The following is a 56,513-nucleotide window of genomic DNA, read 5'->3' as shown; positions in this document are numbered from 1 at the left end:
AGGTCGCCCGCTACGGGGGCGCCGGGTTCGGGTACATGTTCGACACGTTCCTGCCCGCGCTGCGCGCCGCCGGCGCCGACGAGGCGACCATCGGCACGATCCTGCACGACAACCCGCTGCGGTGGCTCACCGGTTCCTGAGTGGGTAGGGGAACCCCGGAAGGGGGTGCGCCCGATGTCCTGGAGCGGACCCGCGGGGGAGGGCGCCCGGCGGCCCGGAACCGTCCGGCTCCCCTACACCGACCGCGCCGAGGCGGGCCGGGTGCTCGCGGCGCGACTCGCCACGATGGGGCTGGAGGGGGCCGTGGTCCTCGCGCTGCCGCGCGGCGGCGTCCCCGTCGGCCACGAGGTGGCGCGGCACCTCCGGGCCCCGCTCGACGTGCTGGTGACCCGCAAGATCGGGTATCCGCCGCAGCCGGAGCTCGGCGTCGGCGCGATCGCCGAGGGCGGCGCCCCGGTGTTCGACGGCGGCCTGCTCGCCCGCCTCGGGCTCCGCGAGGACGATCTGGCCCCCACCGTGGAGGCCGAGCGCGCCGAGCTGGACCGCCGGGTCGCGGTCTACCGGCGCGGCCGCCCGCTGCCGCGGGTCGCCGGGAGACCGGTGATCGTGGTGGACGACGGGTTCGCCACCGGCGGCACCGCTCGCGCGGCCGTGCGGGCGGTACGCGGACGCGGACCGTCCCGGCTGGTCCTCGCGGTGCCGGTGGGCGCCGCCGAGACGGCCCGGAGCCTGGAGGCGGAGGTGGACGACCTGGTGGTGCCGGTCGCGCCCTGGGACTTCCGCGCCGTGGGGCAGTGGTACCGCGACTTCGGGCAGCTCACCGACGCCGATGTGACGGCCTGGCTGGAGCGCGCCGCGCGGGCGCGCGGCGAGGCCCCGGACGGTCCGCCGGAGCCGGGCCGGCCGTGAGCCGCGGGAGGCACGGAATGGTGCCCCGCGAATTTTCGGGAAATGGCCACATCGGCGGGGACAGTGCGGTAAAAGGGCGACCCGCCGGAATGTCGTGGCGCGAGGCACTCCAGTCGTGACGCAGATGTGACGAAGAACCCGGGCCCGGTCGGATGGACCGGGCCCGGGCAACGCAAACGGCCCCGCGGGGCGGGGCCGTGACGTTTAAGGTGGCGTGCCGGGGTTTCGCGATGGGAGCGTTTCGGCGGCCTGTGCCTTCGTTCAGGCGGCGTTGGCGCGACGCATACGGCGACGGCGCTCGGACGCGCGCTCGTCCTCGTTCAGGCCGCCCCAGGTGCCGTACTTCTCGGGCCGGGACACCGCGTAGTCCAGGCAGTCCGTACGGACCGGACAGCCCATGCAGATCTGCTTGGCCTTGCGCTCGCGAATCTCGCGCTCGGGCTGGCGCTCGCCGTCGGGGCCGAAGAAGAGGACGAGGTCTTCCCCCCGGCACGCCGCGGCGTCCTGCCAGCCCCAGCTGGGACGAGGGAGGTTTGCCTGCCGACGTACCTGAGCCATGGAACACCCACCTTGATTGGTTTCGAACAAATTCGGGACATGGACGCTCGACGTGCTTCGGATGACAAGAGTCAGAGAAGCGCCGAATGTTCCAACGTCTGGAGTTGCCGCTCTGTTCCCCGTCCGGTTACTCCGGAAACCTGGGGACGTGCGACAGGGAGACCCTCGAATGGGGCCTCAGCGAGATTACACGAGGGCCGCCTCGTTGAGAAGGGTGAGTTCCCTAACAACGTAGGTTCTCTGGTTCTCGCCGCAGTCGGTCCCGCACGGGTCGGGCTGCTCGACGGCTTCGACGACCACCCGGTAACGGCTCCGCCTCAGGAGAACGACCGCTTCGTGCCGGGTTGTTCCGGGGATTCCAGTGATCGACGCCACGGTCACGTCGTCCACCCCGAGCCGGCCCGTGTGCGCTCGGACGAAGTGCTCCGCCGCCTGTGCGGGCTCGGGGGCTCCGGCCCGTCCGCGCAGCCTGAGAAGGGCGACCTCGCCCCGCAGGTAGGCGTCCGCCGCCGCGTTCGCCTCCGCTTCGTTGAGGTCGCCGTACGAGAATCCGTGAGGAAGACATACCAAATTCGCCGCAAATCGGTCACCGCCGACATGGGTGGTTTCCCAGATCAGGCGGTCGAAACGCGTCGCGAGGGAACGGGCCAGCGGCGCACCGGTGCGGGCGCAGCAGGCGTTGCGGCGCCCGTGCGTGCAGACCAGCAGGACCGGCTCGGCCACCCGCTCCCCGAGGCCCGGGGACCGGCCCTTCGCGAGTGCGTCCAGGTCGAGCGCCGCCAGCTCGGCCGGATCGGCCAGCTCGCGCCCCTCGATCCAGGCCTCGCCCCCGCGGGAGGACGCGGCGTAGACCTGGACCGGCGGGGTGGCGCGCCGGCGGCCCGCCCGGCGGATCAGCTGCGGCCGGACGCCCGCCTTCTTCGCCGCCCGCACGGCATCGGCGACCGCCCCCGGGCCGTCGAGGTCCTCGACGCGTTCGGGCCAGGGGCCGGGGTGCTCGATGAGCAGCCAGGCGCCCGCCTTCACGGTCGCGGTCGCCAGGCACGGCCGCTCGCCGGTGTGGCTCCCCGGGCAGTGTCCGCAGCTTCTGCCGCGCGTCACGCAGTCCCCCCGCCGATCCTCGTTCATCCCATCGAGCTGAATCGATTAGGTAAGGGTAACCTAAGGCGCGCCGGTCAAACCTGGCGGGGTGGCCAGCAGCGCCCGCGCCGCGGGCAAGGCGGCCTCCCGGTCGGTCGCCACGAGGCCGATCCGGGTGCGCCGGTCCAGGAGGTCGCCCGCGTCGAGGGCGCCCTCGTGCAGCACGCCCCAGGCCAGCTCCACGCCGGTCACCGGCAGCCCGGGGACGACCGGCTCCAGCAGTGCCGGGTCCTGCCTTCCCAAGGCCGCCAGCAGCGGCGCCTCGGTGCCGTACCGCTGGACGAGCCTGGCGGGCGCGTCCAGAGCGTCCAGCCGGGAGCGCGGAGCCGCGCCGACGAGGGGCAGCCGCGCGGTGCGGCACGGGCCGGCGTGAAGGCCGCGGGCGCGCACGACCGCGTCCACGGCGTCCTCGGCCATCCGCCGGTAGGTGGTCAGCTTGCCGCCGACGATCGTGACGACGCCGTCCGGGGAGGTCAGGACGGCGTGCCGGCGGGAGATGTCGGCGGTGTCGCCCCCGCGCCCGAGGTCCAGCAGGGGCCGCAGCCCGGCGTACGCGCCGGCCACGTCGGCCCGCCGCACCGGGACGTCCAGCGCCGAGCCCAGGACGTCGAGCAGGAAGCCGATCTCGCCCTCGGTCGGCTCCGGCACGTCCGGGACGGGGCCCTCCGCCGGCTCGTCGGTGAGGCCGACGTAGACGCGGCCGTCGCCCTGGGGGAGCACCAGCACGAACCGGTTGCCGGCGCCCGGGATGGGGACGTGCATCGCGGCGGTGAGCCCGCGCAGCACCTCGGCCCGCAGCACCAGGTGCGTACCGCGGGACGGGCGCAGCCGCACCCCGTCCACCAGGCCGCCCGCCCACACCCCGGCGGCGTTCACGACCGCGCGCGCCCGCACGGTGATCTCGCGGCCGGTGAGCTCGTCGCGGACGAGGGCGCCGTCGCCGGTCAGCCCGACAGCGCGGCAGCGGGTGAGGATCCGGGCGCCGTGCCCGGCCGCGGTCCGCGCGAGCGCGGTGACGAGGCGGGCGTCGTCGGCGAGCTGCCCGTCCCACGACAACAGCCCGCCGCGCAGCCCGTGGGGGCGCAGGGCGGGGGCGAGCCGGAGCGTCTCGACCGCCGACAGCCGGCGCGGGCCCGGCAGGACCGAGCGCGGGGTGCGGGCGGCGAGCCGCAGCAGGTCCCCGGCGCGCATGCCGCCGCCGGCCAGCAGCGCCTGCGAGCGGGACACCAGCGGGGTCAGCGGCAGCACGAACGGGAGCGCCCGCACCAGGTGCGGGGCGGTGCGCAGCATCAGCGCGCCGCGCTCGACCGCGCTCTCGTGCGCGACGTCCACCTGCCCGGAGGCCAGGTAGCGCAGCCCGCCGTGGATCAGCTTGGAGCTCCAGCGCGACGTGCCGAACGCCAGGTCGTGGGCGTCGACCGCCGCGACGGACAGGCCGCGGGACGCGGCGTCCAGCGCGGCCCCCGCCCCGGTGGCGCCGAGGCCGACGACCAGCACGTCCACCGCCTCGCCGGGAAGTTCGGAGAGCTCCCGCTCCCTGCGAGCGGCGTTGAGGGAGCTCCGCGGATCGAGTCCGGCTGCGTTCATGGCGCGAGCATCCTTTCCAGGATGTGGCGGAGTTCGGCGTCGAGGGCGTCCGCGTCGACCCCGGGTTCCTGCGCGTCGATCATGATCTGCGCGGAGAGCCCGAACGACTGGACGACCAGCAGGAGCGCGCGGGCCTGGAGCACGGGATGGCCCGCCCGGATCGTGCCGTCCCGCTGCCCGGCGGAGATCGACTCCTCGAACCCCGCGAGGAAGGCCTGCTGGCTGGCGCCGCAGCGGTCCAGCAGGTAGGGCAGCAGCAGCTCCGGGTCGACCTCGATGATCTTTCGGAGCAGCGGGTGGTCGCGGAACGTCCGTACGCCGGTGACCAGGCCGTCCACCAGCCGGGGCCGGACGGGGCGGCCGTCGTCGGGAGGCCGCAGCGCCTCGCCGAGCCCGGTCCACTCGCGGGTCATCAGGTCGGCGACGATGGTGCGGACGTCCGGCCAGCGCCGGTAGAGCGTCATGCGCGAGACGCCGGCCCGCCGCGCGATGTCGGTCAGCGTCGTGCGCCGCACCCCGACCGCCAGCACGCAGTCGCGCGCGGCGTCGAGCACGGTGTCGTCGGCGGTCCGCGCCGCCGTCCTGTTGTGACGATTCGACGTCATGTGTCACAGTGTAAGCCACCAGGAAGCCGGGGCGGCGAGGGAGGCGGGCGTGGAGACGCGCGACATGCTGTGGAGCGGCTGGGGCGACCCGGCGAAGGCGGCGCCGCTGCCCGAGCCCATGGTCGGCCTGCTGCGCGACCTGCTCGGCGTGCGGCCCGCCGAGGAGCCGCCGGCCGCGCTGACCGGCGTCCGGGTCGCCGAGACCCGGCTGTCCGGGGACGACCTGGGCGCGCTCGCCGCCGTCGTGGGGGACGGGAACGTGCGCGCCGACACCGAGGCGCGGCTCCGCCACACGCGCGGCAAGTCCACGCCCGACCTGCTGCGCATCCGGGCCGGCGACGCCGCCGACGCGCCGGACGCGGTGGTCCTGCCCGGTGACCACGGCGAGGTGCTCGCGGTGCTGGAGGCGTGCGCCGGGCGGCGGATCGCGGTCGTCCCGTTCGGCGGCGGCACCTCGGTCGTCGGCGGGCTGGCGCCGGAGGGCGTGGACGCCTTCGTCGCCCTCGACCTGCGCCGCATGGACGGGCTCGTCGAGCTGGACGAGGTCTCGCGGACGGCCGTCCTGCAGCCCGGCCTGCGCGCCCCGGCGGCCGAGGCGCTGCTCAACGAGCGCGGCTACACGCTCGGGCACTTCCCGCAGTCCTACGAGTGGGCGTCGATCGGCGGGTTCGCGGCGGCGCGGTCGAGCGGGCAGGCGTCCGCCGGGTACGGGCGGTTCGACGACATGGTCGTCGGCCTCACCGCGGCCACCCCCGAGGGGACGCTCGACCTCGGGCGGGCGCCGAAGTCGGCCGCCGGGCCCGACCTGCGGCAGCTCGTCCTCGGCTCGGAGGGCGCGTTCGGCGTGATCACCTCCGTGCGGGTGCGGGTGCATCCCGTCCCGCGGGACCGGGCCTACGAGGGCTGGCGGTTCGCCTCGTTCGACGAGGGCGCCGCCGCGCTGCGGCGCCTCGCCCAGGACGGCCCCCTCCCCGCGGTCCTGCGGCTGTCGGACGAGACCGAGACCATGGTGGGGCTGGCCGATCCGGCGGCGATCGGCGGCGGCTCCTCGGCGGCCGGGGCCCTGGCGGTCCTCGGGTTCGAGGGCGCCCCCGACCTCGTCGCCGACCGGCGGGCCGGGGCCGCGCGGGTGCTGCGCGACGCCGGCGGCGAGCCGCTCGGCGCCGGGCCGGGGGAGAAGTGGGAGCACGGCCGCTTCAACGCCCCCTACCTGCGCGACGCCCTCCTGGACGTCGGCGCCTTCGTCGAGACGCTGGAGACCGCCGCCTTCTGGTCGGACGTTCCCGCGCTGTACGAGGCCGTCCGGCAGGCCCTGATCGGCGCGCTGTCGGGCGCCGGGACGCCGCCGCTGGTGATGTGCCACATCTCGCACGTGTACCCGACCGGCGCGTCCCTCTACTTCACGGTCGTGTCCGCGCAGGGCGAGGACCCCGTCGGGCACTGGGCCGCCGCCAAGCGCGCGGCCTGCGACGCGATCCTCGCGGCGGGCGGGACGATCAGCCATCATCACGGGGTGGGCACCGACCACCGCGACTGGTACGCCCGGGAGATCGGGCCGCTCGGCGCCGCCGTGCTGCGCGCCGTCAAGGACCGGGTCGATCCGGCCGGGATCCTCAACCCGGGCGTCCTCGTCCCGCCCGCGGGAAGGGAGTGAGCGCCGTGCGCGCGTTCACCGCGATCGTCAACCCGGCGGCGGGCGGCGCGTCCGCCTCGTGCCTGACGCCGCTCGCCCGGCTGCTGCGCGACGCGGGCGCCGAGGTCGACGTCGAGTACAGCCGCGGGATGGAGCACGCCGCCGGCGCCGCCCGCGCCGCCGCCGAGGCGGGCCGCGTGGTGCTCGGCGTCGGCGGGGACGGCCTGGTCGGCTGCGTCGGCGGGGCCCTGGCCGGGACCGGCGCCCTCTTCGGGATCGTCCCCGCCGGCCGGGGCAACGACTTCGCGCGGCAGCTCGGCGTCCCGTCCGACCCGGAGCGGCTCGCCCCGCTGCTGCTGGAGGGCGAGCCGCGCGCCGTGGACGCCATCGACGCCAACGGGACGGCCGTGCTCGGCAGCGTCTACGCGGGCGTGGACGCGGTCGCCAACGACAACGCCAACAGGACGCGGCTGCTGCGCGGCTCGGCCGCCTACTACGTCGGGGCGCTGCGCGCGATCGTCTCGTGGCGGCACGCCGACTACCTGATCACCGTGGACGGCGAGCGGCACCGGCGGGAGGGCTACACCGTCGTCGCCGCCAACTCCGGCTACTACGGGTTCGGCAAGCACATCGCCCCCGACGCGCGCGTCGACGACGGCCTGCTCGACGTCGTGCTGATCCGCAAGGCGCCGAGGACGCTGTTCTTCAAGGTCATGCGGGAGCTGGAGGCGGGGACGCACGTCCGGCGGCCCGAGGTGGAGGTCCTGCGCGGCCGCGAGGTGCGCATCGAGCTCGCCGGCGGGTCCGGCAGGACGCTCCCGTACGGCGCGGACGGCGAGCTGCCCGGGGTGCTCCCGGTCACCGCTCGGGTGATGCCCGGCGCGCTGCGCGTCCTGGCGCCCTGACCGGCCGCGCCGAGGTTTTGCAGGGCGTTTAGGGCGGTTTACGCCCCCATTACGGCTCTCCGGATAGTGTCGGTTACGTCCCGCTACGGGACCTTGGGGCTGTCTGTGGAGGCATCATGAGAAGGCGACTGCACTGCTCGCCGTTCTGGGGGGACTCATGATGACCGCAGGCCCCCTCGTCGTGGTGGCGCCGGCGTCCCTGGGGGTGGCGTCGGCGTCAACCACGTCTGCCTGACGAAGTGTCGGCTTCCTGGCGTCGTGTCGCCTTGACGGCGTGACCGCCTCCGGAAAGGCTGTGAGCAACCCCTCACCGCCCGGAGGCATTCTGTGTCTGCCGAGGTCCCCCCCGGACCCGACAACTCGCGCACCTCCGAGGAAGGCGCCGGCTGGGCCTGCGGCAGGCCGGGAAGCTTCCAGGAGCTGCTCCCGGACCGCGTCCCCGACTTCTCCTGGCGCCGCCCCTCGGTGCTCTGGCGTTCGCGCAACGACGTGCTGGCGCGCCTGTTCGGCGACCCGGCGAACGCCATCCGCCGCCGCTGCGTGGCGTCCCTGCGCGAGCGCGGCACCCCCGCCGCGTTCACCGTGCACCGCCCGGCGCCGGAGTTCTCCTTCGCGCTGGTCGGCGACACCGGCGAGGGGGACCGGTCGCAGTACGCGGTGGTCCCGCCGCTGCTGCACGCGACCGAGGGCACCGACTTCATGGTCATCGCCAGCGATGTGATCTACCCGACCGGCGACGCGGAGGACTACCCCGACAAGTTCTTCCGCCCCTACAAGGACTACCCCGCCCCCATCTACGCCGTGCCCGGCAACCACGACTGGTACGACGGGCTGCGGGGGTTCCTGCACGTCTTCTGCGGCCTGGACGAGAACTGCTCCCCGCCGCCCTGGCGCGGCCCGCTCGCGTTCATCCCGCGCCGCCTGTGGCGCCACTCCGGAGCCGTCGACGCGGAGGCGCTCGCCGAGGCCCGCAGGCTGTACCGGGGCGCGCCCGGCCAGCAGGGCGCGCAGCCGGGGCCGTACTGGGCGATCGACACCCCCGCGCTGCGCATCATCGGCATCGACACCGGGCTCACCGGCCGGCTCGACCGTGACCAGGGCCGCTGGCTCCGGGAGGTGTCCGGCGGGCCGAAGCCCAAGTTGCTGGTGACCGGAAAGCCGCTGTACGTGGACGACGACCACCGTCCGGGGCCGATCGAGGGCGGCGGGACGGTCGACGAGATCGTCCAGGACCCGGCGCACCACTACGTGGCCGCGATCGGCGGCGACATCCACAACTACCAGCGCTACCCGGTGAAGACCGGCGACGGCCGGACGATCCAGTACATCGTCTCGGGCGGCGGCGGCGCCTTCATGCACGCGACCCACGTCATCCCGCGGACCCGGGCGGTGGAGGAGGACGAGTTCCGCTGCTACCCGCTGCGCGGCGACTCCCTGTCGCGCTACAGCAGGCTGTACGGCCGGTGGCTGCGGCTCCCGGGGCTCTTCGAGCTCACCCCCGAGGAGGCCACCGCCGCCGTCCAGCACCGGCTCGGGATCAAGCCGGGGCGCGGATACGACGGTCCCGCGCCGTCCCGCCGCGCGCGCTTCGTCGCCGCCGTCCTCGGCGTACCGCGCAACAGCCGCAGCCGCCCCCGGTTCCTGCGGCTCCCCGTGCGCAGGCTGCCGCAGCGGTTCCGTTCGGAGCTGGCCGACTGGGACCGGCCGCCGTTCTTCAAGAACTTCCTGCGCCTGGACGTGACGGAGTCGCACCTGCGCATCCGTTGCTTCGCCGCGACGGGCTGCGGCGACCACGAGACGTCACCGCCGTGCGAGGACGACGTGACGATTCCGCTGCGCTAGCGGGCCGGTTTGGAGAATCCGCCAGTCATGGGCGGATATGGGCGATCTTGCCTCGCGACGTGTCCCGATGCCGTTACAGTCGTGGCTCACCACACCGGTGAACGGTAACGGACGGTCGGCCGGAAAACGACCGCGTCCTTCAGGAGAGCTTCTCAATGAGTTACCCCCAGCAGGGTCAGGGCCAGCAGCAGGCGTACCAGGGCGGCTACTCGCCCGCCCCCGCGCAGCACCAGGCGCCCGCCGCCGTCGGCACCGGCCTCAACATGAAGCGCCGCAACCCGGTCGGCGCCTGGCTCGGACTGCCGATCATCACCTTCGGCATCTACGGGCTCGTGTGGTTCTTCAAGGTCCACAACGAGCTCCACGAGTACGACCGGCGCATCGACAACGCCGCCACCAACGCGCTGCTGTCCATGCTGTTCGGCGGCATCACCCTCGGCATCTGGCCCCTCGTCATGTGGGTCAAGCTCGGCGGGCGCATCGCCCAGGCCCAGCGCGCGGCCGGCCTCCAGCCGAGCTGCAGCGGCGGCATGGGCTTCCTGCTCGGCATCTTCGGCTTCGGCGTGCTGTACTACCAGCTCCAGCTGAACAAGGTCACCGACCGCTACGGCGACACCCCGGCGGCCCAGCAGGTCTCGCTCGCTGCCTAGCGTTTCTCTCCTCCTTCGGGCCTGGCGGCCCTCCATCGTCGAGGAAATGCGGGCGATCGCCGGCATCGCTCCGGCTCGCCTTGCGGCTCGCTGCGCGATCAGATTCCTGCTTCGCTCGAATCTGCCTTCGGACGCGATCGCAAGCGGGTGGCGCCATCGCCGGCTGAGCTTCACACGCTGTGTTGAGCAGCGGGCCGCGGCCCTGGCCTGCTGATTCGAGGTGCACCGGACCCCTCCGCGGATCTCTCGCGGAGGGGTCTCGGCGTTGGCGCGGAAGCCGGACTGTCGGTGGGCGGGGTCAGAATGGGCGCGTGAGGATCGCGGTCGCGGCCGGGGACGGGCGTGGGGGAGCGCTGCGGGTGGTCGCCGAGGACGGGGCGCCCGCGGGGGGCGTCGAGGACGTTGCCGACCTGGTCTCCGCGATCGCCGCGCGGGAGCGTGACTTCGCGCCGCGCTGGGTGTGGCCGTCCACCGCGCGGCTCTATCCCCGGCTGCTGGAGGCGGGCGTGCGGGTGTCGCGCTGCCATGACCTCGAACTGGTCGAGAGCCTGCTGCTCGGCCATGCCGGACGGTACGGGGAGCCGCGCTCGGTCCGGGCGGCCTGGGCGCGGCTGCGCGGCGAGCCCGTCCCGGAAGATCGGCCGCCGCCCCGGGAGGACGCGGCCCAGCCCTCGCTGTTCGACGACGACGCCGGGCGGGAGGAGTCCGCCGACGACCTCGGCCAGATCGTCGCGGTGCACGCCGAGCAGCAGCGCGCCGCCGCCGGGCTCGGCGGGTTCGCGCTGCTCGCGGCGGCGGAGTCGGCCGGGTCGCTGGTGGCCGCCGAGATGGCGCACGACGGACTGCCCTGGTCGGCGGCCGAGCACGACGCGCTGCTCACCGAGATGCTCGGGCCGCGCCCGACGGGCGGCCTGCGGCCCCGCAGGCTGCAGGACCTCGCCGACCGCATCAGCGCGGCGTTCGGGCCGCGCGTGCACGTCAACCCCGACTCCCCCGCGCAGATCATCCGGGCCTTCGCCTCGGCGGGGCTGCCGATCCCGTCCACCCGGGCGCACGTCCTCAGACAGCTCGACCACCCCGCCGTCCCCCTGCTGCTGGAGTACAAGGAGCTGGCGCGGCTGCACGCCGCGCACGGCTGGACGTGGCTCGACACGTGGGTGAGCGGCGGCCGGTTCCGTCCCGAGTACGTCGTCGGCGGCGTGGTGTCCGGGCGGTGGGCGACGAGCGGCGGCGGGGCCCTGCAGATCCCGCGCGTGCTGCGCAAGGCCGTCGTCGCCGACCCCGGATGGGCCCTGGTCGTCGCCGACGCGGCGCAGCTCGAACCCCGGGTGCTGGCGGCGCTCGCCGGCGACCGCGCGTTCTCGGAGGCCGCCGCGCACGGCGACCTCTACGCCGCCCTGTCCGACGCCTTCCGCGACGACGCCGACGGAGGGCGGACCGCCCGCGACAAGGCCAAGATCGCCTTGCTGTCCGCCATGTACGGGGGAGGGACGGCGGACGCGGTGCAGCTCCTCGCCGTCCTGAAGAGCCGGTTCCCGCAGGCGTTCGAGTACGTGGAGGCCGCGGCGCGGGAGGGGGAGCGCGGAGGGCTCGTGCGGTCCCGCCTCGGGCGCACGTGCCCGCCGCCCTCGGCCGGATGGCGCGAGCTGACGTCGGCGGGCGACGACGACGCCGCCCCGGGGCCCCGGGGCGGCACGGCGGCCCAGGCGCTGCGGGGGCGGGGCCGCTTCACCCGCAACTTCGTCGTCCAGGCCACCGCCGCCGACTGGGCGCTCGCGCTCCTGGCCTCCCTGCGCCGCCGCCTCACCGCGCTCGGCCCGCCCCGCCTGGTGTTCTTCCAGCACGACGAGGTCATCGTGCACAGCCCCGCCGGCCTGGCCGGGGAGGTCGCCGGCGCGGTGCGCGACGCGGCGCTGGAGGCGCGCGGGCTGCTGTTCGGCGACACCCCGGTCGTCTTCCCGATGGAGATCGCGGTCGTCGACCGCTACGCCGACGCCAAGTGATCGGCCAGCGCGCGGATCGTGTTGGCCGCGGCGAACGCGTGGCCCCGGGCGTTGAGGTGCAGCCCGTCGGCGCAGTAGATGCCCGGATCGGCGGCGAGCGGATGCCCGCGGGGGTTGTCGACGTGGCAGGCGCCGTGCTCGCCCGCCACGTCGGCGGTGAGCGCGGCCAGCTGCCGCGTCCGCGCCGAGATGACCTCCCGGTAGCGGGACGGGCCGAGCCCGGCGGCGGTGATGTCCAGCAACCCGATCGTGACGACGTCGGCGCCGGCCGCGCGGAACGCCGCGACCATCGCGGCCAGCTCGCGGCGCACGCCGTCCGCGTCGAAGTCCGGGCGGAGCATGTCGTTGCCCCCGGCCACCACGAACGCCAGGTCGGGCCGGAACTCCAGGGCCGGCCCGAGCTGCTCGGCCGCGACCTGCGCGGCGACGAGGTCGCGCCGTCCGAGGTTCAGCGCGGTGAACCCGGGCGCCGCCCCCAGCGCCTCCTCGACGCGGTCGGTCCAGGACAGGTCGCGGTAGCCGGGGACGGGCTCGCGGACGCCCTCGGCGATGCTGTCGCCGATCGTCACCATGCGGGTCCACGGCGCGCCGGCCAGCAGCGCGGCGGCCTCCGCGGCGGCCAGCACGGACGGGTCCGTCCATTCCGACGGGATCGTCTCGGTCATGGTCCCTCCCTCAGATCTTCGCCGGGCGGACGGCGAGGAACAGGCCGGCGGCGGCCGTACCCGCGGCGGCGATCGTGCAGAACAGGTACACGGAGGCGTAGTCGCCGAGCGCGGCCCGCTCCGGCAGCAGCGCGGCGAGGACGGCGATGCCGAGCGCGCCGCCGAGCTGCCGCGCCGTGGTGTTGAGCCCGGTGGCGCCGGCGAACCGCAGCGGCCCGGCCGACAGGGCGGCGGCCGTGGCGGTGCCGGTGCTGAGCATCCCCACCCCTGTCCCGAGCAGGAGCCCGACGGGGAGCCAGAACGTCAGGAAGTGCGGTTCGGCGGGAAGGGACGCGACCGCCCAGACCCCGGAGGCGGCCACGATCAGCGCGCCGCCCGTCACGGCCGGGCGGACGCCGGTGCGGGCGGTGAGCCGTCCCGTCACGACCGCCGCCGCGGTGGCCGTGAACGCGCCGGGCGTCGAGGCGAACCCCGCCTTCAGGATCGAGTAGTGCCACTGGCCCGTCAGGAAGAGCACGCCGACGAGCAGCCATGCGTACAGCGCCGTCCCGTACAGGAACGAGGCGGCGTTCGCGACGGCGAACCGGCGGTTGCGCCACAGCGAGATCTCCAACGCGGGCACGGGGTGCCGCGCCGACCGCCACAGCGCCAGGCCGGCCAGGACGACGCCGCCGGCCAGCAGCGCGGGCGTCCGGGCGTCCGTCCATCCCCAGTCCTGGCTCTGCGTCACACCGAGCGCGACGCCGCCCACGCCGGCGCCGAGCAGCACCGTCCCGGCGAGGTCGGGCAGCCGTCCCGCGCCGCCCTCGGCCCGGGGCAGGCGCCGCCCGCCGAGCAGCATCGCCAGCCCGATCGGGAGGTTGATGAGGAACAGGGACCGCCAGCCGGACAGGTCGACCAGCACCCCGCCGAGGCCGGGGCCGATCGCGGCGGCGAACGCGCCCGCCGCGCTCCACAGCCCGATGCTGCGGGCGCGCCGCTCGGGGGGCGTGTCGTGCAGCAGCAGCGCCAGGGACGCGGGGATCAGCGCCGCCGCGGCGGCGCCCTGCACGGCGCGCGTCGCCAGCAGGACGGGCAGGTTCGGCGCGATCGCGCACGCCAGCGACGCCAGCGTGAACAGCCCGGTGCCCCCCAGGTACAGCGACCGGCGCCCGACCAGGTCGGCGACGCGGCCGGCGGGGGCGAGCAGCGCCGCGAACAGCACCGCGTACAGGGTGATCACCCAGGTCAGGCCGGACAGCGTGCTGCCGGGGAAATCGACGTGCAGGTCGGGGACGGCCAGGTTGGCGACGGTGGCGTCGAGCATGGCCAGGAACGTCGCGCCGGCGGCGAGCCAGGGCACGTCCCGCCGCACGGCGGGCGCCCGCGGTGGGGCCGGGCCGGCCCCGGTCGTCTCGGTCGTGGTGGTCATCGGCGGACCTCTCCAGAAAAATAAACGAACGGTCGTACACTCTTCTGTCGAGGCGGCCCCCGTCAAGGGGTTCGGCCCATTGACTTTGAACGAACGGTCGTGCAGATTTGCAGGTGTGAGCACCGACGGACGGCTTCTCAAGGGTGAGCAGACGCGCAGCACGATCCTCGGCCGCGCCGTCGACATCGCCTCGGCGGAGGGCCTGGAGGGCCTGTCGATCGGCCGGCTCGCGACCGAGCTGCGGATCAGCAAGAGCGGCGTGTTCACCCACTTCGGCTCCAAGGAGGAGCTCCAACTGGCGACGGTCCGCAGGGCGGCCGAGGTGTTCCGCCTGCACGTGGTCGAGCCCGCGCTCGCCGCCCCCGAGGGGATCGGCCGCGTCCGCGCGCTCCTGGACGCCTGGCAGCGCTACCAGCGCGAGCCCGTCTTCCCCGGCGGATGCTTCTTCCACTCCACGATGGCCGAGTTCGACGCCCGCCCCGGACGCGTCCGCGACGCGATCGCCGCGTCACAGCGCGACTGGCGCGCCTTCTTGGAGCACTGCATCCGCGAGGCGCGCGACCTCGGCGAGATCCAGGCCGCGACCGACGTCGCCCAGCTCGCCTTCGAGCTGGAGGCCCTCTGCCGCACGGGCGCCGCGCACGCCCTGCTCCACGACGACCCGTCCCTCTACGAGCGCGCCGCCCACGCCATGAGCACGCGGCTGGCCGCCGTCACCACCGCCTGAGCCGGGGGCCTCCAACCGCGCGGAAGACGTGCCGCGCGAAAGACGAAGGCGCGGCGAGGCGACCGCCCCGCCGCGCCCGTCATCGCGCGCCCACCCGCCTCGCCGTCAGCTCGCCGCCGAGTAGGAGGGGCGGGAGTTCAGGGCCTCGACGTCGGAGAACGAGGTCTGCCGGTACGCGCCGCTGATCGTGTTCAGCTCGTCGGGCGTCAGCACGTCCTCGATCGAGTCGAAACCGTCCGGCGCCCGCTGGCTGACCGTGTGCAGGACGTGGTCGGCCGGCATGTCCCGGCAGGCCCGGACGATGGCGTTGACCGTCTCGCGGCGCGCCTTGTCGTAGGCGAGCAGCCCGTCGGCCGGGTCGCCGGAGGCGGCCAGCTCGTGCGCCAGGACGCGGGCGTCGAGGATGGCCTGGGAGCCGCCGTTGGACCCGATCGGGTACATCGGGTGGGCGGCGTCGCCGAGCAGCGTCACGCGGCCGAACGTCCAGCGGTCGACGGGGTCCCGGTCGACCATCGGATACTCCAGGATCTCCGCCGCCTCGGACATCAGCGCGGGGAAGTCGAGCCAGTCGTACTTCCAGTCCGCGAAGTAGGGGAGCACGTCCTCCAGACGGCCCGCCTTGTTCCAGTCGGGGTCCCAGTCCAGCCGGTCGTCGGCGAGCCTGACCTCGGCGGCCCAGTTGAGCAGCGCCTTGCCCCGGCGCTCCGTGCGCATGGAGATCGGATAGACGACGATCTTCGACGTGGCGTTGCTGCCCATGACGACCATGGTCCGCCCGGTCAGGATGGGGTCGGCCTCGGTGATCCCGCGCCACAGCCTGATGCCGTTCCACAGCGGTGCCGGCTCGTCCGGGTACAGCTGCGCGCGGACGGTGGAGTGCAGGCCGTCCGCGCCGATCAGCGCGTCGGCCGTCACCGTCTCGGCGGTGCCCGACGCCCGGTCGAGCAGGCGTGCCCGCACCTGCGTCCCGTCCTGCTCGAAGCCCTCGAAGAGGGTCCCGGTGCGGACGGCGTCCTGGCCGAGCCGCGCGCGGACGGCGTCGAGCAGCATCATCTGCAGCTCGCCGCGGTGGATCGAGTACTGCGGCCAGTGGTAGCCGAGCGCGCGCCCGCGCGGCTCCGCCCAGATCCGGCCGCCGTGCCGGTCGAAGTGCACCATCTCGCCCGTCGGGATGCCGGTCTCGGCCAGCTCGTCGGTGAATCCCAGCTCGGTGAGCTCCCGGACGGCGTGCGGCAGCAGATTGATGCCGACGCCGAGCGGCAGCAGCCGGTTGGCGGAATCGACGACGAGGGCCTCGACCCCGGCCTCGTGCAGGCTCAGCGCGGTGGTGAGCCCGCCGATGCCCGCCCCCACGATGAGTACGCGCATGAATCACCCTCCGTTGGTCTCGGGCGACCGGGCCCAGGCGGCCCGCCCGCACCGGTCTCGTTCGTGTCGCCGCACGTGGCGGCAGTTCTGCTCCGGGTCACCCGGTCCCCGCGGGCGCCGCGCCGGGCACCTTCGCGCCACCGCGGACCAGCCGCCCGACCTCGGCCCGAAGCCGGACGAACTCGGGGGTCCCCCGGGTCTCGATCTGGTCGCGTGCCGAGGGCAGATCGACCGGCAGGTCGGCGTGGACGCGGGCGGGCGAGCGGTTCAGCACGACCACACGGTCACCGACGTAGACGCTCTCGTCGATGTCGTGCGTGACGAGCAGGATCGTCATCTTCCGGGTCCGGTGCATCTGCAGGACGAGGTCCTCCAGGTCCTCCCGGGTCTGCGCGTCCACCGACCCGAACGGCTCGTCCATGAGCAGCAGCGACGGGCGGTAGGCGAGAGCCCGCGCGATCGACACGCGCTGCTGCATGCCCCCCGACAGCTGCCACGGGTACTTGCGCCCGGCGTCCGCGAGACCCACGGACTCCAGAGACTCCTGCGCCGCGGCGCGCCGCTCCGAGCGGCCCTTTCCGCGCCGCCGCAGCGGCAGCGCCACGTTGTCGCGGACGGTCAGCCAGGGGAACAGCGACCGGCTGTAGTCCTGGAACACCACGGCGAGGTCGCCGGGCACGCCGTCGATCGGCCTGCCGTCCAGGGTGAGGGTTCCGGCGGTCGGGCGGATCAGCCCGCCGATGCAGCGCAGCAGGGTGGACTTGCCGCAGCCGGACGGGCCGACGATGCTGAGCAGCTGGCCGTCCGGGACGGTGAGGTCGAGCCCGTCGATGGCCCGGTGGCCGTCGCCGTAGGAATGGCTGAGGCCGGTTATCTGGAGCACCGCGGCCCCCTTTGCTGTGTGTATGTCGTCAGGGTCGGCATAGGGGTCATCGTCAGCTCGCAAGCCTCTTCGCGCCAGTGTGCCAGGACAGCAGGCGCCGCTCCAGGAGCATGAACACCGCGTTGAACAGGAGGCCGAGCAGGCCCAGCATGACGATCCCGGCCCACATCCGGGGCAGTTCGAACGAGCGCTGGGCGCCGATGAGCTCGGAGCCGATGCCCGCGGTGCTGCCGAACAGCTCTGAGATGACCATGAGGATCAGCGCGAACGACAGCGCCACCCGCAGCCCCGCGAAGATCTTGGGGGACGCCGCGGGGAGCGTGACGGTCAGCAGCCTGCGGAGCCGGCCGACGCCGAACACCCGGGCCGTCTCCAGTTGCAGGGGATCCACGGTGCGGACGCCGTCGCAGGTGTTGAGCAGCACCGGCCACACCACGCCGAACGCGATCGTGACGACCTGCATGGTCGTGCCGAGCTGGAACACGATGATGAAGAACGGCACCAGGGTGGGCGGAGGTATCGCGCGCAGGAACTCCAGCACCGGGTTGAGCAGGTCGTACAGGACCCGCGACCGGCCGATCGCCGCACCCGCCAGGACACCGGCGGCGCCCGCGAGCGCCCATCCGACGAACAGGTGGGTGAGGCTGGTGGAGAAGTCGTCCACCGCCTTGTCCGTGAGGAACACGTGGGAGGCGGGTCCGGAGAACCACAGCTCGTGCAGCGCGTCGATGATCTTCGTGGGCGGGGGGAAGTAGGTCTCGTCCACCGCGCGCGTGACCAGTTCCCACAGCACGACGACGGCGGCGACGAGCCAGACCCGCTCGACGACCCCGCGCAGCGCTCCGAGCGCCCTCATGCGATCCCCTCCACGCGGGCGGTGTTCCAGCGGAACGCGATCCGCTCCAGCCCGAAGAGGGCGGTGTTGGCCAGCAGCCCCAGCACTCCGGCCCAGCAGGCGCCGGCCAGCAGCAGGTCGGTCCGGCCGCCTCCGGACTGGGTGTCGCCGAGGTAGATCCCCACCCCGTTGATCCCGCCCGCCAGGAGCTCGGTGCTGATCACCACGACGAGGGCGACGGAGGCGGCGATCCGGATGCCGGTGGCGATGAACGGCGAGGCGCTCGGCAGGGAGACGCGCCACAGCACCGACAGCGTCCCGAAGCCGAAGCTGCGCAGGCTCTCCTTGGCGACCGGGTCGACGTCGCGGAGCGCGTACAGGGTGTTGATGAGGATCGGCCACAGGCAGGCGTAGAAGATCAAGGACATCTTCATCTGCGTGGGGTCGGCGAACAGGATGATGGCGAGCGGGATCAGCGCGACCGAGGGAATGGGGCGCAGCATTTCGACGAGCGCGCGGGAGGCGGTGCCGAGCACCGGCACCGAGCCGAGCAGCACGCCCAGCGGCACCGCCACGAGCACCGCCAGCGCGAGCCCGCCGAACCATGCCGTCAGCGTGGCCCCGACGTCGGCGAGGAACTCCCCGTCGACGGCCAGTTTCCCGGCCTCCCGCAGAACGGTCGACGCCGGGGGCAGGGCGGTCGCGTCGACGAGGCCGGCACGGCTCACGACCTCGACGACGGCGACCAGCCCGGCGACCCCGGCGGCGCCGAGAAGGATACGGCGGTGCCTCATTAAGCGGACGTCGCCATGTAGGACTTGACGTCGAGAGGCTTGTCCAGGTAGCCGAACTGCTGCATCAGGTCGGCCACGCGCTGGAGGCGGGTGGCGTTCAGCGTGGTCGGCCACGTGCCGAAGCTCATGGTGGAGGCGACCTTGGCGTCGATCCCCTTGGCGTAGGTCGGCAGGACCTCCTGGACGAGCTTGCGGTCGGCGGCCATGCCCTGCGCCTTCAGCAGCGCGCGCTGGAAGGCGGCGACCGTCTTGGGGTTCTCCTTGGCGAACTTCTCGGTGGTGGCGAAGCCCGCGATCGGGAAGTCCGCGGTCGGCCCGCTGGACAGGTCGGCGACCATGCGGGCGCCCATCGACTGCTGCATCTGGGTGCCGAAGGGCTCGATCGCCTGGACGGCCTCGACGCTCTTGGACTTCAGGGCCTGCTCCATGGCGGGCGGGGGGACCTCGACGAAGTTCTTGTCCTCGTCGAACTCGACGCTCTGGGGCTTGCCGGCGGCGCGCACCAGCAGCGTGGCGACGTTGCGCTTGGTGTTGACGGCGATCTTCTTGCCGGCCAGGTCCTTGATCGTGTGATACGGGGAGTCCTTGCGCACCATCAGCGTGTGCGTCTTCGGGGCGCTCTGCATGCCCTCGACGACGATCTTGGGCTTGAAGCCCGGGTCCTTGGACCCCGCGGTGAGCAGGGAGACGTAGTTGCTGATGCTGAAGTCCAGCCGTCCGCTCTTCAGGAGCGGGATGCCCGCGGCCCCACCCGGGATGACCTGGGTCTTGACAGTCAGGCCCTCGGCCTTGAACAGTCCCTTGGAGATGGCGAGCTGGACGGGCGCGGTGTCGGCGACGGTCATGTTGCCGAGCGTGATCTCGGACTTCTCCAGACCGTTGGCCGACTTCTTCTCAGAGGAGCCGCAGGCCGCGGCGGAGAGTGCCAGAGCGATCGCGAGCGCGCCGGTGACGGCTGTACGGCGGTGGGAAGCAGGCATGGGCAAGGCTCCATTTTGCGGGGGGAAGCACGTTGAACCTGATCTTTCAAACGAGGCGGGAGCGTAGCGCACTGTGGGTGTGGCTTGGGTGAGATGAGAGGATTATGTGCAATTATGTGAACATGAGCTAACAGTCTGTGACATTGGCATCTCCTGCATCACAAGTCCAGACTTATGTGATCATTCGGGTTGGCCATGATGGTGGCTCTGTGTTGCAATATCTCGCGCTCGCCCCCAGTGGCGTGGGTGAGCGATGCGACCCGAATCCCGTTCAGGCCACTGTACGCCGCGAGCGATCGACCCCATTGAGAGGTAGCGGAGGGCAGTGCGGAAAGCAGAAGGGGCCGAGATGGTCCCGCAATCCCCCCAGCCAGGCCCGTCTGCCAGGGACGACGCCCCGAGGCGAGGCTCCCAGCGCGGGCGGTACAAGCTGCGCAACTGGCGAGTGCGCACGCGTCTGTTCGCCCTCATTGCGGTGCCCACGATCGTGGCCGCACTCTTTGCGGGTTACCGGGTTTCGGTGTCGTTGGACAACGCCGAGGCCTATAGCCGGACCGGCCAGTTGGCTACGCTCGGTAATCACCTGACCGCGCTCGCGCACGATGTGGAGGCCGAGCGCGACGCGATGGCGGAACGGGCGGCGGGCGGCGGGCGCGCCGCCGGCGCCGAGGCCCTCGCCGCGCGGCAGGAGGCGGTGGACGCCGACGCCCGCAAGGTGCGCGCCGCCGCCGCGGACGTCGAGACGTACTCCTCCAGCCTGCGGCTGGCGGTCGGCAACGTCCTCAACCGTGTGGACGACCTGCCCGCGCTGCGCACGGCGGCCGTGCGCCTCGGGCCCGGGGTGATCATCGACAAGTACACCGAGTTCGTCGACGACTTCACCTCCTTCCATGTTCTGGTCTCCCAGGACGCCCCGACGGCCGAGCTCGCGCAGAGCGCGCTGGCGCTGGCCGACCTGGCGAACGCCAAGGACGCCGCGTCCCGCGAGCGGGCCCTGCTCTCCTCCGCGCTCTGGGAGGGGCGGTTCGAGCCGCTCGACCGCGCCGCGGTCGACGACGCCCGTGCGGACATGGACACCAGCATCAACGCCTTCCGCAGCTCGGCGACGCCGGCCCAGCTGCGGCTGTTCGAGGACACCGTCACCGGCCCCGAGCTGGACCGCGCGGAGGTCACGCGGCTGCAGACGCTGGCCGTCGCCGACTCCTCCCGGCAACTGCAGGTCAGGCTCGGCGTCCGCACGGCCCGGTCCTGGACGTCGGACTCGACCGCGCGGGTCGACAGGCTGCGGACGGTCGAGAAGAGCATCGCCGCCGACCTCGCCGCCAAGGCGGACGACGCCCGGTCCGGCGCGCAGACGGCGGCGATCCGGGACGGCGTGCTGCTGTTCCTCGTCCTCGCGGTCGTCCTGGCGACCCTGATCGTGATGGCCCGCTCGCTGGTGCGGCCGCTGCGCCGGCTGCAGTCTGGCGCCCTGGACGTGGCCAACGCGCGGCTGCCCGGCCTGGTCGACCGGCTGCGCGACCCCGAGGCCGCCGCGGGCGGCATCGAGGTCAAGCCGATCGAGATCGACTCCACCGACGAGATCGGCCAGGTCGCGCGGGCGTTCGACGAGGTCCACCGGGAGGCGGTCCGGCTGGCCGCCGACGAGGCCGTGCTGCGCGGCAACATCAACGCGATGTTCGTCAACCTCTCCCGCCGCAGCCAGTCCCTGATCGAGCGGCAGCTGCGGCTGATCGAGGAGCTGGAGCAGAGCGAGCGCGACGAGGAGCAGCTCGGCAACCTGTTCCGGCTGGACCACCTGGCCACCCGCATGCGTCGCAACTGCGAGAACCTCCTCGTCCTCGGCGGCCAGGAGCAGGTGCGCCGGTGGAACCAGCCCGTCCCGCTGATCGACGTCGTCCGCGCGTCGCTGTCCGAGGTTGAGCAGTACGAGCGCGTCGCGCTGCGGGTTCAGGGCGACATGACGGTCGTCGGCCCCGTCGTCAACGACCTCGTCCACCTGCTGGCCGAGCTGGTGGAGAACGCCACCGTGTTCTCCTCCGAGAACACCAAGGTGACGGTGTCGGGGCAGATGCTGAGCGGCGGCGGCTGCATGCTGCAGATCACCGACAACGGCGTCGGCATGTCGCCCGAGGAGCTGGAGCAGGCCAACTGGCGGCTGGCGAACCCGCCCGTCATCGACTTCTCCGCGGCCCGCCGCATGGGCCTGTTCGTGGTCGGCCGCCTGGCCGTCCGGCACGGGATCCGCGTCGAGCTGCGGGCCGCCCAGGGCGGCGGCCTCACCGCGTTCGTGGTCCTGCCCGACGCGGTGGTCACGCCGGGCGAGTCCGGCGGCATCGGCAGCCGCCCCGGCCTCGCCCCGCGCGAGGCGGGCTCCCACGGCCAGCTCGCCGCGCTCACCACCACCGCCGCCGAGCCGCCCGCGGGCGGGTTCCGGCAGGACGACTACGGTCCCGCCCCCACCATGGGCGGCGGCACCGGACCGCATTCCATGACGGGCGGCACGGGCGCGCACCCCATGGTCGGCGGCACCGGGCCGCTGCGTCCGATCCGCGGCGCCACCGGCCCGCAGCCGAACATCGCCGAGACCGGGCCCATCCCGGCCCCGGGCGCGCACGACCCCTACGGCACCGGTGCGCAGCCCGCGGTCCCGCCCGCCGAGCGGCGCCCCTCGCGGGACCGGCGCGCTCCGGCGCACGACCCCTACGGGACCGGTGAGCGGCAGCCGCCGCGCAGGCCGGGGGAGCTGCCGGTCCGGGAGCCGGGCACGCATCTGCAGGGCCGCCCCTCCGACGGCGGCTCCTCGAACGGGCTCTTCCAGCCGCGAAGCGAGCGCCCGCAGGAGGTGGAGGACGCCGGCGGCAACGGCGCCTACCGGCCGGGCGGGAGGACGGGGCCGCAGTCGGTCGTCCCGGAGGCGCAGCCGGTGGTGCCCGAGTCCGGCGGCGGGCGGCACATCCCGTGGGAGACCGGGCCGCTGGAGCAGGTCGGCCCGAACCTCGGTCAGGCGTCCGGCCCCTACGGTGAAGACGTCCCGCCCGTGTCCGCTCCCCACGTGCCGGAGGGCCCCATCCCCGAGCCACCACCCGTTCCCCAGCCGGCCGTGCGGGCCGCGGCGGCCGCACAGCCGGAGCCGAAGGCCCCGCCGCGGCCGCCCGAGCGCTCGCCCATCTTCGACGCGATGCAGTCGGAGTGGTTCATGCGCAGGTCGGGCGGCGGGTCCGGCGAGGCCCCGTCCAAGGGCTGGGAGTCCCCGGCGGACGCGGGGTTCCGCGCGGCCGAGGCGGCCCGAGAGCCGGTGGCGACGAGTCGCACCAACGTCGGACTGCCCAAGCGGGTGCCCGGCAAGAACCGCATCCCCGGGGCGGTCGGCCGCGGGGCGCAGGACGCGCCCCAGACGCCGGCGGGCCCGCCGCAGGGCCGCCCGGCGCCCGGCGGGACCGGTCAGGGACAGCCCGCCCAGGGGCCGCAGGCGCCGACGCAGGGCATGCCGGTCATCGGCCAGCAGGCGCCCGGGCAGCCGCAGGGACAGCAGGCGCAGGGCCACGGCCAGTCGGCCGACGTTGTACGCAACCGCTTCGCGAGCCTGCAGCGCGGCGTCCACCGCGGACGCCACGAGGCTCGTGGTGCAGGCACTTCAGGTGAGGTGCCGTCACAGGGTGACGGCGAGACAGGAGGCACCCGGTGAGCGGGCAGGATCTCAACTGGTTGGTGACGAACTTCGCGGACCGTGTCGCGAAGGTCGCGCACGCCGTCGTGGTCTCCTCGGATGGATTGCCGATGGCCTACTCCGCGGGCTTCCCGCCCGAGCGGGCGGACCAGCTTTCGGCGATCGCCTCGGGGCTGATGAGCCTGACCCAGGGCGCGGCGAAGATCTTCGACGCCGGCGGGGTGAACCAGACCGTCGTGGAGATGGACCGCGGGCTGCTGTTCGTCATGTCCATCACGAACGGATCGGTGTTCGCGGTGCTGGCCGCGCCCGACTGCGACCTCGGGCTGGTGGCCTACGAGATGACGCTCCTGGTGGAGCGGGTGGGACGGGTGCTGACGCCCGCTCTGCGCGCCCAGGAGCAGCCGCCGTACTCGGGGCCTTCCGTGACCGAGATGGGCGCCGGGCCCGCCCGCTACTGACCGTGACTGACTCTGACGGAGGTCGGCGACATGGATCGAGGCAGTCCCTTCGGGGGCGGTCCCGGAGGCGGCGGCCGCTGGCCGGGTGACCAGGGGCGGGTCCCCGTGCAGGGCCGACCCCCCGAGCGGGACGACAACGATGGCAGCTCGCTCGTGCGCCCGTACGCGGTCACCGGCGGGCGCACCAGGCCGCGCTACGACCTGGCCATCGAGGCGCTGGTCACCGCCGCGCCCTACCCGCCGCGGGACGTGGCCGTGCTGACCCCGGAGTACCGGGCGATCATGGATCTGTGCCGGTCGGCCCGCTCGGTCGCCGAGGTGTCCGCGCTGCTGCGCCTGCCGCTCGGGGTCGCGCGGGTCCTAGTGGCTGACATGGCCGTCGAGGGACTGCTACGGCTGCACCAGTCGCAGTCCCCCACCACCGCCGGCGGACAGCCGGACCTCCGCTTGCTAGAAAGGGTGCTCAGTGGCCTTCGGAAGCTCTGACCAGGTCCCGGGGCCGCACGGCGGGGAGACCGAGCTGACCTCGGTCAAGATCGTCGTCGGTGGCGGCTTCGGCGTCGGCAAGACCACCTTCGTCGGCTCCGTCTCGGAGATCATGCCGCTCACCACCGAGGCGGTGATGACCGCGGCCAGCGCCGACGTGGACGACCTGTCGGCCGTCCCGGACAAGACGACCACCACGGTCGCGATGGACTTCGGCCGCGTGTCGCTGGACAGCGAGCTGATCCTCTACCTGTTCGGCACGCCCGGGCAGCACCGCTTCTGGTTCATGTGGGACGACCTGGTCCGCGGCGCGATCGGCGCCGTCGTGCTGGTCGACACCCGCCGGCTGGAGGACTGCTTCGCCGCGGTGGACTACTTCGAGGAGCTCGGTCTGCCGTTCGTGGTGGGCGTCAACGGGTTCCACGGCGAGTTCCAGTACGCCGTGGACGACATCCGCGACGCCCTGTCGATCAGCGCGCACGTGCCGATCGTGCAGTGCGACGCGCGGAGCCGCGAGTCCACCAAGCAGGTGCTGATCATGCTGGTCAAGCACGCGATGACGGTGCACGCCGCCGGAGCGCACGCCTCCGCCCCCGCGCCGGGCGCGCCCGGCGGGCAGCTCGGCACCACGTCCCCGAGCTGGACCTGAGCCGCGGCGCACGGGGGCGCGGCCCGGTCCGGCCCCCGGCTACGGTCGCGTAGGTCGTGTGCACGATGCATGATGGTTCGTCGTGATCGAGCATGAATCCGCGGTGGGGGTTGCGATGAGCGAAGTGGAGAAGATCGGAACGTTCGTTGCCATCGGCGACAGTTTCACCGAGGGCCTGAACGACCCCTACCCCGGCGAGACCGACGTCTTCCGGGGCTGGGCGGACCGGCTCGCCGAGCACCTCGCCGTGCTGAACCCGGGCCTGCGCTACGCCAACCTCGCCGTCCGCGGGAAGCTCGTGCGGCAGATCGTGGACGACCAGGTGCCGATCGCCGTCGGCCTCTCGCCCGACCTGGTCACGCTGTGCGCGGGCGGCAACGACATGATCCGTCCCGGCGCGGACCCCGACGCGGCCGCGGTCGTGTTCGACGACGCGGTCCGGCGGCTGCGCGCCACCGGCTCCCGCGTGGTGGTCTTCACCGGGTTCGATCCGCGCGGGCTGCGCTCCGGCGGCCGCATCCGGGGCAAGGCCGCCACCTACAACATGCACCTGCGCGCGATCGCCGACCACCGCGGCTGCTCGGTGGTGGACCTGTGGCCGCTGCGCGCCTTCCACGACCCGCGCGCCTGGTACGAGGACCGCCTGCACCTGTCGCCCGAGGGGCACCGGCGCATGGCGCTCTACGTCGCCGGGGCGGTGGGCATCCCGGTCGAGGGCGACTGGCGCGAGCCCTGGCCGCCCCTGGACCGTGCCGACTGGCTCACGATGAGGCGCGAGGACGTCCACTGGGCCCGGGCCTACCTCCTGCCGTGGATCGGCCGCCGGGCCACGGGCCGCTCCTCCGGCGACGGCCGCGGGCCGAAGCGCCCCACCCCCCTCCCGCTCTAGGGCGGGGCCGCTCGCGCCGGCCGTGCCCGCCCTAGGCGCGGTCGGGCTCGGTCGCCAGCGCCTCCTGAAGGGTCCGCTTGACGGGGATGCGCCGGTGCAGCCCCGTGATCTCCAGGGCGCGGCGGACGATGGGCCGGGGGCCGGCGAGGACGAGGCTGCCGCCCGCCGCGGTGGCGGCCTTGTAGCAGGCGACGATGACCGAGAGGCCGCCCGAGTCCATGAACTCCAGGTCGGTGAGGTCCAGCACGAGGTGGTCGCCGTGCTCGCGGCGGGCCTCGTTCAGGTGGACGCGCAGCTCCTCCGAGCCCGCGACGTCGAGTTCTCCGCACAGCCTGAGGACGGCGCGTCCGCCGTCGGGCCGTGTGGTGACTTCCAAAGGTGACACGGGGGGTTCCCCTCTTGTGTGTTGCTTTGGCCGGAATCGTCCGGCGAATAGTTTCCGTTCGACAACTATCGCGGACGCCGGGCCGCCTGCCAACCCACGGCAACGGGGGTGTGCGTGATCGTGACGCGCCGTAAGGTGCTTGTCGGATGTGATTGCCTCGACGATCCGCTGCGTAGGAGACGACCCCAGGTGAGTTCCCCCCGGCTGCCAGACCATCTCGAAGTGCTGCTCACTGAGGAGCCGGTGCTCGACGTGTACGCGTACGGTCCCTGGCGCGTGCCTGACGGTCTGTACGAGGAGATGCGCGAGCGCGCGGTCGCCTACAACACCGACCAGCGCGCCATCGTGCTGACGCGGCAGCTCAGCGACTTCTACGGGAGCGACACCAGCGCGGCGGGGGCCGAGCAGTGGTCGCTGCTGACGTTCCTGCTGGGCGCGTCGGCGGTGCGCGGCGGGTCGCGCGGCGACGTGGACTACGAGCTGCTGTCGGCGTTCCTGGCGACGCCCGAGTCGGCCGTCCGGGACCCGGTGGCGTGGTTCACCCAGGGCGGGCGGTGGCGCCCGCCGGGCCTGTGGCTGCCCGAGCCGGCCGGGGACGACCGGGAGCGGCGCGCGGTGATGTTTGAGCTGGCGCGCGCCGGGCTGGACGTCTTCGAGGGCCTGGAACCGCTGGAGCGGCGCCGGCGGGCGGTGATGGACCTGTTCGACCGGCGCGCCGCCGACCCGGCGCTGCGCGAGGCGGACATGACCGTCCCCAACCGGCAGCTGGAGGACCTCTGGGTGTCCGGCCTGACCGAGGAGGAGCTGGCCGTCCTGCCCGAACTGGCCGGGCCGGTGGGCTACCTGGGCTGGGTGTGCGAGGGGCTGGACGCCGCGCACGAGGGGCTGGCGGGGGCCGTCGCCGACTCCGGCGAGCCCGACGTGGCGCTGGCGCGGCTGCTGCTGGCGGCCGACGCCGCGGTCGTCCCGGCCGAACTGGCGGTCGTGCTGGGCACCGCCCGCTACGAGAACGTGGAGGAGCGGTTCCGCGCGGCGCGGGAGGGCTTCGCCGCCGAGGCGTGGCAGCACGACGTGCGGGCGTGGCTGGCGCGGGGCCTGGTCGCGGGCGAGGCGGACGCGGCCCGCGCCTGGCTCGACATGGCGGTGCGGTTCACCGGCGCGGTGCAGGGCCTGCCGGAGGCGCCGGTCAGTCCGCGCTGCCGGGTGCCGGTGCGCCCCTTCCAGGCCGACCTGCGGCGGCTGTTCACCGTCCGGCGGGTCTTCAACACCCTGAAGTTCGGTTCCGGCGAGGACGGTCCGCGGACCGCGGCCGAGCGGGCCGAGCCCGGTGAGGAGAGCGGGCCGCCGCTGGTCGGGCAGCCGGAGCTGTCGCGGGCGCTGCAGGACGCGGTGGCGGCGCGGCTGGCCGGGCAGCGGCCGGTCCGGCTGCTCGTCGCCGGCCCGGAGGGCACCGGCAAGGGCACCGCCGCCGAGATCGTCGAGGGCGCGCTCGGCGAGGGCGGCGCCGTCCGCGAGGCGCTCTGGATCTCCGACCAGGTCTTCGCCTCGCTCGGCGTGAGCGACGCCGTCCTGTGGCTGCAGGCCCGCGTCCGCGACTGCCTGGAGGGCCGCATGCTCCTGGTCGTGGACGACCTGGAGAAGCTCGCCGCCCACGAGCGGTGCGGCGCCGCCGCCGCCGAGGAACTGCGGCGGCTCATGGCGCGCTCGCCGTCCCTCAACGTCGTCGCCCTGTGCCGCCCCGGCGGCGACCGGCGGCTCTTCGACGCCAACCCCGCGCTGGTCCGGGCGTTCGACGTCGCGCGCACCCGCGACTTCGCCGAGGACGACTTCGCCGAGCTGTTCACCCTGGCCGTCGCGCGGCGCGGCGCGCGCGCCGGGGCGGAGGTCGCCGCGGACGCCGGCGCCATGCTCCGCCGCACCCCGCCGATGCTGAACCTGCGCGGCGCCCGGCTGGTGGAGCACATGGCGGGCCAGGCCGTCGCCGCGGCGGACCGGCGGGCCCGGGAGGACGGGACGGACGCCGAACCCCTGGAGGTGACGGCCGCGGACCTGCCGCAGCGACTCATCGCCGGCCGTCCCGCCGAGTCCGACCCGCTCGCCGAGCTGGCCGCCTGCGTCGGCATCGAGCCCGTCAAGCGGGAGGTCGACGCGCTGATCGCCGAGGCCAAGGCCGCCCGCCTGCGCCGCGAGGCGGGCATGACCGCGCGGACCCGGTTGCGGCACCTGGTCTTCACCGGCAACACCGGCACCGGCAAGGGCAAGGTCGCGCGGATCCTCGGCCGGATCTACGCCGACCTCGGCGTGCTGTCGTCCGGCCACCTGGTCGAGGTGGAGCGCGCCGACCTGCTCGGCGAGTACGCCAGCGAGAGCGTCCTGCGCGTCCGCCGGGCGGTGGAGCAGGCCCACGGCGGCGTCCTGGTCGTCCGCGACGCGCACGCCCTGGTGTCGGCGGCCGCCGACGCGGCGCGCGGCCGCGAGGTGCTGGACGTGCTGCTGACGAGCGTCCAGGCGCACACCGAGGACCTCGTCGTGGTGCTGACGGGTCCGGCGGCGGAGATGAACGGGCTGCTGAAGGCCCACCCCGACCTCGCCGCCGCCTTCCCCCGCACGCTCCGCTTCCCCGACCTCACCGACGAGGAACTGGTGGAGGTGTTCACCGCCAAGGCCGCCGACTCGGGGTTCGAGCTGGCCCCCGGCGTCCTGGACAAGGTGCGCGCGCTCGTCGAGGCGGCGCCGCGCGAGCGCGGGGTCGGCAACGTCCGCATCATGACGAACCTGCTCGAACGGGCCGTCTCGATGCAGGGGCGCCGCGTCCTGGCCGACGGGATCGTCGACGAGGACGAGTCCCTCGACGTGATCCTGCCGGAGGACGTCCCCGACACCCTCACCCGCGGCCGCGACGACGTCCCCGGCGACCCGCTCGCGGAGGTCGAGCGGCTGATCGGCCTGGCCGACATCAAGCGGGAGGTCGCCGCGCTGGTCGCCGAGGTCCGCGCCGAGCAGCTGCGGCGCGAGGCCAAGGTGTCCCCGGCGCCCCCGGCCCGGCACATGGTGTTCGCCGGCAGCCCGGGCACGGCCAAGACGACGATCGCGCGGCTGATCGCCGCCGTGTTCGCCCGGCTCGGCCTGCTGTCGTCCGGGCACCTGGTGGAGGTCACCCGCGCCGACCTCGTCGCCGAGTTCATCGGGCAGACCGCGCCGCGCGTGCGGGACGCGGTCGGCCGCGCCCTCGGCGGCGTGCTGTTCGTGGACGAGGCGTACACGCTGGCGTCCGGCGGCGGCGACCGGCGCGACTTCGGCCACGAGGCGATCGCCGAGCTGCTGCGGCTGATGGAGGAGCACCGCGGCGACCTGGTGGTCATCGTCGCCGGCTACGACGCCGAGATGGAGCGCTTCCTGGACGCCAACCCCGGGCTGAAGTCGCGGTTCCCGAAGCGGCTGCGGTTCCCCGACTACTCCGACGACGAACTCGTCACGATCTTCGAGTTCATGGCGGCGGAGGACGGGTTCGCGCTCGCGCCCGGCATCCTGGAGGAGCTGCGCCGCCTCGTCGCGGCCCAGCCGCGCGGCTCCTCGTTCGGCAACGCCCGGCTCGTCCGCAACCTGCTGGAGGCGGCGATCTCCCGGCAGGCGCAGCGCATCACCGCCAAGGAGGACGCGGCGGCCGGCGAGATCGACGCGGCCGAGGTCGCGCTGCTGCGCCCCGAGGACCTTCCCGAGGCCCCGCCCCGCGAGGACGAGGGAGGCTACGGCCTCTACATCTAGCCGGGCCTCTTCCACCTAGGCGGCTCCGTAGGCGGCCGCCTGGAGGGAGTACAGGTCGGCGTAGAGGCCGTCCAGGGCCATCAGCGCGGCGTGGTCGCCCTCCTCGGTGACCTCGCCGCGCTCCAGCACGTAGATGCGGTCGGCGTAGCGGACGCCGGCGAGCCGGTGGGTGATGAGCAGGACGGTCCGGCCGTCGGCGTGCGTGCGGATCCGCTCGGACAGCTGGTGCTCTGCGCGGGCGTCCAGCGCGGCCGTGGGCTCGTCGCAGATCAGCAGCGGCGCGTCCCGGTAGAACCCGCGGGCGGCGCCGGAACGGCCGGCGAACCCTGAACCACCAGGAGGTAAGCCCTGGTGCACCCATGCGCCGCCCTCCGCGCGTACTACCGTCCAGGGGCGGTGTGCGCCTTTAGGGGGATGGTGTCCGCTTCTTTTCTCACAGAGCGCGGTGATTTGTTGGTGTGGACAATCATGCGCCGGACGGACGCGCGGCACGCCCGGGTTGTCTAGGGTCTACGGCATGACCGACGGCTGGCCGCAGGGCCGGACACGCAAGGAGGGCGACCGCGTGGGGCGCAGCAGGGAGAACTCCGCACGCGCGGAGCACCACCACGCCGCCTACGGGCGGGACACCTACGGGGACCCGTACGACGACCCGTACGCCGGCGACCAGCTCGCCGGGGGGCGGGTCGACGAGGGCGGCGGCCCCCGCGGCGGGGCGCCCTACCGGCGGCGGCGCCGCAGGCGCTGGCCGCGGGTGCTCGGCGCTCTCGTCGCCGTGCTCCTGGTGGTCGTCGTCGGCGGCTACTTCTACCTGGACTCCCGGCTGAAGCGCGAGTCGGTCCTCGTGGACTACGCGGGCCGGGTCGCCGACACGCCGGGGACGAACTGGCTGGTCGTCGGGTCCGACAGCCGCGAGGGGCTGTCGAAGGACGACCAGAAGCGCCTCGCGACCGGGTTCGCCTCCGGGCGCCGCACCGACTCGATGATGCTGCTGCACTACGGCTCCGGGGGGACGTCCCTCATCAGCCTGCCGCGCGACTCCTACCTCCCGATCCCCGGGCACGGCTCGAACAAGCTGAACGCGGCCTTCGCCTTCGGCGGGCCCAAGCTGCTCGTGCAGACCGTGGAGAAGGCCACCGGGCTCCACATCGACCACTACGCCGAGATCGGCTTCGGCGGCTTCGTGGGCGTGGTGGACGCCGTGGGCGGCGTCGACATCTGCGTCAAGGAGAACATCAAGGACCGCAAGGCGGGCCTGAACCTCAAGGCCGGATGCCAGACGCTGGACGGCGGCCAGGCGCTCGGCTACGTCCGGACCCGCGCCTACGCCCGCGCCGACCTCGAACGCGTGGAGCACCAGCGGCAGTTCTTCGGCGCGCTGATGAAGAAGGCCACGAGCCCGGGCACGATGCTCAACCCGTTCCGCGGTGTCCCGCTGGCCATGAACGCCACCAGCAACTTCCTGGTGGACGACGGCGACCACCTGTACGACCTGGCCCGCATGATGTGGGCGATGAAGGGCGTCAGCGGCGGGAACGGCGTCACGACCACCGTCCCGATCGGGGGCGCCGGAAGCTCGGCCTCCGCCGGGTCCTACATCACCTGGGACAGGTCCAAGGCGGCCACGCTCTTCGGCGCGCTGAAGCAGGACCAGGAGATCCCCTCGAACGTCATCACGAAGTGACGGACCGGCCCGGAGCCTCGCCCCGCGCGAGGCGACGGGCCGGATGCTCGATTAGAGTCGGGCCATGTCCGAACAGACGCCGGACGGCGGGAATCTGGACGAGCTGACGTCCAAGGAGCTGTACGAGCGAGCGATGGGTCTCGCCAAGGAGCGGTACGACGTCGGCTTCCTGTGGGATCTGCTGCGAGCGATCCCGGCCGCGGCGGCGGCCACGGGGGACGTCGACCGCGCCGAGTTCGACCTCGTCCACGGCCTGTCGCTGCTGGAGGAGTTCACGCACGCGGGGGAGGGCGAGATGGCCGACGCCCTCCGGCCCTTCTACATCGACTACCTCCACCGGCACGCCAAGGGGACCTGACCTGCTCTTTGTCCCCCCTTGATCTCTCTTCGGCCACCCTGGGGAATCACTGAGAGTAAGTGATCGACCGCAGAGGGTGGTTGAAGTGAACAAGAAGCACATGAAGATCGCCGCCATCGCCTTCACGGCGTGGTACGTCATCAGCAGGCCCGAGGGGGCGGCGCATCTCGTCAACGGCGCCCTGAGCGGGCTCGGCAACGCCGCCGAGTCGTTGTCGCAGTTCATGAGCGCCATCCCGAACTGACCGACGGTTCCCGGGCCCCGTTCCCCGCCGGCTCGGGGCTTCTCTTCGCGACGCCACCAAGCAGTTGCCCGCGCGTCACAGTAAAATCGCGCTTTGCGGGCAGACGCGGCTGGGCACAATGGGATCGGGTCGATTGTGTCGCGCGCTACGAACAGGGACGGCGTTACGGATGAAGAAGAACCTCCGCTATGTGGCGATCGCCTTCGTCATCTTCTACTTGCTGAGCTCACCGACGGATGCGGCAGGAGTGGTCAACAACGCCTTCGACGAGCTGGGGAACGCGGGCAACCAGCTCGCGGCCTTCGTGAACGCCTTGGGCAAGTGACCGGCGCCCTGGGCGCGTGAGGGCGGTCGGCGGCGGGAACCACCCGTCCGCCGGCGGCGTCAACGGCGAGGACGGGGCCGATCCGCGGAGCGATCTCCTAGGATCGGCCGCATGTCTGTCTTCGACGTAGAGATCGAGGGCCTGCGCGGCGGGCCCGCGGACCTCGAGCAGTACCGGGGCAAGGCCGTACTGGTCGTCAATGTCGCCTCCAAGTGCGGCCTCACCCCGCAGTACTCCGGCCTGGAGCGGCTGCAGGAGACGTACGCCGGGCGGGGCTTCACCGTCCTCGGCGTCCCCTGCAACCAGTTCATGGGGCAGGAGCCCGGCAGTTCCGAGGAGATCGCCGAGTTCTGCTCGGCGACCTACGGGGTCACGTTCCCGATGACCGAGAAGGTCGAGGTCAACGGTGACGGCCGGCACCCGCTGTACCGGGAGCTCGTCGGCGTCCCCGACGCCGAGGGCCACACCGGCGACATCCGGTGGAACTTCGAGAAGTTCCTGATCGCCCCGGACGGCGCCGTCGCGGCCCGCTTCGCACCCCAGACCGAGCCGGAGTCCGCCGAGGTCGTCACCGCCATCGAGAAGACCGTTCCCGCCTGACCGGGGACGCGCCCTCCGGACGGGGGACGCGCCCCCCGGGCGGGGGGCGCGTTCGCCCGGGTGTGAATCGCGCCACATCGTGCGGACGTTGCCTCGTATTCGAGGGCGCGTCTAACTTGTGGGATTCGCGATATGACGTGGAGGTGCCCCATGGGCGGATGGACGGCCGGCGACATCCCCGATCTGCGCGGGCGGCGGGCGATCGTCACCGGGGCCAACAGCGGCATCGGCTACCACACCGCGCTCCAGCTCGCCCGGCACGGTGCGTCCGTCGTGCTGGCCTGCCGCAGCGCCGAACGCGGCGGGGCCGCCATGGAGCGGATGAGGGCCGCCGCGCCGCAGGCCGACCTCGCCCTGGACTCCCTGGACCTCGCCGACCTGGCGTCCGTGCGGGAGTTCGCGGCCCGGCACGGCGAGGCGCCCCTCGACATCCTGGTCAACAACGCCGGGGTCATGGCGATCCCGCGCCGCTCCACCGCCGACGGCTTCGAGATGCAGTTCGGCACCAACCATCTCGGCCACTTCGCGCTCACCGGCCTCCTGCTGCCCGCGCTGCGCGCCGCCCCGTCCGCCCGGGTCGTCACCGTCACCTCGGGCTTCGCCTGGACGGGACGTATCGCCTTCGACGACCTGCAAGGCGAGCGCCGGTACCGCAAGTGGACCGCCTACGGCCAGGCCAAGCTGGCCAACCTGGTCTTCGCCAAGGAACTGGACCGGCGCGTCTCCGAGGTGACCAGCGTCGCCGCCCACCCCGGCTACGCCGCGACGAACCTGCAGCAGACGGGGCCGCGCATGCAGGGCAACACGCTCATGGAGAAGGCCACGGGGTTGGGCAACGCGGTGATGGCGCAGTCCGCCGCCGCGGGTGCGCTGCCGTCCCTCTACGCCGCGACGGCGCCGGACGTGCGGGGCGGCGCCTGCTACGGCCCCCGCCTGTTGCAGTACCGCGGGTCCCCGGCGAAGGTCGTCACGCCCCGGCACGCGGACCGTCCCGGCCTGGGCGAGCGCCTTTGGGAGGTGTCCGAGGCCCTCACGGGCGTCACGTACGCCGGCGCGGCCGCCTAGCGCAGCCCGCGGACCGCCTGGGCGAGCGTGGCGGCCACGACGGTCTCGGCGCCGGACGGGTCGCGCTGCGCGATCACGGCGGCGGCGTCGACCAGTCCCTGGATCAGCCGGGCGCGCAGCGCGGGCTCGGGGACGCCGGCCTCCTCCAGCGCCGCGGCGAGCGGGCGCAGCAGCTGCGCGTGACCGGTGCGGATCCGGTCGAGCGCGGGCTGGGCGAGGGCGTGCTCGACGAGCGCGACGGCGGCGGCGTGGCGCCCGTCCGTCATGACCTCCAGCTGGGCCCTGATGTAGGCCTCGACCTTGCCGTCCAGGTCGGCCGGGCCGCTCAGCGCGTCCTCGACGACCGCCGCCCAGCGGGGCAGTTCCTCCTCGACGACGGCCGCGACCAGGTCGTCCTTCGACCGGAAGTACTCGTACAGGCTCGGCCGCGACAGGCCGACCCGCCGGGCCAGCGCGGCGAGCGACAGCGCGTCGATGCCCTCCTGCGCGACCAGGTCCCGCGCGGCGTCCAGCAGGGTCCGCAGCTGGCGCGCGCGGTGCTCGGCGACGGTGGCCTCACTGATCTTCGGCACGCGCCCATTCTAGGTTTGCCGACCCGCTGTCGGTATGTGCGCCGGCGACAGGCGCGTGGTCGGCAGGTCACGGCCCCCGGTCGATGTCCCAGTCCAGGGTGGCGGGCACGGACCCTTCGAGGGTGAGCAGCCAGCGCTTGACCTCGACGCCGGAGCCGCCGCTGTAGCCGCCGAGCCCGTTCGAGGCGACGACGCGGTGGCAGGGGACGATCAGAGGGATCGGATTGCCGCCCATGACCTGGCCGATGACCTGGGCGTGAACGCCGGTGCTGCTGCGCTCTCCGAGGTCGCCGTAGGTGAGGACCTGTCCGTAGGGGACGGTCTCGTACAGCGTCGACAGCACCTGCCGCTGGACGTCGGACGTGAGCCGCCAGTCGATGGGCAGCTCGAAGTGCTTCAGGTCGCCGGTGAAGTAGTCCCGCAGGGCCGCCAGGGCGGGGGCCAGGCGGGCGGGGGCGTCCACGACGGGCAGCCCCGCCGCCTTGGCGGTGCGGGCACGCGCGGCCGGGGTGTCGTGGAAGTGCAGCGAGACGACCCCCGTCTCGGTCTCGCCGACGAGCAGGCGGCCGAGCACGGTGTCGACCGTGCCGAACGCCAGGGTCTCGGTCATCGTTCAGCGCTCCTTCCGCGCTCAGCGTGCCACACCGGACCGACACTCCCGTCGGCGCCGGTGCTCGCGTCAACATCGGTACCTCTGTCAACACCGCCGGGCGTCCTCACGTTGCGAGCGTGCGGTGCAGGCGGGCGGCCTCCTTCACCAGGCGGCTGGAGCCGCCGCGGGCCGCCACGTCCGGGACGCCCGGGACGGCGCCCCTGGCGCCGACCGTCTCCGCCAGGCGGGTCGCCAGGGCGATCAGGTCGGGCACCCCGGTCACGGCGCGCTCGCCCGGGGCGGGGAGCGCGTGCGGGAGCGCCGCGGCGAGGATCGTCCAGACCCCGGCGTGCCCGCCGCCGTCGGCGGCCGCCGTGAGGGCCTTCACGGCGCGGGGGAGGGTGAGGCGCCTCAGGCCGGCGAGCCGTCCGAGCGCCGTTCCCGTCTCGGCCGCCGGCAGGTCGCCCCGGGCGCTGAGGACGAGGAGCGCCTCGACGGCGTCCGCGCGCTCGTTCTGGCTCCGGTGGGCGAGCGCGCAGGCGAGCAGCGTCCCGATCGCGGCACCGGTGGGCCCGCCGGCCTCGGCCAGGTCGAGCATGACGGCGCCCTGGTCCAGGTCGTCCTCGCCCGCGCCCGCCAGGTAGGGGACGAGATGCGCGGCGGTCACCTCGCGGTGGGACGGCAGGACCGACGGCCAGAATCCCCGGGACGCGACGCGGCCCGGTGTCCCGAAGTCCGTCCAGCCGTCCTCGGGGAAGGCGCACAGGTGGGCGATGTCGGAGTCGCCGGGGACGTCCACCGTGGACAGGACGCGGGTCGGCAGCCGTATCGTCCGGCCGCGGACGCTCGCGAGGGGCTTGTCGAGGATCGCGCACTCGACGGCCGGGTCGGCGAGCCCCCCGTCCTCCAGCCAGACCGAGAGGGCCTTGCCGCCCTTGGACTCCAGCCGTCTCGCGCGTGCCGCGGCCGCCCGGTCGATCTCGCGGGGCACGCGCAGCATCGCCTGCATGAGGTCGGCCCGCCCCGGCTCGGCGCCCGCCGCCTCGATCCGTTCGAGCCGGGCGACCAGGACGCCGGGGTCGACGTGCCCGCTGCCCTCGGTCGGGGTCGCGAGGAGGACGGGCGCCTTCCCGACCGCGGAAGCGATCTCGTGTCTGCGCAGGGTGAGGAAGCGCTCGATCTGCGGCTCGAACACCGTCCCGGACTTGCGGGACCTTCCCTTCAGGAGCGAGGCCAGCGCTTCCACGATGCCAGGGGACTTCGGCGGGCGCAGGAGGCTCTGCACCGGGAACGCGATCCAGCTCGCCCGGACGTAGGAGCGCATGTACGCATGGTTCTCGGTGTCGGTGATCCAGGACGCGAGGTCGTCGGCGGGTTTCCGGAGTGCCGCGCGCGTCGCCTCCGGGTCGCGGTGGGCGAACTCGACGAGCGCGGCCAGGAACCGCTCGGACGTGCGCCATTCCTCGGCGCCGCGCAGCAGGACCGCGAACTCCTCGGCCAGTTCGTCGAGGGAGCCGATCGGGGCGGGCGCCTCCCGCGGGGTGAAGGGCGGCGGGCCCGGGGGCGGCTCGGGAGCGGCGGCGGCCTCGACCGCGCCGAACGCCGCCGCGACGGGCTCGCGCAGGACGGCCGGCAGGTCGCGTGCGGCGGCACGGACCTCCTCGTGGACGGCCCCGCTCGCGTGGCCCGCATGCCGGGCCGCGACCGTGACGGCGCGTTCGCGCAGGTCGAGCGCGTCGGAGCCGAAGACGGCCGTGACGGCGCGCAGCGTGGCGTCGACCCGGTCGCGCTTGCGGGCCGTGCGGTCGAGCCAGGTCAGGGCGGCCTGGACGAGCTTCTTCTCGGGCCGGAACAGCACCGCGTCCGCGGCCTCGCCGAACAGTGCGGCGTCGAGCCCGTCCCGGTCGTCGACGCGGCGGACCTGGCGCAGGGCGAGGCCGGCGACGGTCGACGGCGCGGCCGGGAGGAGGCGGACGTAGTCGCGCACGCGGGCGGCCGTCTCGTCCTCGGTGGGCTTCAGCGCGTCGTGCAGAGCGATGAACCACCGGAGGTCGCGGGCGGTGCCGCCGCGCAGGAAGCGGCGGACGCAGCCGTCGAGCAGGAGTGCGCGGTCGAGCCGTCCGCTCGCGGCCAGGCCGGAGAGGGCGCCGGCCCAGGTGCGCCTGCGGGCGCCGTCCCACTGGAGCCTCGCCTCGTCCTCGGCGAGGGCGCCGCCCACCGCGTTCACCTCGAACAGCTTGGGGACGAGCACGTCCAGGAAGGGGTCGTCGGCGTCGGGGAGGTCGCGCTCGGTCACCCAACCGACCACGAATCCGTCCGAGTCAGGGACCGCCCCGGCCGACTCGGCCAGCGCCGCCGCGATGTGCCACAGCATCGCCTCGCGGTCGGAGACGCGGATCCGGGCGGCGACGCGCCGGGCGACCTCGGCGCGCCACTCGTCCGGGCGCCCGGACGTGACCTCGCACAGTGCCGCGCACATCCGGGAGTGGCCGTCCGGTGCCCACCACGGACGCAGGTCGCGGCGGCACAGCCACGCGGCCGCGGCCGCCGGACCGCCGAGCGTGCCGGCCCCGGCGACCAGCAGCGGCTGCGCCGTCTCATGGCTCAGTTCGCCGTGAGGCGACGCGGCCCGCATCGCCTTCAGGCGGTCGGGCAGGCCCTTCGCGACGGCGCGGCGGGCGTCGTCGTCGAGCTCGGCGACCACGCGCGCCGTCTGCTTCATGTCCCCGGCGTCGAGCGCCTTCTGGAGGTCGTCCGCGGGGACGGTCATCGGGCCGCCTCCACGCTCGCCTCGCGGCGGACGATCCGGGCGGCGAGGACGTGCTTGCACGGGCCGCGCTCGCCCCGGTGGTCGTACCACCACGGGCATGTGCAGGTGACCCGGTCGCCGTCGAAGCGGACCTGGCGCTCGCCTCCGTCGGTGAGGACGACCGCCGCGTCCTCGGCGGTGAACCGCACGGCGCCCTCCGCGACCAGCGCCCGCGCCGAACGCAGCCGCGGGTTGAGGTCGGCGACCCGCGCCGGGTCGTAGGGCAGCTCGCGGTGGAAGAACGCGGCCTCGGCGGTGTCGAAGCCGACGCGGCCGGACGTCCCCAGCTGGACCAGCGCCGCCTTCGTCCGCGCGAGCGCGAGCCCCGACCGCTCGGCCAGCAGGCCCGGCTCCACCCGCGGCTCGAAGGACAGCAGCGCGCCGAGCAGGTCGGCGTCCCCCGCCGCCTCGTCGGTCGAGACGGCGTCCAGCACGGCGCCCTCCCCGGAGAAGCCGCGCGAATGCTGCGGCGACAGCGTCAGGACGTACCGCATGCCCGGCAGCTCCAGTTCCCAGACGCTCGACGCCGGTCCGCTCCCGACGGCGACGGGCGGCCCGTAGACGCGCAGCGCCTTCGCGAACCGCAGGAGCGGCAGCATCGTCCGCAGCCGGTCGGCCCCCGCCAGGCAGACCGCCCCGGGAGACGGGCGCGCCGCGACCCGCAGCGTCCGGCCCGCGGGGACGACCCACAGCGGCTCGCGCCCCCCGCGCGGCAGGGACCGCAGGAACCGCACCGCCTCGGGCCCGCTCATCTCCCCGCGCGGGTCGAACCCGGCCGTGATGACCTGGACCTCGGCGAAGCCGCGGAGCCAGCGGTCGGGCAGCGGGACCTTCTTCTCCACGACCGCCCCGTCCATCGTGGTGACGGCCATCTCCCCGGCGCCGACCGCCAGGTGCAGCGGATCGGACCCGCCCACGCGGGCGAGCGCCTCGCGCAGCGGCCCGTTCACGTCCACGTTGGTCGTGCCGCGCTCGTGGACCTCGCCGTCCAGCGCCGCCTCCAGCACGTCCAGCCGCGCGTAGACGCCGCCGCAGGCGGAGAACGACTCCATCCGGATCCGGTCGCCGTTGCACGTGACGACCGGGTCCCGGAACGAGGTGGGGCGCGGCTGGAAGTACCGGGTCTGCGCGACGTCGGCCAGCGCGAGCAGGCCCGCCGCCGCGGCCGCGGCCTGCGTGAGCACGCCGCTGAAGAAGTGCGGATGCGCCCGCGGCCCGCTGCTCGTCGTCCCGCCGGACGTGGAGAGCCCCAGGAGCCCCTCGTCCAGCCCGGAAGGCCTCGTGTACCGGTACGACTGCGCGGCCCCTGCCGCCACCGTGCTGCTCGCCATGCCGGAAACGTAGAGCTTCGGGCTGACAAATCAGGCCGAATCTGGGATCAGGCGATCTGACCCGGGAAGAGCAGCGCCAGTTCGCGCGGGTGGGCGGCGATGAGGCGGAGTTCGTCGTCGGTCAGGGGCCGGCCGGTCTGGGCGTTGCAGAGCTGGACGAGCTGGAAGGCCAGGTCCTCGTCGGCGGGCTCGACGCCGAGGCCGTCCATCACGTGCCGGAAGCCGGCCTTCCCGCCGTACTCGCCGGTCAGCACGACCCGGCCGGGACGGGCGTGCCAGTCGCCGGGGAACGGGCCGAGGGTCGCCTCGTCGTACAGCTCGTAGTTGCCGTGGTCCTTCAGCGCGCCGTCCGCGTGGATGCCGGACTCGTGCGCGAACGCGTTCCGCCCGACGCCGACCTGGTTGTAGGGAAGCGGCCGGCCGAACGCGTAGCCCGCCCACAGCGCGAACCGCCGCGCCCATGCCAGATCGATCGGATCGCCGAACTCGGCGCGCCCCTCAAGGCCGAAGCCGTGGCGGAACGCCAGGATCGTCGAGAGCAGGTCGGCGTTGCCGGAACGCTCGCCGATGCCGTTCACGCACGTGTTGATCCAGGCGTCCTGGCCGGCGTCCAGGTCGCCGAGCGCGCCGCTGACGGAGTTGGCCACGGCCATGCCGAGGTCGTTGTGGCAGTGGGTCTCGACCGGCATCGCCACCGCGGAGGCCAGCTTGGCGAAGCGCTCCCTGATGCGCTCCGGCGTCTCGCCGCCGATCGTGTCGCAGTACCGGACCCGGTCGGCCCCGGCCTCCTTCGCGGCGAGCGCGAACTCGGTGAGGAACCCCTCGTCGGTGCGCGAGCCGTCCTCGGCGTTGACGCCGACCGTCCGCGCGCCGCCCGCCTTGGCCGCGCGGACGGCCGCGACCGTCTCCCGGATGATCGCGTCCCGGTCGAGGCGGCCCCGGAACTTGTTGGCGATCATGTAGTCGGACGTGGAGATGGACAGGTTGTAGTGCGCGAGCCCGGTCCCGGCGGCCCGCACCCCGGCGGCCTTCTCCACGTCCGCCGCGACGCCCCGGCACCACCCCGACAGGCGCAGGTCGCCGAACGCGCCCGCCTCCGCCAGCGCGATCTGCGCCCGGACGTAGGGGGCCTCGTGGAACAGGAACGGGAAGCCGATCTCCGACTGCGCCACGCCCAGCCGCCCCAGGTAGAAGTTGACCATCGTCTTGCCGAACTTGGACAGGCCCGTCCGGGCCGTCTGGACGCCGTCGCGGTTGGTGACGTCCAGGAAGTGAATCTGTGGCATGCCCTCAGATTGACACCGGCAACCTCGTGTATCAATATTGACGAAAATCAATATCAAAGGATGGGGATGGCGGAAGAAGAGCAGGTCGGCGGTTGGATCGACGCCAAGGCCGCGGCGGAACGGCTCGGTGTGAAGCCCGCCACGCTGTACGCGTACGTGAGCCGGGGCGTCCTGCGGCGCAGGCAGGCGCCGGACGGCCGCCGCAGCCTGTTCGACGCCGCGCAGGTGGAGGAGCTGGCCCGGCGCGGCAGGCCCCGCCGCCCGCCGGGACCGGGCGAGCTGGCGATCGAGTCGGCGATCACCGCGCTCGGCGCCGACCGCCACTTCTACCGGGGCCGCGACGCCCTGGAGATGGCCCGAACCCGGACGTTCGAGGAGGTCGCCGCCTGGCTGTGGCACGGCCGCGACGAGCCCGGTGCGGCGGCCGGGGAGCCCTGGCGGGCCAGGGCGGACGGCGTCGCCGCGGCCGTCGCGGCCCAGTCCGGCCTGCCGCCGGGCCTCCTCCCGCTCGACCGCCTCCACCTGATCGTCGCCGCGCTCGCCGCGACCGACCCGTTGCGCCACCACCTCGATCCCGAGGGCGTCACCGCGACCGGGCGGGCCCTGATCGCCGGTCTCGTCGAGGCCCTGCCCGCCGCGGACCCGTCCGCCGCGGACCCGTCCGCCGGCGCCGGGCCGATCGCCGAGCGGCTCTGGAACCGGCTGTGCCCGCACCCGCCCGGCGACGCGGGGACGCTGCGCGCGTTCGAGGCCGCCATGATCCTGCTCGCCGACCACGAACTGGCCGCCTCCACGGTCGCCGCGCGGGTCGCCGCGTCCGTGCGCGCCGATCCCCACGCGGTCGTCGCGTCCGGGCTCGGGGTTCTGAGCGGCCCGCTGCACGGCGGCGCGTCCTACGGCGCGGAACGCCTGATCGCCGAGGTCGCCGACCCGGCGTCGGCGGCCCGCGTGATCGGGGAGCGGTTGCGCGGCGGCGAGCGCGTCCCGGGGTTCGGGCACTCGGTCTACCGGTCCGGCGACGGGCGCGCCGCGCTGCTCATGGACCTCGTCCGGGCCGCGGCGCCCGGCCACGACCGGCTCGCCGCCGCCGAGGCCGTCCTCGCCGAGGCCGCCCGGCTCCGCCTGCCCGCGCCCAACGTCGACTTCTCCCTGGCGGCGCTCGGCGCCGTCGCCGGGCTCGTGCCGGGGGCCGGCGAGGCCGTCTTCGCGGTCGCCCGCACCGCCGGATGGCTCGCGCACGCGCTGGAGGAGTACGGCCGGCGCGGCCCGCTGCGCCCCCGCGCGGTCTACGTGGGGCCGGAGCCCGCCTGACCGCCGGCGCGCCGGGCCGGGGTCGCGGTCGGGGGCCGTGGGGCCGGGGGTAGGCTCAGTGACGTGCGACGGTTCCTCACCCCAGGCTGGCTCGGGCTGCACGCGCTCGCGATCGTCCTGTGCGGCGCGTTCCTCGGCTTCGGCTGGTGGCAGTTCGACCGGGCCCAGGGCGGCAACGACCGCAGCTGGGCCTACACGTTCGAGTGGCCGATCTTCGCGATCTTCGTGATCGTGATGTGGGTCAAGATGATCCGGGACGAGCGGGCCGGGGTGCGGCCCGCCCCGAGGATCATCGAGGAGCCCGCGGAGGCCGAGGTCAAGCGGGAGATCATCCGGCAGCAGGAGGAAGAGGACCCCGCCCTCGCGGCCTACAACCGCTACCTCGCGCGGCTCAACTCCGAGAGCCGCGGGCGCGCCTGACCGCGTCCCGCACACCCCGCCCATGGGGGCCCGCCCCGCCCGAGGGGCCACCGAACGAAAGGTGCGTTTGCTGTGGAAGGCGCGGTGACCAGGTACCGGATCCTGGCGCTGGTGGTCGGCACGCTGCTGGTGCTGCTGGTCATCGGCATGATCCTCAAGTACGGACCCACCGACATGCCGGCCCTCGCGGGCGTCGTGGCGCCCGTCCACGGCTTCCTCTACATGGTCTACCTCGTGGTCGCCTACGACCTGTGGCGGCGCACCGGCTGGCCGCTGAGCCGGATGGTGATGATCGTGCTCGGCGGGGTGGTGCCGCTGATGACCTTCTTCGTCGAGCGCAGGGTGGTCCGCGACGCGCGGGAACTGCGGCCCGCGAAGGCCGAGGCGAGCGTCTGACGGTCCCAGGGGACTGGTGCGCAGTGCCCTTCTCGCCTAATGTTTGACTGAGTCAAACATTAGGAGGGCGGGCATGGAGGCGACCCGGGAGGACGTCGGCACGGTCCGCGCGTTCAACCGCTTCTACACCGGCGTCATCGGGGTGCTCGGCGAAGGGCTCGTCCGGTCGCCGTACTCGCTCACCGAGGCGAGGGTGATCTTCGAGCTGGCGCAGCGGGAGGACAGCGAGGTGCTGGCCCTGCGCCGCGTCCTCGGCCTGGACGCCGGCTACCTCAGCCGGATGCTGGCCCGGTTCGAGACCGACGGCCTCGTCGCGCGGGAGCGTGCTCCGGACGACGCCCGGCGCCAGATCGTCCGGCTCACCCAGCGGGGCCGCGAGGTGTTCGCCATGCTGGACGAGCGGTCCGTAGCCGAGATCCGCGAGCTGCTGGAGGGCCTGGACCCCGCCGACCGCCGCCGCCTGCTGGCGGCGATGCGCACCGTCCAGGACGTCCTCGGGGAGCGGCCCCGCCGGGACGACTTCGCCCTGCGCCCGCTGCGCCCCGGCGACCTCGGCTGGGTGGTGGAGCGCAACGGCGCCCTCTACGACGTGGAATGCGGCTGGGACCGCACCTACGAGGCGCTGGTCGCCTCCGTCGTCGCCGACTACGTGCGCGGGCACGACCCGGAGCGGGAGAACGCCTGGATCGCCGAGTCGGACGGGGAGCGGCTGGGCGCGGTGTTCTGCGTCCGGCGGGAGGACGACGTCGCGCAGCTCCGGCTGCTGCACGTCGAGCCGCAGGCTCGCGGCACGGGTGTCGGGGCGGCGCTGGTCGCCGAGTGCGTCGGCTTCGCCGCCAAGGCGGGCTACGCCGAGATCATGCTGTGGACGACGGCGCTGCAACAGCCCGCGCACCGCCTCTACGAGCGGGCCGGGTTCGTCCTGGAGGAGCAGGAGGAGCCGATGGAGCGCTTCGGAGACGTCGTGCACGGGCAGGTCTGGACCCGGAAGCTGTGAACGAGGCCCGTGGAGGGTGTCGCTCCTCCACGGGCCCTGCTCCGCAGCGATCCCTGACTGCGTAGGCGGCCGGGACGGGGGTCGGACGGAGTACCGGCCGCCTGAGCTCACCGGCTGTGCGCCGGTTCGAGTCGGGTCTGGCTCCCACCTCCTTCCCGAGCCGCGCCGGGCGCGGGCGCTCGCCCGGCGTTCGGGAGAGGGCGCCTGCGCGGCGCCCGGATGCCTGCGGCCGGACCGGCGGCGCGGCGGTGTGCCGCGGCCGGCCCGGCCTGTGGGGGCGCCGGTGCCGCGGGGGCGAGCGGCACGGGGCCCAGGGGAGGACGTCGGCGCGGGGCCGGTCCGGTACGGCCGAGGACCCGAGGTGTGTCGCCGTGCCCGCCCTCCGCGGCTCCCGCTGGGGGGCGGGGCCGGCCGCGGTGCGGTACGCCGCGAACGTTCTCGGCCGTACGGACCGGACCGCGCGGGGAAGGGGGCGCGGAGACGGGCCGGTTCGCACTCTCGCTGTGGTGCATTGCCGCCTCCCGCCGTTCGACCTGGGGCTTTGCCGCCCGAGTACCTGCCGTTCACCCTGCGTCACGATCTCGTTGCGTTAAGTACCCTCGCGTCATGCGCACGTAAACCGGCCCCCCGGCAAAGAATCAAGATCGCGAAGCCGCCTTTGCCTCCGCGTTGCCCAGGTGGTCCGCGTGGTCCGGACGGCGCAGCAGGTGCCGGGCGAGCGCGACGCAGGCCAGCAGGGCGACGAGCGCGCAGACCGCCGTCCAGCCGAACCGCGTGCAGGCGCTCGCGCCGAGCCACGATCCGGTGCTGCCGCCGAGGAACGCGCAGGTCATGTAGGCGGTGTTGATCCGGCTCCGGGCGTCCGGGCGCAGCGCGAAGATCCGCGCCTGGTTCGCGATCATGCCGGACTGCATCGCGATCTCCAGCAGCAGCGTCCCGGCGCCGAGCGCCGCGAGCCCCGGCGCGCCGCCGAGGGCGCCCAGCGCCAGCACTCCCGCCGCCGCGATCGTCCCGGTGATCGCGACGAGGCTGACCGGGTCCGGGCCGCGCCGGTCGACCTGGCGTCCCGCGGCGGGCGTCGCAGCCATGGTGCCAGCGCTGACCAGCGCGAGGACCGCGACCGCCTGGGCGCCGAACCCGTACTCGGGCCCCGTCAGGTACAGCGCGAGGCCCGTCCAGACGGCCTGGAACCCGCCGAAGACCGTCGCCTGGTAGAGGCATGACCGCCGCAGTTCCGGTTCCTCGCGCAACAGCCGCAAGGGCGCGGCCAGCAGCGCCGGATAGGACTGCCGCGACGGCGGGACGGTCGCCGGCAGCGCGAACGCCAGCGTCACCGCGATCGCCAGGGTGGCGGCCGCGGCGATCAGGTACGGGGCCCGCCAGCCGAGCCACTCCCCGGCGAGCCCGCCGAACGTGCGGGCCAGCAGGATGCCGCCGATCGACCCGGCCAGCAGCGTCCCCATGACCGCCCCGCGCCGCTCGGCGGCCACCAGGTCGGCCGCCATCGGCGCGATGACCTGCGCGACCACGGTCGTGACACCGGCCACGGCGCTCGCGGCGACCAGTGCCCCGAGGCCGGGCGCGCCCGCCGCGCCGAGCATCGCCGCACCGGTGACGGCGAGCATCGCCACGACCAGCGGCCGGTGCGGGAACCGGTCCCCGAGCGGTACCAGCAGGAAGTTCCCGGCCGCGTACCCGAACTGCGCCGCGGTCACCACCAGCGCCGCCGAGTTCGGCGCCACGTCCAGCCCGGACGCGACGAGCGGGCTGACCGCCTGCGGGAAGTAGATGTTCCCCACGGCGACGCCGCAGGTCAGAGCCAGAAGGAAGATCATTCGGCGGTCGATCGAGGCGTCCGCCGGAGGCAGGGAGGAAGACACGGATGCTCCACGTCGGGTCGACACCGGCGCGGAATCCGCGCAGGCCGGGACGGCGGGGCTGACCCCCGCGGGAACCGCCTCGGCGTCGTGGAGCGGTGCCGGCCTAGGCCGCCGCGCGCCCCGCCGCCGAGGCGCCTGTCGTGGACCTGCCGGAAACGGTGAACACGCGCGACCTCCCGTAGCGCACCCAAGATCTTCGCGCCGACCCTGACACGCCCCTCACCCCATCCGCAAACGGTTTTGCGCGGGCTCAGCGCACGGGGGACCCGGGCTCGTCCATGTTCCATGCGGCCGGCAGGGAGCCCCCGCAGACGGCGCAGGCGTAGTGGTCGTCCTTGACGATGTTGCGTTGGCGGCATCGGCGGCAACGCCGGAACACGATCGGGTGGGTGAACCCGGGAGGACGCTCAAGGCCGGCCCGGTCGAGAGCGGCCGCGACGGCCGTCCAGGAGGACGGTTCGGGGCAGTAGCCGGTCGACTGGTTGCTGATCTGGCCGACCGTCCAGGCGCCGCCCTCCGCGGTGAAGGTGATCTCACCCGCGCCCAGCACCGGTTCGCGGCCCGCGCAGGCGACGTGCTCGCTGCGCTGCGGGGCCAGGCGCAGCGTCCCGCCCAGGTCGATGACGTAGGTGAACGGTTCCCCCGCGTCCTGCGCGGTCTGCCCCGTCAACCAGGCGGCGAGGTCGCCCTGTGACACGATCGCCTGCCCACGTCGCCCCGGCGGCGCCTGCTCAAGGATGTCGGCAGGGCCGACATAACGGTATTCGCGCGGGTTCACGGGACCGAGCGTGTCACGTCCGGGCTGAGCCGCGTCCGCCGATCTTGTGCGGACCCGTCCCATGCTTCCGGTGGGTGCGATACCGCCCGAGCGCCCCACCATCCGGCCGCGGCCTCGGCGGCAGCGGAGCCAAGGCCACGGCCTTCCCCGGGGCCGGATGGACTCCGGGTGTGATCGCTGAGAGCGAACGTTGCTGCGGAAACAAAATGCTGCTCCGTTTTCTTGAGTGTGTACGACTCAATCTTGCGGTTGGGTGTCCTACGGAGTTGGAGCTGAGCATGAGCGAGACCCTGACGCTGCCGGTGCTGCCCCTGGAAGACGGGGTCGTTCTGCCCGGCATGGTGGTGCCCCTGGACCTGTCGGAGAGCGGGGAGGTCCGGGCCGCCGTCGAGGCCGCGCGGGCGGTGGCGCAGACCCAGGGGCCGGGCATCCGATCGGCGACCAAGCCGCGGGTGCTGCTGGTGCCCCGGCTGAACGGGCAGTACGCCGGCATCGGCACGCTCGGCGTGATCGAGCAGGAGGGGCGGCTGCCCGGCGGTGAGCCGGGCGCGGTCGTCCGCGGCGTGCAGCGGGTGCGGATCGGCACCGGGACGACCGGGCCGGGCGCGGCGCTGTGGGTCGAGGGCACGGCGGTGGAGGCGCCGCCGGCGACGGGGCGCGTGCAGGAGCTGGCGAAGGAGTACAAGGGGCTGGTCAGCGCGATCCTGCAGAAGCGGGGCGCCTGGCAGGTCGTGGACGTCGTGCAGCAGATCGACGATCCCTCCACCCTGGCCGACAACGCCGGGTACGCGCCGTACCTCACCGACGAGCAGAAGATCGAGGTCCTGGAGACCGTCGACGTCGTGGAGCGGCTCACCCTGGTGATCGGGTGGACGCGCGACCACCTCGCCGAACTGGACGTGGCGGAGACCATCCGCAAGGACGTCCAGGAGGGCATGGAGAAGACGCAGCGGGAGTTCCTGCTGCGCCAGCAGCAGGAGGCCATCCGCAAGGAGCTGGCCGAGCTGAACGGCGATCCGGCCGACGAGGAGGGCGACTACCGGGATCGGATCGAGGCCGCGAACCTTCCCGAGAAGGTGCGCGAGGCGGCGCTGAAGGAGGTCGACAAGCTGGAGCGGTCGTCCGACGCCTCGCCCGAGGGCGGCTGGATCCGCACCTGGCTGGACACCGTCCTCGACATCCCCTGGAACGAGCGGACCGAGGACGCCTACGACATCGCGGGCGCGCGGGAGATCCTGGACGCCGACCACGCCGGTCTCGACGACGTCAAGGAGCGCATCGTCGAGTACCTGGCCGTGCGCAAGCGGCGCGAGGAGCGCGGCCTCGGCGTCGTGGGCGGACGCAGGAGCGGCGCGGTGCTGGCGCTGACCGGTCCTCCCGGCGTCGGCAAGACGTCGCTGGGCGAGTCGGTCGCGCGGGCCATGGGACGCGAGTTCGTGCGGGTCGCCCTGGGCGGCGTGCGGGACGAGGCCGAGATCCGGGGGCACCGCCGCACGTACGTGGGCGCCCTCCCGGGGCGCATCGTCCGCGCCATCCGCGAGGCGGGGACGATGAACCCCGTCGTCCTGCTGGACGAGGTCGACAAGGTCGGCGCCGACTACCGGGGCGACCCGACCGCGGCGCTGCTGGAGGTCCTCGACCCCGAGCAGAACCACACCTTCCGGGACCACTACCTGGAGGTGGAGCTCGACCTGAGCGACGTGCTGTTCCTGGCCACCGCGAACGTGGTGGAGGCGATCCCCGGGCCGCTGCTCGACCGGATGGAGCTGGTGGAGCTGGACGGCTACACCGAGGACGAGAAGGTCACGATCGCCCGCGACCACCTGCTGCCGCGCCAGCTCGACAAGGCGGGCCTGGAGACGTCCGAGGCGGTCTTCGGCGACGACGCGCTGCGGCTGCTGGCGGCCGAGTACACCCGGGAGGCCGGCGTGCGGTCCCTGGACCGCTCGATCGCGCGGGTGCTGCGCAAGGTCGCGGCCAACGTCGCGCTCGGGAAGGCGGCGCTGCCCGTCCGGATCGGCGCGGAGGACCTGAAGGACTACCTCGGGCGGCCGCGGTTCACCCCGGAGGTCGAGCTGAGCAGGAACGAGCGCCGCACCGGCGTGCCGGGCGTGGCGACGGGCCTCGCCGTCACCGGCGCGGGCGGCGACGTCCTCTACATCGAGGCGTCGCTGGCCGACCGGGAGACCGGCGACACCGGCGTGACGCTCACCGGCCAGCTCGGCGACGTCATGAAGGAGTCGGCCCGGATCGCGCTCAGCTACCTGCGCTCGCGCGGCGCGGAGCTGGAGCTGCCGGTCGGCGACCTGAAGGACCGCGGCGTGCACGTCCACGTGCCCGCCGGCGCGATCCCGAAGGACGGCCCGAGCGCGGGCATCACGATGACGACGGCGCTGGCGTCGCTGCTGTCGGGCCGCCCGGTGCGCTCGGACGTGGCGATGACCGGCGAGGTGTCGCTGACCGGGCGGGTGCTGCCGATCGGCGGGCTGAAGCAGAAGCTGCTGGCCGCGTCGAGGCTCGGCATCACCACCGCGATCGTGCCGAAGCGCAACGAGCCGGACCTGGAGGACGTCCCGGCCGAGGTGCTCGAGACGATGACGGTGTTCGCCGTCAGCGACGTCCGCGAGGTGCTGGACCTGGCCCTGGAGCCCGCCACCACCCCGGTCGCCGTCTGATCGCGACGCACGGAACGCCCGTGCCGGGTTCGTCCCGGTACGGGCGTTCTGACTTCAATGGACTATCCGGACGCCCGAAACCCGGGGCCGCGCATGAACCGGGGCGGACGGGGCAGACCGCGCCGCGTGTTGGTCGAAATGTGGCAGCCCGCGGCCGCGGGCGAGAGGGTCCCTTGGTATGTCGTCGCCCTGCGCGTGATGGTCGTGATCATCGCGTTGGGTTTTCTCGGCGTCTTCTTCTACTTCGCGTTCAAGCTCACGCTGACGCCCGTCCATGACAACGGGCAGGCGGGCGGGAACACCGATCCGGGCCGGTCGCTCCGGTTCTACATGGACCAGCCGACCAAGGACGCGCTCCTCCAGATAGGCGGCAACGTGGTGCTCCTGGCGCCGCTCGGAGTGCTGCTGCCCCTGGTCTGGACGACCCTCCGAGGCCCCGTGCGGCTGGCCATCGTGAGCGGCATGCTCTCGGGGGCCATCGAGACGGTCCAGGGCGCGTTCGTGATGGGACGGGCCTTCGACGTGGACGACGTCATCCTCAACGTCATCGGTGTCGTGCTCGCCTACCTGCTCATCGGCCGGAGGCTTTCCAGGACACTTCGCGGCCGTTAGCCGGTCCGCCCCACCGCCGCCGTTACCTCGACCGCGCCGACGTGCGCACCTGCACGAGGCCGGGAAGCCGGCGCTCCACCGCCACTGGCACGGCCGCCACCAACGCGGCGGCGGTCGTCGGCCGGGCGGGTGATCGCCGTGAGCGTTCGTTGCCGACCACGTACCGCCGGATCACCGAGCCCGCTCGACCGCGTCAGGATCCGGTCCCCACCAGCGCAGGCGTGCCCCGTGGGCCTGCCTGTGGTGCACGTCATACGCCGGCGGCTGTCACAGGGCGCCCGGCACCGGTGCCTTGTGTTCGTCAGGATGCCGTGCGGACGTTCCGAGCGGTACCAACACCGTGAATGGGGGACCGATGACGAACGGGGAAAAGACCTCGGTGCTGATCACTGGAGGCAACAAGGGACTGGGGCTGGAGGCGGCCCGGCGGCTCGGGGAGCGGGGCTGGACGATCTTCCTTGGCTCGCGTGACGAGGGCCGGGGGCGGGCGGCCGCCGACAAGCTGACCGCCGGCGGCGCGAACGTGGTCCTGGTGCCGTTGGACGTGACTTCGAACGAGTCGGTGCTCGACGCGGCGGAGCTCGTCCGCGAGCACACCGACCGCCTCGACGTGCTGATCAACAACGCCGGCGCGCCGGGAGGCGCGGTGCCGCCCGCGGACGCGACGGTCGATGACGTCCATCCCGTCTACGACGCCAACGTGTACGGGCCGATCAGGGTCACGCACGCCTTTCTGCCCCTGCTGCGGGCGGCGGACAATCCGCGGGTGGTCATGGTGTCCAGCGCCGGCGGGTCCTTCGCCGTCGTGACCGACCCGGCCCAGCCGATCTCGCGGATGCACGAGCTCGCCTACAGCTCCTCGAAGGCGGCGCTGAACATGATCACCGTCCGGTACGCCCAGGCCCTCCCGGACATCAAGTTCAACGTCGCCACCCCCGGCGAGGTCGCCAACCACAAGTTCGCCGCGACCGACATGAATCGGCACACCGGGCAGCTGACGGTCACCGAGGGCACCGACTCGATCGTCGAGCTCGCGACACTCGATGCCGACGGGCCGACCGGGACCTTCACCGATCGTCTCGGCCCCGTCGGGTGGTGACCCGCCGGAGGCGGCCGCCGCGATGCCCGGCGGCCGCCACCGGCAGGTAGGCCTGGTCGGCGCGACCCGCCGCCCGAGGTCAGCGGGGGGCCAGGCGGAAGACCCTGAGCTGTCGTTCGGCGCGTTCCACGTAACGGTCGTAGACGGGCCAGACGGCGGTGAGGCGAGGCCAGATCTCCTTGCGCTCGACGTCGTCCAGGAGGCGGGCGGTGACAGGGACGGTGCGGCCCTGGAAGCTGACCTGCGCGTCGGGGTTCTTCAGCAGGTTGCCCGTCCAGGCGGGGTGCTTCTCCCGGCCGAAATTGGAGCCGACGACGTACCACCCGCCCTCCCGGTCGGGCAGGCAGGCGAGCGGCGTCTGCCGGGCGAGGCCGCTGACGGCGCCGGTCGTCGTCAGGACGAGGCTCGGCACGAGGAGCTGGCCGAGCAGGAGCCGTCCGCCGGTGAGGCGGTGCAGCGTCCGGTCCACGGGGGGCACGACCCTGGGGCCCACCCTGGAGAACCACTCGGCGCCCGAGACCCGGTGGAAGACCGGTCCGAAGGTGCGCTGGACGAGGGTGGGCATCGGGGCCTCCTTGGCGGCGAGCCGTCCGGCCCGGCGCGGATTCAGATGGCCGCTCTCGGCCAGCCAGCGCAGGCCGTCGGCGACGGTCTCCTCGACGGGACGCAGCGTGAGGCCGAGCGCGTCGAGGATGGGGCGGTCGTCGGTCGGCACCAGCGTGACCATGAACTCGGCGGCGTCACGGGTGAGCGGGTAGTCGAAGCGGCGGACGCGCTTGGCCGCGTCGAGGGCGGAGCCGAGCGCGAGCATGACGCGGCTGGGCACGCGGATGCGGCGGCACCGGACGCCGGTGAGGCGATCGCACAGGTCGGCGTACTGCGGCCAGGTCAGGTAGTGGCCGCCGAGCACCCAGCGGCTCGCGCCCTGCCGTGCCTCAACGGAACGTGCCAACGCCTCGCCGAGGTCGCGGACGTCGATGACCGAGACGCCGCCGCCCGGAAGCGGCCACACCTTGCCGAGCGCGGCGGCGAGGCCCTCCATCAGCGCGTCCAGCGTCGGCTGGTTCGGGCCGCACACGCCGCCGGGATAGACGATGGTGACCGGCGCGCCGTCCGCCTGGAGGCCGCGCACGTAGCGTTCGGCCGCCAGTTTGGACCTGCCGTAGTCGGTCCGGGGGCTCGCCAGGGCGTCTCCCGCGGTGATGACCGGGCCGGACGGCGGGACGAACACCCCGATCGTCGACACGTGGACCACCGGGGCCAGGCCCTGCGCGACGGCGCCGCCGACCACGTTGCGGGTGCCCCGGACGTTCACCTCCACCAGGTCGCCGGCGCCCCCGGTCACCCCGATCGCCGCGGCGGTGTGGATCGCGGCGTCGCAGCCGCGGAGAGCCTCGGCGACCGAGTCCTCGTCCAGCATGTCGCCGGGGACGAGTTCGACGTCCCCGGGGTCGACGCCGACCGCGCGCAGGACCTTCGCCGCCCTGTCAGGGTCGCGGACCAGCGCGCGCGGCCGGTGCCCGGCGGCGAGCAGGGCGCGGACGGCGTGGGACCCGACGAAGCCGGAGGCGCCGGTGACGAAGATCCGCATAAGGCAAAACTAGCGCTTGGTAAGGCTCCGGCGACAGCCGCGGCCCCGAGTAACGGCCGGGATTTCGGACACCTCCATTACCGGAGAGGCGGACAGTCGGGGCGTTGACGCTACTGGAACGCTCCATCAGACTCGTGTCTCCACCTGACCGCCGACCGGGAGGAGATCGATGAGGATCGGACTGGCCGGCGCGGGGCGCATAGGTGCGCGCCACGCCGCCGCGTTGCGAGAGTTGCCCGAGGTGAAGGCGGTGGTCATCGCGGACGCGGATCCGGGGCGCGCCCGAGATCTGGCCGCGCGCCTGAGCGGGGGACCGCCCGAGGTCACCGCCCTGGACACCGTCGAGGGACTCTTCTCCGCCGGACTGGACGGCCTGGTCGTCGCGGCGGCCACGGACGCGCACGCGACCCTGGTGGAGCGGGCCGTGACCGCGCGAACTCCCGTCTTCTGCGAGAAACCACTCGCGTCCGATCTTGATGGAACGTTCCAAATTGTCCGGTCGGCGGCGGGCGCCGGCGTCCCGGTGCAGGTCGGGTTCCAGCGCCGGTTCGACGCCGGGAACGCGGCGGCGCGCGAGGCCCTCGCGTCCGGGCGGCTCGGCTGGCTGCACACCGTCCGCTCGTGCAGCTTCGACCCGGCGCCGCCGCCGGCCGAGTACGTCCCCACGTCCGGCGGGCTGTTCCGCGACTGCCTCATCCACGACCTGGACCTGATCCGGTTCGTCACCGGCCGCGAGGTCGTGCGGGTGATGGCCGCGGGCGCCAACCGCGGCGACGACTTCTTCCGCGAGGCCGGCGACGTCGACACCGGGTCCGCGCTGCTCATCCTGGACGACGGGACGCTCGGCCAGGTCTCGGCCACCCGCTACAACGCGGCCGGGTACGACGCGCGCCTGGAACTGTTCGGGTCCAAGGACAGCGTCATCGCCGGCCTGGACGACCGGACGCCCGCGACCGCGCTGCCGGACGGGGACCAGCCGAGGACGCCCTACGGCGGCTTCATGGAGCGCTTCTCCGACGCCTACGACGCAGAACTGCGGGCCTTCGCGGACGTCGTGGCGGGCCGCCGCGCCAACCCGTGCCCGCCGGAGGAGGCGCTGGAGGCGTTCTACCTCGCCGAGGCGTGCGAACTGTCCATGCGGGAGGGGCGGATCGTCGGCGTCGAGGAGGTCCGGCGGTGAGGGTCGCCGGCGCGCCGATCTCCTGGGGCGTGTGCGAGGTACCCGGCTGGGGTCACCAGATGGAGCCGGGCCGGGTGCTCGCCGAGATGCGCGACCTCGGCCTCGCCGCGACGGAACTCGGGCCGGACGGCTTCCTCCCCGCGGCCACGCAGGAGCGGGACGCATTGCTGACCGCTTTCGGGCTGGGTCTCGTAGGGGCGTTCGTACCCGTCGTTCTGCACGACCCCGCGTTCGACCCGCTGCCCGTGGTCGAGCAGGCGCTGGACGACATCGACGGTGTCCTCGTCCTGGCCGCCGCAACCGGGCTCGACGGATACGACGAGCGTCCCGTCCTCGACACCAAGGCGTGGGCGGTGCTGCTTGAGAACCTCGACGCGATCGCCGCCCGCTCTGCCGAACGCGGCCGGCTCGCCACCCTGCACCCTCACGTCGGGACGGTCGTGGAGCGGCGCGCCGAGGTCGAACGTGTGCTGGGCGGATGCAGCATCCCGCTCTGCCTCGACACAGGGCACCTACTGGTCGGCGGAACCGACCCGGTGTGGCTGGCGCGTTTCGCGGCGCCGCGCATAGCGCACGTCCATCTGAAGGACGTGGACGTGGGCCTTGCCCAGCAGGTGCTCAAGGGAGACATCACGTACACGAACGCGGTGCGGGACGGTCTGTACAGGCCGCTCGGGGACGGCGACATCGACATCCCCGACCTCATCCGGACCCTGGAGGCCGCCGGTTACGAGGGCTGGTGGGTGATGGAGCAGGACACCGTGCTGACCGGCGAGCCCGCGCAGGGCGCCGGACCGTACGGCGACGTCCGCAGGAGCCTCGACTACCTCGCCGGGGTGGCCCGATGACGTTCGACCTCATCACGATGGGGCGGGTCAGCGTCGACGTCTATCCGCACCAGGTGGGCACGCCGCTGGAGGACGTCGAGTCGTTCGGCAAGTACCTCGGCGGCAGCCCGACCAACGTCGCCGTGGCGGCGGCCAGGTACGGCCGCAGCGCCGCCGTCATCACGCGCACGGGGGAGGACCCCTTCGGCCGGTTCATCCACAAGGCCCTTCAGGGCTACAGCGTGGACGACCGCTTCGTCACCGCCGTTCCCGGCCTGCCGACGCCACTGGCGTTCTGCGAGATCTTCCCGCCCGACGACTTCCCGCTGTACTTCTACCGCTACCCCAAGGCGCCCGATCTGGAGATCCGCCCGGACGAGCTGGACCTCGACGCGATCCGCTCGGCGCGCATCGTCTGGGCCACGGTCACGGGCCTTTCGCAGGAGCCCAGCCGGGAGGCGACCCTGACCGCGCTGGGGGAGCACCCCGGACAGACCGTCATCGACCTCGACTACCGGCCGATGCTGTGGGACGACCCCTCGGAGGCCCCGCACTGGGCGGGTCTCGCCTTGGAACGGGCGACGGTCGCGGTCGGAAACCTCGAGGAGTGCGAGGTCGCCGTCGGGGAGCGGGAGCCGCACGCCGCCGCACGCGCGATCCTGGCCCGCGGCCCGGAACTCGCCATCGTGAAGATGGGCCCGGAAGGCGTCCTCGCGGCGACGGCCGGCGAGGTCGTGGAGGTGCCGCCGGTCAAGGTGGACGTCGTCAACGGGCTCGGCGCCGGGGACGCCTTCGGCGGCGCCGTCTGCCACGGGCTCCTGGCCGGATGGGAACTGCGGCGGCTCGTGGAGTTCGCGGGCGCCGCAGGGGCGATCGTCGCGTCCCGCATCGCCTGCTCCGACGCGATGCCCACGCAAGACGAGGTCGACGAACTCCTCGAGGAGCCGAGATGAAGTACCACCTGCCCGCCGGAACGGCCGCGGAGGCCCCGTACGGGCTCGTCGTGACACCCGAGTCGGCCGGTTGGGCGTATTCGGGGCTGCGGGTGCTGGAGCTGCCGGAAGGCGGGTCGCACGAGTTCGACACCGGTGAGTTCGAGACGATCGTGCTGCCGTTGGCGGGGTCGTGCGCCGTGCAGTGCGACGGTGAGCGGTTCGAGTTGGAGGGCCGCGACGACGTCTTCGCCCGGGTCAGCGATTTCGCTTACGTGCCGCGCGACGCCCGGGTGACGATCCGTGGCCGCGGGCGGTTCGCGCTGGCGGGTGCCAGGTGCGAGCGGCGGCTCGCGCCTCGCTACGGGCCCGCCGAGAAGGTCCCGGTGGAGTTGCGGGGTGCGGGGTCGGCGAGCCGGCAGGTCAACAATTTCGGGACGCCGGAGGGGTTCCCGTTCGCCGAGAAGCTGATCGCCTGCGAGGTCCTGACCCCGGCCGGGTGCTGGTCGTCGTTCCCGCCGCACAAGCACGACGAGCAGACGCCCGACGAGGCCGTCCTGGAGGAGATCTACTACTTCGAGGTCGCCCGGGACGGCATGGCCTACCAGCGCGTCTACGGGTCGCCGGGACGTCCGATCGACGTGCTGGCGGAGGTCCGCAGCGGCGACGCCGTGCTGATCCCGCACGGCTGGCACGGCCCGTCGATGGCGCCGCCCGGGCACGACCTGTACTACCTGAACGTGATGGCCGGGCCTTCGCCGGAGCGCGCGTGGCGCATCTGCGACGACCCCGCGCACGCCTGGATCCGCGACACCTGGGAGGGACGGCCGGTCGACTCTCGGCTGCCCCTGACCTCGCCGGAGGGACGCTCATGAGGTTGACGGTGAGTCAGGCGCTGGTGCGTTTCCTGTCGGTGCAGTACAGCGAGCGGGATGGTGTGGAGCGGCGGTTCTTCGCGGGGTGTTTCGGGATTTTCGGGCACGGCAATGTGGCCGGGATGGGGCAGGCGCTGCTGGAGCATGGTGGTGAGCTGCCGTATTTCATGGCGCGTAACGAGCAGGCGATGGTGCATGCGGCGGCGGGGTTCGCGCGGATGAGTGACCGGTTGTCGACGTTGGCGTGTACGACGTCGGTGGGGCCGGGTGCGAC

The 56,513-nt window shown here is 73.6% G+C and carries 52 protein-coding genes and 1 pseudogene (1 of these 53 running past the window's edge); 32 read left to right on the top strand and 21 right to left on the bottom strand.

Annotated elements, in window-relative coordinates; translation table 11 throughout:
* Together AB0H37_RS30420 and AB0H37_RS30415 are read left to right on the top strand one after the other, a co-directional pair.
* A protein-coding gene (locus AB0H37_RS30420) for an aryldialkylphosphatase (RefSeq protein WP_360616518.1) crosses the window boundary here: on the top strand, window positions 1-140 show its end. Its footprint begins 889 nt before the window's first position; 140 of the gene's 1,029 nt are visible here — the last part of the coding sequence; its start codon lies off the left edge, out of view; its stop codon occupies window positions 138-140.
* A 34-nt stretch (window positions 141-174) separates the two neighbouring features.
* A complete protein-coding gene (locus tag AB0H37_RS30415; protein WP_360616517.1) occupies window positions 175-909 on the top strand; it encodes a phosphoribosyltransferase family protein in 735 nt (244 codons plus the stop codon).
* Between the two features lie 261 nt (window positions 910-1,170).
* Here AB0H37_RS30415 and AB0H37_RS30410 read toward each other — a convergent pair whose 3' ends face one another.
* The 4 genes from AB0H37_RS30410 to AB0H37_RS30395 form a co-directional block, all read right to left on the bottom strand.
* Window positions 1,171-1,467: a WhiB family transcriptional regulator gene (locus tag AB0H37_RS30410; RefSeq protein ID WP_075901375.1), complete on the bottom strand. Its 297-nt coding sequence runs from the start codon at window positions 1,465-1,467 to the stop codon at window positions 1,171-1,173.
* A 186-nt stretch (window positions 1,468-1,653) separates the two neighbouring features.
* Window positions 1,654-2,568, bottom strand: a complete 915-nt coding sequence (locus AB0H37_RS30405) for a sucrase ferredoxin (RefSeq protein WP_329088291.1) — start codon at window positions 2,566-2,568, stop codon at window positions 1,654-1,656.
* A 60-nt stretch (window positions 2,569-2,628) separates the two neighbouring features.
* A complete protein-coding gene (locus tag AB0H37_RS30400) occupies window positions 2,629-4,194 on the bottom strand; it encodes a glycerol-3-phosphate dehydrogenase/oxidase (RefSeq protein WP_360616516.1) in 1,566 nt (521 codons plus the stop codon).
* Window positions 4,191-4,799, bottom strand: a complete 609-nt coding sequence (locus tag AB0H37_RS30395; protein WP_360616515.1) for a TetR/AcrR family transcriptional regulator — start codon at window positions 4,797-4,799, stop codon at window positions 4,191-4,193. Before AB0H37_RS30395 ends, AB0H37_RS30400 begins: the two co-directional genes overlap by 4 nt.
* A gap of 64 nt (window positions 4,800-4,863) precedes the next feature.
* Between AB0H37_RS30395 and AB0H37_RS30390 the strand changes: the two genes are divergently transcribed.
* The 5 genes from AB0H37_RS30390 to AB0H37_RS30370 all read left to right on the top strand — a co-directional run bounded on the left by AB0H37_RS30390 (window position 4,864) and on the right by AB0H37_RS30370 (window position 11,832).
* Entirely contained in the window at window positions 4,864-6,453 is a 1,590-nt protein-coding gene (locus AB0H37_RS30390; protein ID WP_360616552.1) for an FAD-binding oxidoreductase, read from the top strand.
* Between the two features lie 5 nt (window positions 6,454-6,458).
* Complete coding sequence (locus AB0H37_RS30385; RefSeq protein WP_360616514.1) at window positions 6,459-7,337, top strand: diacylglycerol kinase family protein; 879 nt, start codon at window positions 6,459-6,461, stop codon at window positions 7,335-7,337.
* A gap of 327 nt (window positions 7,338-7,664) precedes the next feature.
* Complete coding sequence (locus tag AB0H37_RS30380) at window positions 7,665-9,179, top strand: metallophosphoesterase (RefSeq protein WP_360616513.1); 1,515 nt, start codon at window positions 7,665-7,667, stop codon at window positions 9,177-9,179.
* 155 nt (window positions 9,180-9,334) lie between these two features.
* The gene (locus AB0H37_RS30375) at window positions 9,335-9,829 is read left to right on the top strand and encodes a DUF4234 domain-containing protein (RefSeq protein ID WP_179836175.1); all 495 of its coding nucleotides are present in this window, start codon (window positions 9,335-9,337) and stop codon (window positions 9,827-9,829) included.
* A gap of 311 nt (window positions 9,830-10,140) precedes the next feature.
* Window positions 10,141-11,832 carry a bifunctional 3'-5' exonuclease/DNA polymerase gene (locus AB0H37_RS30370; RefSeq protein ID WP_360616512.1) on the top strand — a complete coding sequence of 564 codons (1,692 nt, stop codon included), beginning with the start codon at window positions 10,141-10,143 and terminating at the stop codon, window positions 11,830-11,832.
* Here AB0H37_RS30370 and AB0H37_RS30365 read toward each other — a convergent pair.
* Both AB0H37_RS30365 and AB0H37_RS30360 read right to left on the bottom strand, forming a co-directional pair.
* Complete coding sequence (locus AB0H37_RS30365; protein ID WP_360616511.1) at window positions 11,814-12,497, bottom strand: SGNH/GDSL hydrolase family protein; 684 nt, start codon at window positions 12,495-12,497, stop codon at window positions 11,814-11,816. The two genes, AB0H37_RS30370 and AB0H37_RS30365, sit on opposite strands and share 19 nt — an antisense overlap.
* Before the next feature lie 10 nt (window positions 12,498-12,507).
* Window positions 12,508-13,908: an MFS transporter gene (locus tag AB0H37_RS30360; RefSeq protein ID WP_360616510.1), complete on the bottom strand. Its 1,401-nt coding sequence runs from the start codon at window positions 13,906-13,908 to the stop codon at window positions 12,508-12,510.
* A gap of 115 nt (window positions 13,909-14,023) precedes the next feature.
* On the opposite strand from AB0H37_RS30360, the gene AB0H37_RS30355 reads away from it, so the two are divergent.
* On the top strand, window positions 14,024-14,635 hold the full coding sequence (locus AB0H37_RS30355; RefSeq protein ID WP_329088306.1) for a TetR/AcrR family transcriptional regulator: 612 nt from the start codon (window positions 14,024-14,026) through the stop codon (window positions 14,633-14,635).
* A gap of 105 nt (window positions 14,636-14,740) precedes the next feature.
* Here the strand turns inward: AB0H37_RS30355 and AB0H37_RS30350 are convergent, their stop codons facing one another.
* The 5 genes from AB0H37_RS30350 to AB0H37_RS30330 form a co-directional block, all read right to left on the bottom strand.
* Window positions 14,741-16,003, bottom strand: coding sequence for a flavin-dependent oxidoreductase (locus tag AB0H37_RS30350; protein ID WP_329088308.1), 1,263 nt, complete (start codon window positions 16,001-16,003; stop codon window positions 14,741-14,743).
* A 97-nt stretch (window positions 16,004-16,100) separates the two neighbouring features.
* A complete protein-coding gene (locus AB0H37_RS30345) occupies window positions 16,101-16,886 on the bottom strand; it encodes an ABC transporter ATP-binding protein (protein WP_360616509.1) in 786 nt (261 codons plus the stop codon).
* 52 nt (window positions 16,887-16,938) lie between these two features.
* Window positions 16,939-17,742: an ABC transporter permease gene (locus tag AB0H37_RS30340; RefSeq protein ID WP_329088312.1), complete on the bottom strand. Its 804-nt coding sequence runs from the start codon at window positions 17,740-17,742 to the stop codon at window positions 16,939-16,941.
* Complete coding sequence (locus AB0H37_RS30335) at window positions 17,739-18,515, bottom strand: ABC transporter permease (RefSeq protein WP_179836167.1); 777 nt, start codon at window positions 18,513-18,515, stop codon at window positions 17,739-17,741. The genes AB0H37_RS30340 and AB0H37_RS30335 overlap by 4 nt, the downstream gene beginning before the upstream one ends.
* Window positions 18,515-19,495 carry an ABC transporter substrate-binding protein gene (locus tag AB0H37_RS30330; protein WP_179836166.1) on the bottom strand — a complete coding sequence of 327 codons (981 nt, stop codon included), beginning with the start codon at window positions 19,493-19,495 and terminating at the stop codon, window positions 18,515-18,517. The genes AB0H37_RS30335 and AB0H37_RS30330 overlap by 1 nt, the downstream gene beginning before the upstream one ends.
* A 520-nt stretch (window positions 19,496-20,015) precedes the next feature.
* Here AB0H37_RS30330 and AB0H37_RS30325 point away from each other — a divergent pair.
* The 5 genes from AB0H37_RS30325 (at window position 20,016) to AB0H37_RS30305 (ending at window position 25,650) form a co-directional block, all read left to right on the top strand.
* Window positions 20,016-23,183, top strand: a complete 3,168-nt coding sequence (locus AB0H37_RS30325) for a nitrate- and nitrite sensing domain-containing protein (protein WP_360616508.1) — start codon at window positions 20,016-20,018, stop codon at window positions 23,181-23,183.
* Complete coding sequence (locus AB0H37_RS30320) at window positions 23,180-23,626, top strand: roadblock/LC7 domain-containing protein (RefSeq protein WP_179836164.1); 447 nt, start codon at window positions 23,180-23,182, stop codon at window positions 23,624-23,626. The genes AB0H37_RS30325 and AB0H37_RS30320 overlap by 4 nt, the downstream gene beginning before the upstream one ends.
* A 30-nt stretch (window positions 23,627-23,656) precedes the next feature.
* Window positions 23,657-24,112, top strand: coding sequence for a DUF742 domain-containing protein (locus tag AB0H37_RS30315; protein WP_179836163.1), 456 nt, complete (start codon window positions 23,657-23,659; stop codon window positions 24,110-24,112).
* Between the two features lie 34 nt (window positions 24,113-24,146).
* Entirely contained in the window at window positions 24,147-24,761 is a 615-nt protein-coding gene (locus AB0H37_RS30310) for an ATP/GTP-binding protein (RefSeq protein ID WP_179838887.1), read from the top strand.
* A 115-nt stretch (window positions 24,762-24,876) separates the two neighbouring features.
* Entirely contained in the window at window positions 24,877-25,650 is a 774-nt protein-coding gene (locus AB0H37_RS30305; protein WP_329088322.1) for an SGNH/GDSL hydrolase family protein, read from the top strand.
* 31 nt (window positions 25,651-25,681) lie between these two features.
* Here the strand turns inward: AB0H37_RS30305 and AB0H37_RS30300 are convergent, their stop codons facing one another.
* Entirely contained in the window at window positions 25,682-26,035 is a 354-nt protein-coding gene (locus tag AB0H37_RS30300; RefSeq protein WP_179836161.1) for an STAS domain-containing protein, read from the bottom strand.
* Window positions 26,036-26,257: 222 nt separating this feature from the next.
* Here AB0H37_RS30300 and AB0H37_RS30295 point away from each other — a divergent pair, with 222 nt between their 5' ends.
* A complete protein-coding gene (locus tag AB0H37_RS30295) occupies window positions 26,258-29,800 on the top strand; it encodes an AAA family ATPase (RefSeq protein WP_360616507.1) in 3,543 nt (1,180 codons plus the stop codon).
* Between the two features lie 15 nt (window positions 29,801-29,815).
* Here AB0H37_RS30295 and AB0H37_RS30290 read toward each other — a convergent pair.
* A pseudogene (locus AB0H37_RS30290) lies at window positions 29,816-30,103 on the bottom strand (ABC transporter ATP-binding protein); the annotation flags it as partial.
* A gap of 214 nt (window positions 30,104-30,317) precedes the next feature.
* Here AB0H37_RS30290 and AB0H37_RS30285 point away from each other — a divergent pair.
* The 6 genes from AB0H37_RS30285 to AB0H37_RS30260 all read left to right on the top strand — a co-directional run bounded on the left by AB0H37_RS30285 (window position 30,318) and on the right by AB0H37_RS30260 (window position 34,076).
* Entirely contained in the window at window positions 30,318-31,484 is a 1,167-nt protein-coding gene (locus tag AB0H37_RS30285; RefSeq protein WP_329088327.1) for an LCP family protein, read from the top strand.
* A gap of 64 nt (window positions 31,485-31,548) precedes the next feature.
* Window positions 31,549-31,842 (top strand): hypothetical protein, encoded by a 294-nt coding sequence (locus AB0H37_RS30280; protein WP_179836158.1) that lies wholly within the window; start codon window positions 31,549-31,551, stop codon window positions 31,840-31,842.
* An 85-nt stretch (window positions 31,843-31,927) separates the two neighbouring features.
* Window positions 31,928-32,086: a hypothetical protein gene (locus tag AB0H37_RS30275; RefSeq protein ID WP_179278923.1), complete on the top strand. Its 159-nt coding sequence runs from the start codon at window positions 31,928-31,930 to the stop codon at window positions 32,084-32,086.
* Between the two features lie 169 nt (window positions 32,087-32,255).
* Window positions 32,256-32,411 (top strand): hypothetical protein, encoded by a 156-nt coding sequence (locus tag AB0H37_RS30270; protein ID WP_179836157.1) that lies wholly within the window; start codon window positions 32,256-32,258, stop codon window positions 32,409-32,411.
* 111 nt (window positions 32,412-32,522) lie between these two features.
* Window positions 32,523-33,011, top strand: a complete 489-nt coding sequence (locus AB0H37_RS30265; protein WP_179836156.1) for a glutathione peroxidase — start codon at window positions 32,523-32,525, stop codon at window positions 33,009-33,011.
* Window positions 33,012-33,161: 150 nt separating this feature from the next.
* Window positions 33,162-34,076, top strand: a complete 915-nt coding sequence (locus AB0H37_RS30260) for an oxidoreductase (protein ID WP_179836155.1) — start codon at window positions 33,162-33,164, stop codon at window positions 34,074-34,076.
* Here the strand turns inward: AB0H37_RS30260 and AB0H37_RS30255 are convergent.
* The 5 genes from AB0H37_RS30255 to AB0H37_RS30235 all read right to left on the bottom strand — a co-directional run bounded on the left by AB0H37_RS30255 (window position 34,073) and on the right by AB0H37_RS30235 (window position 40,666).
* Window positions 34,073-34,648: a TetR/AcrR family transcriptional regulator gene (locus AB0H37_RS30255; RefSeq protein ID WP_179836154.1), complete on the bottom strand. Its 576-nt coding sequence runs from the start codon at window positions 34,646-34,648 to the stop codon at window positions 34,073-34,075. The two genes, AB0H37_RS30260 and AB0H37_RS30255, sit on opposite strands and share 4 nt — an antisense overlap.
* Before the next feature lie 67 nt (window positions 34,649-34,715).
* On the bottom strand, window positions 34,716-35,258 hold the full coding sequence (locus AB0H37_RS30250; RefSeq protein WP_360616506.1) for a methylated-DNA--[protein]-cysteine S-methyltransferase: 543 nt from the start codon (window positions 35,256-35,258) through the stop codon (window positions 34,716-34,718).
* 106 nt (window positions 35,259-35,364) lie between these two features.
* Window positions 35,365-38,010, bottom strand: a complete 2,646-nt coding sequence (locus tag AB0H37_RS30245) for a DUF6493 family protein (protein ID WP_360616505.1) — start codon at window positions 38,008-38,010, stop codon at window positions 35,365-35,367.
* The gene (locus AB0H37_RS30240; RefSeq protein ID WP_360616504.1) at window positions 38,007-39,380 is read right to left on the bottom strand and encodes an SWIM zinc finger family protein; all 1,374 of its coding nucleotides are present in this window, start codon (window positions 39,378-39,380) and stop codon (window positions 38,007-38,009) included. Before AB0H37_RS30240 ends, AB0H37_RS30245 begins: the two co-directional genes overlap by 4 nt.
* 47 nt (window positions 39,381-39,427) lie before the next feature.
* Window positions 39,428-40,666 (bottom strand): hypothetical protein, encoded by a 1,239-nt coding sequence (locus tag AB0H37_RS30235; RefSeq protein ID WP_360616503.1) that lies wholly within the window; start codon window positions 40,664-40,666, stop codon window positions 39,428-39,430.
* Between the two features lie 66 nt (window positions 40,667-40,732).
* Between AB0H37_RS30235 and AB0H37_RS30230 the strand changes: the two genes are divergently transcribed.
* The 4 genes from AB0H37_RS30230 to AB0H37_RS30215 all read left to right on the top strand — a co-directional run bounded on the left by AB0H37_RS30230 (window position 40,733) and on the right by AB0H37_RS30215 (window position 43,790).
* Window positions 40,733-41,977, top strand: a complete 1,245-nt coding sequence (locus AB0H37_RS30230; protein WP_360616502.1) for a citrate synthase — start codon at window positions 40,733-40,735, stop codon at window positions 41,975-41,977.
* A 63-nt stretch (window positions 41,978-42,040) separates the two neighbouring features.
* A complete protein-coding gene (locus AB0H37_RS30225) occupies window positions 42,041-42,397 on the top strand; it encodes a hypothetical protein (RefSeq protein ID WP_179836150.1) in 357 nt (118 codons plus the stop codon).
* A gap of 72 nt (window positions 42,398-42,469) precedes the next feature.
* Window positions 42,470-42,793, top strand: a complete 324-nt coding sequence (locus AB0H37_RS30220) for a DUF3817 domain-containing protein (RefSeq protein ID WP_179836149.1) — start codon at window positions 42,470-42,472, stop codon at window positions 42,791-42,793.
* Window positions 42,794-42,866: 73 nt separating this feature from the next.
* The gene (locus AB0H37_RS30215; protein ID WP_360616501.1) at window positions 42,867-43,790 is read left to right on the top strand and encodes a helix-turn-helix domain-containing GNAT family N-acetyltransferase; all 924 of its coding nucleotides are present in this window, start codon (window positions 42,867-42,869) and stop codon (window positions 43,788-43,790) included.
* Between the two features lie 638 nt (window positions 43,791-44,428).
* Here AB0H37_RS30215 and AB0H37_RS30210 read toward each other — a convergent pair.
* Together AB0H37_RS30210 and AB0H37_RS30205 are read right to left on the bottom strand one after the other, a co-directional pair.
* Window positions 44,429-45,670, bottom strand: a complete 1,242-nt coding sequence (locus tag AB0H37_RS30210) for an MFS transporter (protein ID WP_360616500.1) — start codon at window positions 45,668-45,670, stop codon at window positions 44,429-44,431.
* Window positions 45,671-45,920: 250 nt separating this feature from the next.
* Window positions 45,921-46,448, bottom strand: coding sequence for a hypothetical protein (locus AB0H37_RS30205; RefSeq protein ID WP_360616499.1), 528 nt, complete (start codon window positions 46,446-46,448; stop codon window positions 45,921-45,923).
* A 278-nt stretch (window positions 46,449-46,726) separates the two neighbouring features.
* Here AB0H37_RS30205 and lon point away from each other — a divergent pair, with 278 nt between their 5' ends.
* The 3 genes from lon to AB0H37_RS30190 all read left to right on the top strand — a co-directional run bounded on the left by lon (window position 46,727) and on the right by AB0H37_RS30190 (window position 50,834).
* The gene (lon, locus tag AB0H37_RS30200) at window positions 46,727-49,123 is read left to right on the top strand and encodes an endopeptidase La (RefSeq protein WP_179836146.1); all 2,397 of its coding nucleotides are present in this window, start codon (window positions 46,727-46,729) and stop codon (window positions 49,121-49,123) included.
* A 126-nt stretch (window positions 49,124-49,249) separates the two neighbouring features.
* The gene (locus AB0H37_RS30195) at window positions 49,250-49,735 is read left to right on the top strand and encodes a VanZ family protein (RefSeq protein WP_229810094.1); all 486 of its coding nucleotides are present in this window, start codon (window positions 49,250-49,252) and stop codon (window positions 49,733-49,735) included.
* Window positions 49,736-50,090: 355 nt separating this feature from the next.
* On the top strand, window positions 50,091-50,834 hold the full coding sequence (locus tag AB0H37_RS30190) for an SDR family NAD(P)-dependent oxidoreductase (RefSeq protein WP_360616498.1): 744 nt from the start codon (window positions 50,091-50,093) through the stop codon (window positions 50,832-50,834).
* A 79-nt stretch (window positions 50,835-50,913) separates the two neighbouring features.
* On the opposite strand, the gene AB0H37_RS30185 is transcribed toward AB0H37_RS30190, so the two are convergent.
* On the bottom strand, window positions 50,914-52,425 hold the full coding sequence (locus tag AB0H37_RS30185; protein ID WP_360616497.1) for a nitroreductase family deazaflavin-dependent oxidoreductase: 1,512 nt from the start codon (window positions 52,423-52,425) through the stop codon (window positions 50,914-50,916).
* Window positions 52,426-52,594: 169 nt separating this feature from the next.
* Here AB0H37_RS30185 and AB0H37_RS30180 point away from each other — a divergent pair, with 169 nt between their 5' ends.
* The 5 genes from AB0H37_RS30180 to AB0H37_RS30160 form a co-directional block, all read left to right on the top strand.
* Entirely contained in the window at window positions 52,595-53,605 is a 1,011-nt protein-coding gene (locus AB0H37_RS30180) for a Gfo/Idh/MocA family oxidoreductase (protein WP_179836144.1), read from the top strand.
* The gene (locus AB0H37_RS30175; protein WP_329088359.1) at window positions 53,602-54,453 is read left to right on the top strand and encodes a TIM barrel protein; all 852 of its coding nucleotides are present in this window, start codon (window positions 53,602-53,604) and stop codon (window positions 54,451-54,453) included. The genes AB0H37_RS30180 and AB0H37_RS30175 overlap by 4 nt, the downstream gene beginning before the upstream one ends.
* The gene (gene iolC / locus AB0H37_RS30170) at window positions 54,450-55,385 is read left to right on the top strand and encodes a 5-dehydro-2-deoxygluconokinase (RefSeq protein WP_360616496.1); all 936 of its coding nucleotides are present in this window, start codon (window positions 54,450-54,452) and stop codon (window positions 55,383-55,385) included. The genes AB0H37_RS30175 and iolC overlap by 4 nt, the downstream gene beginning before the upstream one ends.
* Complete coding sequence (gene iolB, locus AB0H37_RS30165; RefSeq protein ID WP_179836142.1) at window positions 55,382-56,239, top strand: 5-deoxy-glucuronate isomerase; 858 nt, start codon at window positions 55,382-55,384, stop codon at window positions 56,237-56,239. The genes iolC and iolB overlap by 4 nt, the downstream gene beginning before the upstream one ends.
* Window positions 56,236-56,513: thiamine pyrophosphate-binding protein (locus tag AB0H37_RS30160; protein ID WP_360616495.1), on the top strand; the 278-nt coding region annotated here is incomplete at its 3' end. The genes iolB and AB0H37_RS30160, both read left to right, overlap by 4 nt.

Source organism: Actinomadura sp. NPDC023710, from assembly GCF_040639875.1.
Classification (GTDB): domain Bacteria; phylum Actinomycetota; class Actinomycetes; order Streptosporangiales; family Streptosporangiaceae; genus Spirillospora; species Spirillospora citrea.
This window is presented reverse-complemented; position numbering and strand designations above follow the sequence as displayed.

Coding starts and splice junctions, on each gene's coding strand:
- AB0H37_RS30415 (WP_360616517.1), top strand. CDS start 175: ATGTCCTGGAGCGGACCCGCGGGGGAGGGCGCCCGGCGGCCCGGAACC.
- AB0H37_RS30235 (WP_360616503.1), bottom strand. CDS start 40,666: ATGCCACAGATTCACTTCCTGGACGTCACCAACCGCGACGGCGTCCAG.
- AB0H37_RS30360 (WP_360616510.1), bottom strand. CDS start 13,908: ATGACCACCACGACCGAGACGACCGGGGCCGGCCCGGCCCCACCGCGG.
- AB0H37_RS30245 (WP_360616505.1), bottom strand. CDS start 38,010: ATGACCGTCCCCGCGGACGACCTCCAGAAGGCGCTCGACGCCGGGGAC.
- AB0H37_RS30395 (WP_360616515.1), bottom strand. CDS start 4,799: ATGACGTCGAATCGTCACAACAGGACGGCGGCGCGGACCGCCGACGAC.
- AB0H37_RS30230 (WP_360616502.1), top strand. CDS start 40,733: ATGGCGGAAGAAGAGCAGGTCGGCGGTTGGATCGACGCCAAGGCCGCG.
- AB0H37_RS30180 (WP_179836144.1), top strand. CDS start 52,595: ATGAGGATCGGACTGGCCGGCGCGGGGCGCATAGGTGCGCGCCACGCC.
- AB0H37_RS30265 (WP_179836156.1), top strand. CDS start 32,523: ATGTCTGTCTTCGACGTAGAGATCGAGGGCCTGCGCGGCGGGCCCGCG.
- AB0H37_RS30340 (WP_329088312.1), bottom strand. CDS start 17,742: ATGAGGGCGCTCGGAGCGCTGCGCGGGGTCGTCGAGCGGGTCTGGCTC.
- AB0H37_RS30315 (WP_179836163.1), top strand. CDS start 23,657: ATGGATCGAGGCAGTCCCTTCGGGGGCGGTCCCGGAGGCGGCGGCCGC.
- AB0H37_RS30190 (WP_360616498.1), top strand. CDS start 50,091: ATGACGAACGGGGAAAAGACCTCGGTGCTGATCACTGGAGGCAACAAG.
- AB0H37_RS30240 (WP_360616504.1), bottom strand. CDS start 39,380: ATGGCGAGCAGCACGGTGGCGGCAGGGGCCGCGCAGTCGTACCGGTAC.
- AB0H37_RS30365 (WP_360616511.1), bottom strand. CDS start 12,497: ATGACCGAGACGATCCCGTCGGAATGGACGGACCCGTCCGTGCTGGCC.
- iolC (WP_360616496.1), top strand. CDS start 54,450: ATGACGTTCGACCTCATCACGATGGGGCGGGTCAGCGTCGACGTCTAT.
- AB0H37_RS30260 (WP_179836155.1), top strand. CDS start 33,162: ATGGGCGGATGGACGGCCGGCGACATCCCCGATCTGCGCGGGCGGCGG.
- AB0H37_RS30400 (WP_360616516.1), bottom strand. CDS start 4,194: ATGAACGCAGCCGGACTCGATCCGCGGAGCTCCCTCAACGCCGCTCGC.
- AB0H37_RS30280 (WP_179836158.1), top strand. CDS start 31,549: ATGTCCGAACAGACGCCGGACGGCGGGAATCTGGACGAGCTGACGTCC.
- AB0H37_RS30350 (WP_329088308.1), bottom strand. CDS start 16,003: ATGCGCGTACTCATCGTGGGGGCGGGCATCGGCGGGCTCACCACCGCG.
- AB0H37_RS30410 (WP_075901375.1), bottom strand. CDS start 1,467: ATGGCTCAGGTACGTCGGCAGGCAAACCTCCCTCGTCCCAGCTGGGGC.
- lon (WP_179836146.1), top strand. CDS start 46,727: ATGAGCGAGACCCTGACGCTGCCGGTGCTGCCCCTGGAAGACGGGGTC.
- AB0H37_RS30305 (WP_329088322.1), top strand. CDS start 24,877: ATGAGCGAAGTGGAGAAGATCGGAACGTTCGTTGCCATCGGCGACAGT.
- AB0H37_RS30250 (WP_360616506.1), bottom strand. CDS start 35,258: ATGACCGAGACCCTGGCGTTCGGCACGGTCGACACCGTGCTCGGCCGC.
- AB0H37_RS30185 (WP_360616497.1), bottom strand. CDS start 52,425: ATGCGGATCTTCGTCACCGGCGCCTCCGGCTTCGTCGGGTCCCACGCC.
- iolB (WP_179836142.1), top strand. CDS start 55,382: ATGAAGTACCACCTGCCCGCCGGAACGGCCGCGGAGGCCCCGTACGGG.
- AB0H37_RS30215 (WP_360616501.1), top strand. CDS start 42,867: ATGGAGGCGACCCGGGAGGACGTCGGCACGGTCCGCGCGTTCAACCGC.
- AB0H37_RS30390 (WP_360616552.1), top strand. CDS start 4,864: ATGCTGTGGAGCGGCTGGGGCGACCCGGCGAAGGCGGCGCCGCTGCCC.
- AB0H37_RS30375 (WP_179836175.1), top strand. CDS start 9,335: ATGAGTTACCCCCAGCAGGGTCAGGGCCAGCAGCAGGCGTACCAGGGC.
- AB0H37_RS30335 (WP_179836167.1), bottom strand. CDS start 18,515: ATGAGGCACCGCCGTATCCTTCTCGGCGCCGCCGGGGTCGCCGGGCTG.
- AB0H37_RS30285 (WP_329088327.1), top strand. CDS start 30,318: ATGACCGACGGCTGGCCGCAGGGCCGGACACGCAAGGAGGGCGACCGC.
- AB0H37_RS30270 (WP_179836157.1), top strand. CDS start 32,256: ATGAAGAAGAACCTCCGCTATGTGGCGATCGCCTTCGTCATCTTCTAC.
- AB0H37_RS30330 (WP_179836166.1), bottom strand. CDS start 19,495: ATGCCTGCTTCCCACCGCCGTACAGCCGTCACCGGCGCGCTCGCGATC.